General features: G+C 70.5%; 32 protein-coding genes (1 of these 32 running past the window's edge). 10 read left to right on the plus strand and 22 right to left on the minus strand.

The features are described from left to right. Window positions 1-11,297, minus strand: an 11,297-nt coding sequence (locus GTZ93_RS28835) for a non-ribosomal peptide synthetase (RefSeq protein WP_161663131.1), incomplete at its 3' end; no start/stop codon positions are given. A gap of 224 nt (window positions 11,298-11,521) precedes the next feature. On the opposite strand from GTZ93_RS28835, the gene GTZ93_RS28840 reads away from it, so the two are divergent. The 3 genes from GTZ93_RS28840 (at window position 11,522) to GTZ93_RS28850 (ending at window position 16,333) form a co-directional block, all read left to right on the plus strand. Next, window positions 11,522-13,114: an MBL fold metallo-hydrolase gene (locus GTZ93_RS28840; RefSeq protein ID WP_121752889.1), complete on the plus strand. Its 1,593-nt coding sequence runs from the start codon at window positions 11,522-11,524 to the stop codon at window positions 13,112-13,114. A 52-nt stretch (window positions 13,115-13,166) separates the two neighbouring features. After that, on the plus strand, window positions 13,167-14,498 hold the full coding sequence (locus GTZ93_RS28845; RefSeq protein ID WP_161663132.1) for a glycosyltransferase: 1,332 nt from the start codon (window positions 13,167-13,169) through the stop codon (window positions 14,496-14,498). A gap of 89 nt (window positions 14,499-14,587) precedes the next feature. Then, window positions 14,588-16,333: an ABC transporter ATP-binding protein gene (locus tag GTZ93_RS28850; RefSeq protein ID WP_121752891.1), complete on the plus strand. Its 1,746-nt coding sequence runs from the start codon at window positions 14,588-14,590 to the stop codon at window positions 16,331-16,333. A gap of 13 nt (window positions 16,334-16,346) precedes the next feature. On the opposite strand, the gene GTZ93_RS28855 is transcribed toward GTZ93_RS28850, so the two are convergent. Beyond that, a complete protein-coding gene (locus tag GTZ93_RS28855; RefSeq protein WP_219629107.1) occupies window positions 16,347-17,615 on the minus strand; it encodes an aminotransferase-like domain-containing protein in 1,269 nt (422 codons plus the stop codon). A 221-nt stretch (window positions 17,616-17,836) separates the two neighbouring features. Here GTZ93_RS28855 and GTZ93_RS28860 point away from each other — a divergent pair, with 221 nt between their 5' ends. Both GTZ93_RS28860 and GTZ93_RS28865 read left to right on the plus strand, forming a co-directional pair. Continuing rightward, entirely contained in the window at window positions 17,837-19,027 is a 1,191-nt protein-coding gene (locus GTZ93_RS28860; protein WP_139921908.1) for an alpha-hydroxy acid oxidase, read from the plus strand. A 36-nt stretch (window positions 19,028-19,063) separates the two neighbouring features. Continuing rightward, window positions 19,064-20,092, plus strand: a complete 1,029-nt coding sequence (locus tag GTZ93_RS28865; protein ID WP_139921906.1) for a toprim domain-containing protein — start codon at window positions 19,064-19,066, stop codon at window positions 20,090-20,092. A 9-nt stretch (window positions 20,093-20,101) separates the two neighbouring features. Here GTZ93_RS28865 and GTZ93_RS28870 read toward each other — a convergent pair whose 3' ends face one another. From GTZ93_RS28870 to GTZ93_RS42365, 17 genes are all read right to left on the minus strand, one after another. After that, on the minus strand, window positions 20,102-21,964 hold the full coding sequence (locus GTZ93_RS28870) for a DUF6519 domain-containing protein (RefSeq protein ID WP_139921905.1): 1,863 nt from the start codon (window positions 21,962-21,964) through the stop codon (window positions 20,102-20,104). A gap of 32 nt (window positions 21,965-21,996) precedes the next feature. Continuing rightward, window positions 21,997-23,613 (minus strand): phage tail protein, encoded by a 1,617-nt coding sequence (locus GTZ93_RS28875; protein WP_139921903.1) that lies wholly within the window; start codon window positions 23,611-23,613, stop codon window positions 21,997-21,999. Beyond that, window positions 23,610-26,501 (minus strand): baseplate J/gp47 family protein, encoded by a 2,892-nt coding sequence (locus GTZ93_RS28880; RefSeq protein WP_161663133.1) that lies wholly within the window; start codon window positions 26,499-26,501, stop codon window positions 23,610-23,612. Before GTZ93_RS28880 ends, GTZ93_RS28875 begins: the two co-directional genes overlap by 4 nt. Further along, window positions 26,498-27,691 carry a baseplate J/gp47 family protein gene (locus GTZ93_RS28885; RefSeq protein WP_139922274.1) on the minus strand — a complete coding sequence of 398 codons (1,194 nt, stop codon included), beginning with the start codon at window positions 27,689-27,691 and terminating at the stop codon, window positions 26,498-26,500. The genes GTZ93_RS28880 and GTZ93_RS28885 overlap by 4 nt, the downstream gene beginning before the upstream one ends. Beyond that, complete coding sequence (locus tag GTZ93_RS28890; protein ID WP_014394733.1) at window positions 27,684-28,094, minus strand: GPW/gp25 family protein; 411 nt, start codon at window positions 28,092-28,094, stop codon at window positions 27,684-27,686. Before GTZ93_RS28890 ends, GTZ93_RS28885 begins: the two co-directional genes overlap by 8 nt. 16 nt (window positions 28,095-28,110) lie before the next feature. Next, window positions 28,111-28,932, minus strand: a complete 822-nt coding sequence (locus GTZ93_RS28895) for a phage baseplate assembly protein V (RefSeq protein WP_139922276.1) — start codon at window positions 28,930-28,932, stop codon at window positions 28,111-28,113. Next, entirely contained in the window at window positions 28,929-30,059 is a 1,131-nt protein-coding gene (locus GTZ93_RS28900; protein ID WP_139922278.1) for a phage late control D family protein, read from the minus strand. The genes GTZ93_RS28895 and GTZ93_RS28900 overlap by 4 nt, the downstream gene beginning before the upstream one ends. A gap of 4 nt (window positions 30,060-30,063) precedes the next feature. Continuing rightward, window positions 30,064-30,354, minus strand: coding sequence for a LysM peptidoglycan-binding domain-containing protein (locus GTZ93_RS28905; protein ID WP_120616579.1), 291 nt, complete (start codon window positions 30,352-30,354; stop codon window positions 30,064-30,066). Then, window positions 30,354-31,001, minus strand: coding sequence for a hypothetical protein (locus GTZ93_RS28910; RefSeq protein WP_014394729.1), 648 nt, complete (start codon window positions 30,999-31,001; stop codon window positions 30,354-30,356). Before GTZ93_RS28910 ends, GTZ93_RS28905 begins: the two co-directional genes overlap by 1 nt. Further along, complete coding sequence (locus tag GTZ93_RS28915) at window positions 30,995-31,267, minus strand: hypothetical protein (RefSeq protein WP_139922280.1); 273 nt, start codon at window positions 31,265-31,267, stop codon at window positions 30,995-30,997. Before GTZ93_RS28915 ends, GTZ93_RS28910 begins: the two co-directional genes overlap by 7 nt. Then, window positions 31,261-32,583 carry an ATP-binding protein gene (locus GTZ93_RS28920; RefSeq protein WP_139922281.1) on the minus strand — a complete coding sequence of 441 codons (1,323 nt, stop codon included), beginning with the start codon at window positions 32,581-32,583 and terminating at the stop codon, window positions 31,261-31,263. The genes GTZ93_RS28915 and GTZ93_RS28920 overlap by 7 nt, the downstream gene beginning before the upstream one ends. Continuing rightward, window positions 32,580-33,614: a DUF4255 domain-containing protein gene (locus GTZ93_RS28925; protein WP_139922283.1), complete on the minus strand. Its 1,035-nt coding sequence runs from the start codon at window positions 33,612-33,614 to the stop codon at window positions 32,580-32,582. The genes GTZ93_RS28920 and GTZ93_RS28925 overlap by 4 nt, the downstream gene beginning before the upstream one ends. A gap of 1,013 nt (window positions 33,615-34,627) precedes the next feature. Then, window positions 34,628-35,428, minus strand: coding sequence for a hypothetical protein (locus GTZ93_RS28930; protein WP_161663134.1), 801 nt, complete (start codon window positions 35,426-35,428; stop codon window positions 34,628-34,630). Then, window positions 35,428-35,937, minus strand: a complete 510-nt coding sequence (locus GTZ93_RS28935; protein ID WP_120524088.1) for a phage tail protein — start codon at window positions 35,935-35,937, stop codon at window positions 35,428-35,430. The genes GTZ93_RS28930 and GTZ93_RS28935 overlap by 1 nt, the downstream gene beginning before the upstream one ends. Window positions 35,938-35,960: 23 nt before the next feature. After that, complete coding sequence (locus GTZ93_RS28940; RefSeq protein WP_139919664.1) at window positions 35,961-37,928, minus strand: phage tail sheath family protein; 1,968 nt, start codon at window positions 37,926-37,928, stop codon at window positions 35,961-35,963. A gap of 254 nt (window positions 37,929-38,182) precedes the next feature. Beyond that, window positions 38,183-39,145, minus strand: coding sequence for a hypothetical protein (locus tag GTZ93_RS28945; protein WP_139919663.1), 963 nt, complete (start codon window positions 39,143-39,145; stop codon window positions 38,183-38,185). Window positions 39,146-39,153: 8 nt separating this feature from the next. Continuing rightward, window positions 39,154-44,271, minus strand: a complete 5,118-nt coding sequence (locus GTZ93_RS42365) for an eCIS core domain-containing protein (RefSeq protein ID WP_161663135.1) — start codon at window positions 44,269-44,271, stop codon at window positions 39,154-39,156. An 822-nt stretch (window positions 44,272-45,093) separates the two neighbouring features. On the opposite strand from GTZ93_RS42365, the gene GTZ93_RS28960 reads away from it, so the two are divergent. From GTZ93_RS28960 to GTZ93_RS28975, 4 genes are all read left to right on the plus strand, one after another. Beyond that, a complete protein-coding gene (locus tag GTZ93_RS28960; RefSeq protein WP_167548471.1) occupies window positions 45,094-46,479 on the plus strand; it encodes a sigma 54-interacting transcriptional regulator in 1,386 nt (461 codons plus the stop codon). 18 nt (window positions 46,480-46,497) lie between these two features. Then, a complete protein-coding gene (locus GTZ93_RS28965) occupies window positions 46,498-47,610 on the plus strand; it encodes an ADYC domain-containing protein (protein WP_257979286.1) in 1,113 nt (370 codons plus the stop codon). Beyond that, window positions 47,607-51,368, plus strand: a complete 3,762-nt coding sequence (locus GTZ93_RS28970; protein ID WP_139919660.1) for a bifunctional serine/threonine-protein kinase/formylglycine-generating enzyme family protein — start codon at window positions 47,607-47,609, stop codon at window positions 51,366-51,368. The genes GTZ93_RS28965 and GTZ93_RS28970 overlap by 4 nt, the downstream gene beginning before the upstream one ends. 233 nt (window positions 51,369-51,601) lie before the next feature. Beyond that, on the plus strand, window positions 51,602-52,339 hold the full coding sequence (locus GTZ93_RS28975; RefSeq protein ID WP_219629086.1) for a hypothetical protein: 738 nt from the start codon (window positions 51,602-51,604) through the stop codon (window positions 52,337-52,339). Window positions 52,340-52,993: 654 nt separating this feature from the next. On the opposite strand, the gene GTZ93_RS28985 is transcribed toward GTZ93_RS28975, so the two are convergent. The 3 genes from GTZ93_RS28985 to GTZ93_RS28995 are packed head-to-tail and all read right to left on the minus strand — an operon-like array spanning window position 52,994 to window position 57,365. Continuing rightward, window positions 52,994-54,706 (minus strand): sodium:solute symporter, encoded by a 1,713-nt coding sequence (locus tag GTZ93_RS28985; RefSeq protein WP_139919659.1) that lies wholly within the window; start codon window positions 54,704-54,706, stop codon window positions 52,994-52,996. After that, entirely contained in the window at window positions 54,703-54,885 is a 183-nt protein-coding gene (locus GTZ93_RS28990) for a hypothetical protein (protein WP_161663136.1), read from the minus strand. Before GTZ93_RS28990 ends, GTZ93_RS28985 begins: the two co-directional genes overlap by 4 nt. Beyond that, window positions 54,882-57,365, minus strand: a complete 2,484-nt coding sequence (locus tag GTZ93_RS28995; protein ID WP_139914999.1) for a PIG-L family deacetylase — start codon at window positions 57,363-57,365, stop codon at window positions 54,882-54,884. Before GTZ93_RS28995 ends, GTZ93_RS28990 begins: the two co-directional genes overlap by 4 nt. A 132-nt stretch (window positions 57,366-57,497) precedes the next feature. On the opposite strand from GTZ93_RS28995, the gene bshC reads away from it, so the two are divergent. Continuing rightward, window positions 57,498-57,671, plus strand: the beginning of a protein-coding gene (bshC, locus tag GTZ93_RS29000) for a bacillithiol biosynthesis cysteine-adding enzyme BshC (protein WP_139915000.1). Its footprint extends 1,452 nt past the window's final position; 174 of the gene's 1,626 nt are visible here — the first part of the coding sequence; it begins with the start codon at window positions 57,498-57,500; the stop codon falls past the right edge of the window.

The raw sequence follows: 57,671 nt of genomic DNA on the forward strand, positions 1-57,671 counted from the left end.
CGCTCGAACTCCTCCGCGATGCTGCTCTCGCGCGCGTACTCCTGCTCCGTCGCGTTCCATCCCTTCAGCACCTGCTGACGCTCCGCCTCCGTCAGCAGTGGCGCCGCTTCCAGCCGCTTGCTGGCGCTCGTCACCAATCCGAGCAGCGCCACCTTCCACTGGCTCAGCAGCGCATCCATCCCGCGCTGCTCGAAGCGGGAGGTTTCGTAGGCCAGCCTCAAGCGCAGCTGAGGCCCCGGGATCACCGACAGCGTGAGGGGATAGTTCGTCCGCTCCCCGAGCCACACGTCCCGGACGTCCAGTTGGGCCGTCCTGCGCTTGAGGGAGTCATCGATGGGGTAGTTCTCGAAAACGAGCAGGCTCTCGAAGAGCGGCTGCCTGCGCGGCACGTCGGTCCAGCCCTGCACCTGCACCAGCGCGCTGTGCTCGAACTGCCGCTGCTCGGCCTGCTGCTTCTGGAGCCCCTTCAGCCACTCCGTCACCACCTCGTCCCCTGGCAACTTCACCCGGACCGGGAGCGTGTTGATGAAGAGGCCGACCATGCCTTCGACGCCATCCAGTTCGGTCGGACGGCCCGCCACCGTGGCGCCGAAGACGACTTCGCCTTCGCCCGCGTGACGTCCCAGCACCAGCGCCCATGCGCCCTGCGCCAGCGTGTTCACCGTCACCTGCTGCCGCTGCGCGAAGCCCTGCAACGCCGACGATTCTCCCTCCGTCAGCTGCACATGCAGTTCCTGCTGGCCCTTGATGCTCTTCGAGCCGCGCGCCTCCAGCGGCAACCGCGTCGACGCGCTCACGCCCTTCAGCGCCTCACGCCAGTACGCCTCCGCCGTCTTCGTGTCCTGCTTCCCGAGCCACGCGATGTACTCGCGGTAGGCGGAGCGAGCGCTGCTTCGCGCCTGCGCGCCCGTCACCAGCGACTCGTAGGTGGCGAACAGCTCATCCAGCACCAGGCCGAGGCTCCACCCGTCCAGCAGCAGGTGGTGGTGGCTCCAGACGAAGCGCCAGCCGTCTTCGCCCAGCTTCATCACCGCCATGCGCATCAGCGGTGCATGGCCCAGCTCGAAGCCCCGGCGGCTGTCCGCCTTCAGGTACTCGTCCAGCGTGCTCCGCTGCTGTTCGCGCCCGAGGCTGCTCCAGTCACGCTCTTCCCACGGCAGCTGCACCGTGCTCTGCACCACCTGCAGCGGATCCTCCAGCCCTTCCCAGAGGAAGCGCGTGCGCAGGACGGCCAGCCGCTCCACCACCGTCTCCCACGCCTTCCTGAACGCCGAGACGTCGAGTCCGCCGCGCACCTCCCAGGTGAGCTGCTCCACGTAGACACCGCTGCCCGCCTCCAGCAGCGAGTGGAAAAGTAGGCCCTGCTGCAGCGGAGAGAGCGGATAGACGTCCTCCACGCCCTCGCCCCGGCCCAGCACCTTCTCCAACTGCTGCGCGCTGGCCTTCACCAGCGGGAAGTCCACCGGCGTCCACAGCCCTGCTTCGGATTCCGTCCGCTGCCGCAGCAGCTGACGCAACTCCTGCGCGTAGTGCCGCGCCAGCTCCTCGACGCTCTCGCGCCGGTGCAGCTCCCGTCCGTAGTCGATGGCTACTTCCAGGCGGCCGCCTACCACCAGCCCGTTGACGCCCAACACGTGCTCGCGCTTCTCACCCTTCGCCTGCGCCTTGCCCGCCCGCTCCTTCGCCGGCGCGAAGTACTTCGACTGCGCCGCCGTCGCATCCACCTGTCCCAGGTAGTTGAAGACGACTTCCGCCTTCGGCAGCGCACGCAGCTTCTTCTGACTCTCGTCACTGCCCAGGTATTTCAGCAGCCCGAAGCCCAGGCCCTTGCCGGGCACCCGCCGCACCGACTCCTTCACCGCGCGCACCCAAGCGCCCGCGCCTTCCGCCTTCGGCGCCTCCACCACCACCGGGTACACGCTGGTGAACCAACCCACCGTGCGCGACACCTCCAGCCCCACTTCCTCCTCGCGCCCGTGGCCTTCCAGCTCCACACGCACCCGCTCCAGCCCTCTCCACTTCTTCAGCGCCGCCACCAGTCCTGCCAGCAGCACCTCGTCCACTCGCGCCCGGTACGCGCCGGGCACCTCGCGCAGCAGCGCCGCCGTCTCTTCACGGCTCAACTCCAGACGGACCTCTCCCTCCAGGCCCGTCTCATTGCGGCCTCCCGCCTCGTCCACCGGCAGCGACAGCACCTGCGCGGCGCCCTGCGCTTCCCAGTACGCCACCTCTCCTTCCACCTGCCCCGCGTACTCCTTCAGCCTCCTCGCCCACTGCTGGTACGAGGCGCTCTTCGGACCAAGCTCCACCTGCTCACACGCCCGCTCTACGTCCTCCACCACCACCCGCCACGACACGCCATCCACCACCAGGTGGTGCACCACCACCAGCAAGCGCCGGCCCTTCTCTCCCAGCTCGAAGAGCACCGCCTTCATCGGCGGGCCCTTCTCCAAGTCCAGGCTGCCCTGCACCTGCGTCGCCACCTGCTCCAGCTCCGTGGCGACGTCCTGCGCCCCGCGCAGGTCCACCTGCTCCAGCTTCAGCGCGCCCGCTTCTTCCACGCTCGCGTTGCGCTGCTTCCACTCGCCGTCCACTCGCTCGAAGCGCATCCGCAGCGCGTCGTGGTGCTTCACCACCGCGCACAGCGCCTTCTCCAGCACCGCCGCGTCCAGCGCGCGCGAGACCTCCAGCAGCAGCGACTGGTTGAAGTGGTGCGGCTGACGCCGCTCCTGCGCGAAGAACGCCTGCTGCACAGGCGTCAGCTCCACCGGACCTTCCACCGGGCCCTGCGCGGCCACCACCTGCGCGGCCTTCACCACCTGCGCCAGCGCCTCCACCGTCTGCTTCTGGAAGAGCTGCTTCGGCGTCACCTCCAGGCCCGCCCTCTTCGCGCGGGACACCACCTGCAGGCTCAGGATGGAGTCACCGCCCAGCTCGAAGAAGTTGTCCTGCACGCCCACGCGGTCCAGCCCCAGCACCTGGGCCCAGACCTCCACCAGCGTCTTCTCCACCTCCGTGCGCGGCGCCACGTACTGACGCGCCAGCTCCGGGCGAACGCCTTCCGGCTCGGGCAGGGCCTTGCGATCCACCTTGCCGTTCGACGTCAGCGGCAGCGCCTCCAGGGGCACGAAGATCGCGGGGACCATGTACTCCGGCACCCGGCTCTGGAGCGCGCGGCGCAGCTCCCCTACATCCAGAAGCTCGGAGCCTTGACCGACGACGTAGGCGACGAGGCGCTTGTCGCCCGCGCCCTGGCCCTTGGCCACCACCACTGCTTCCTTCACCGCCGGGTGCGCTCGCAGCGCTCCCTCCACTTCGCTCAGCTCGATGCGGAAGCCTCTCACCTTCACCTGCGTGTCCGCTCGGCCCAGGAACTCCAGCGTCCCGTCCGCGCGCCACCGCGCCAGGTCTCCCGTCCGGTACATCCGCTCTCCGGACAGGCCTCCGTGCAGGTCCGGGATGAAGCGCTCCGCCGTCAGCTCCGCGCTTCCCAGGTAGCCTCGCGCTACGCCCTCGCCGGCCGCGTACAACTCGCCAGCCACGCCCACCGGTACCGGATTCAGCGCCGCGTCCAGCACGTACACGCGCGTGTTCCCAATCGGCTGGCCAATGGCAACCACTTCGCCCACCTGACTGGCTTCCGTCATCCGGTGGCAGCTGGTGAAGAGCGTGTTCTCCGTCGGGCCGTAGCACGCCGTCACCGGCACCTTCAGCTCTTCCACCACCCGGCGCACGTGCGGCGCCGACACCACGTCTCCGCCCGTCAGCAACTGCTTGAGGCCGCGCAGCACTTCCACGTCCGCGTCCACCACCTGCGCGAAGAGTCCCGCCGTCAGGTGCAGCGTCGTGACGCCCTGCCCCTTCACCACCCGCTTCAACTCCTCCACGTCTCCCACCGGCCCCGGCGGGTACACCACCAGCCTTGCCCCATTCAGCAAGCTGCCCCATACCTCCAGCGTCGAAGCGTCAAACGACACCGGCGCAATCAGCAGCAGCGTCTCCTCGGGGCCCAGCTGCGCGTACTTCGTCCCCTTCACCGTGCGCAGCACTCCGCGCTGCTCCGTGCACACGCCCTTGGGCTTGCCCGTGCTTCCCGACGTGAAGTCGATGTACGCCAGGTTGCGTCCACCCACCCCACTCCTCGGCGCGTGCTTCGGCTGCTGCGCCAGTTGCGCCTGCACTTCCTCCAGCAGCACGCACTCCACGCCCTGCACCGGCAACTTCTCCGCCAGCGCCCGCCGCGTCACCACCACTCGCGGCTTCACCTCCGACACCATCTGCTCCAGCCGCGCCTGGGGGTAGTCCGCTTCCAGCGGCACGTAAGCGCCTCCGGACTTCGCGATGCCCACCAGCGCCACCACCAACTCCACCGAGCGCTCCAGGCACAACCCCACCCGCTCCTCGGCTCCGACTCCCTTGCTTCTCAGCAAGTGCGCCAGCTGGTTCGCCTTCTCATCCAGCTGCCCGTACGTCAGCCGCTCCTCCCCGCACTCCACCGCCACCGCGTCCGGCCTCTGCGCCACCTGACGCGAGAGCTCCTCCGCGATGCTGCTCTCTCGCGCGTACTCCTGCTCCGTCGCGTTCCACCCCTTCACCACCTGCTGACGCTCCGCCTCCGTCAGCAGCGTCACCTCGGACAGCTTGCGCTCCGGCGCCGCGACCGCAGCCTCCAGCAGCACGCGCAGGTGCCCCAGCATCCGCTGCACCGTCGCCGCCTCGAACAGGTCCGTGCTGTATTCCAGCGTCCCCTGGAATCCCTCCGCCGTGTCCGCGAGGGAGAGCGTGAAGTCGAAGCGGGAGGTGCCGACATCCACGTCGCGCAGGCGCGCGCTCAGCCCGGGCAGGTTCAGCTCGGCCTGAAGGTCCTGCTGGAGGATGAGCATCACCTGGAACAGCGGCGAGTACCCCAGCCGCCGCTCGGGCTGGAGCGCCTGCACCAGCCGCTCGAAGGGCACCTGCTGGTGCGCGAACGCGCCCAGGGTCGTCTCGCGCACCTGTCCCAGCAGTGTCTGGAAGGACGCCTCGGCCTCCAGCTTCGTGCGCAGCACCAGCGTGTTGATGAACACGCCGATCAGCTCCTCCACCTCCGCGCCGTGGCGCCCCGCCACCGGCGTGCCCACGCTCACGTCCTGCTGTCCCGAGTACCGCGACAGCAGCACCTGGAGCCCCGCCAGCAGCACCATGAAGGGCGTGACGCCCTCCGCACGGGCCAGCGACTTCAGCGCGCCGGAGAGCTCCCGGGGCAACTGGACCGGCAGCAGCGCGCCGCGGAAGCCCTGCACCGCCGTGCGGGGCCTGTCGGTGGGGAGGTCCAGCACGGGAGGCGCCCCCGCCAGCTGCTCGCGCCACCAGGCCACCTGCGCGTCCAGCACCTCGCCCCGGAGCCACTCCCGCTGCCACAGCGCATGATCCGCGTACTGCACCGGGAGCAGTGGCAGCACGGGGGCACGTCCCTCGACGAGGGCCCCATAGGCCTGCACCGCCTCGCGCACCAGCACCCTCAGCGACCAGCCATCCGAGATGATGTGGTGGAGCGTCAGCAGCAGCACGTGCTCATGCGCCCCGAGCCGCAGCAGCGTGGCGCGCATCAACGGCCCGCGCGTGAGCTCGAACGGACGACGGGCCTCCTCACGGGAGCGCTGGAGGGCCTCGTCCTCGCGCGCGGCCGCATCCCCGCCCTGGACCTCCACCACCTCCAACAGCGGGCCGGCCGGCACGGGCGAGATGACCTGGCCGGGTCCTCCCTCCTGCTCGCGGAAGCTCGTCCGAAGGGCCTCGTGACGCCGGAGCACCTCGCGGAGCGCCTCCTCGAGGGCGGCCACGTCGAGGGCGCCGTCGAGCCACACGGCGCCGGGGACGTTGTACGCCGGGTTGCCCGGCTCCATCTGATCAAGGAACCACAGCCGCTGCTGCGCGAACGACAGCGGCGCCGTCTCGCCGCGAGCCACGGGCCGCACCGGGGGCAGCGCCGAAGCCTGCCCGCCTCCCGCCGCGGCCTGGAGGCGCTCCGCCAGGCCGGCCACCGTCGGGGCCGAGAACACGTCCCGCAGCGGCACCTCCACGCCGAACGACGCGCGCACCGCTGCCACCAGCCGGGCCGCCAGCAGCGAGTGCCCGCCCAGCTCGAAGAAGTCATCGTGGAGGCCCACCCGCTCCACTTGCAGCAGGCGCGCCCAGAGTCCCGCCACCCGCTCCTCGGTGGGCGTGCGCGGCGCGACGAAGGCCTCGCGGCGCGGCTCCAGCCCCCGGCCCTCCGGCGCGGGCAGCGCCTTGCGGTCCACCTTCCCGTTGGGCGTCAGCGGCAGCGCAGCAAGCACAACGAAGGCCGAAGGCACCATGTACTCCGGCAGCCCGCGCCGCAGGTGCTCGCGCAGCGAGCCGACGTCCAGCGTGTGTCCCGGACGGGGCACGGCATACGCCACCAGCCTCCGGTCCCCGGGCGCCTCCTCTCGGGCGGACACCACCGCGGCCTGGACGCCAGGGTGCCGCGCGAGGACGGCCTCCACCTCGCCCAATTCGATGCGGAAGCCGCGCACCTTCACCTGGAAGTCCACGCGGCCGAGGAACTCCAGCGTCCCGTCCGCCTTCCACCGCGCCAGGTCTCCCGTCCGGTACAGCCGCGCCCCCGGCCTCCCGCTGAACGGATCCGGAATGAAGCGCTCCGCCGACAGCTCCGGGCGGCCGCGGTAGCCGCGCACCACGCCCTCGCCGCCGATGTACAGCTCTCCCGCCACGCCTCCCGGTACCGGGCGCAGGTGCGCGTCCAGCACGTACAGCTCCGTGTTGGCCAGGGGCCGGCCAATCGGCACCGGCGACTCCGCCGCCCCCACCGTGTGCGTGGAGGACCAGACGGTGGTCTCCGTCGGGCCATACATGTTGAGCAGCCGCCGGGGCAGCCGCCTCGCCAGCGATGCCGCCAGCGCCGGAGGAAGGGCCTCACCGCCCACCATCAGGCAGCGCAGCGTGCCCAGCACGTCCTCGGCTCCGGGCTCCAGCAGCAGCGCCCGCGCCAGCGACGGCGTGCCCTGCAGGTGCGTCACCGCGTGCTGGCGCACCTCCGCCAGCACCGAGGCCGCGCCCACCTCGTCCCCATGCACCACCACCTGGAACCCGCGCGCCAGCGTCCACAACAGCTCCAGCACGGAGATGTCGAAGGAGACGCTGGTGACGGCCAGCCACACCGGCCGGGGCCCCACCGGCACGCGCTCGTCCATGCCGGCGAAGAAGTTGGCCACGTTGCGCTGCACCACCTGCACGCCCTTGGGGCGCCCCGTGCTGCCCGACGTGTACAGCACGTACGCCAGGTGCTCCGGGCCCGCGCCGTCGCCAGGCCCGTGCTCGGACGCCTCGCCGAGCGCCTCCGGCGCGTCCACCAGGACCGGGCGCACTCCGTCCGCGCCCAGCGTCCCGGCCAGCGACGCCTGCGTCAGCAGCAGGCGCGCCCCCGAGTCCTCCAACATGTACGCCAGCCGCTCCGCCGGGTAGTTGGGGTCCAGCGGCAGGTACGCGCCTCCCGCCTTGAGGATGCCCAGCATCCCCACCACCAGCTCCACCGAGCGGCGCACGCACAGGCCCACCACGACCTCGGGCCCCACGCCCTCCGCGCGCAGCCGCGACGCCAGCGCGTTCGCCCGGCGGTGCAGCGCGCGGTACGTGAGGCGCTCCGTGCCGCACACCAGCGCCACCGCGTCCGGCGTGCGCGCCGCCTGCGCCTCCAGCAGCGCCGCGAGCCCCGCATCCTCATAGGGCCGGCGCGTGGCGTTCCACTCCCCCAGCACCCGCCGCCGCTCATCCTCCGACAGCAGCGGCAGCTGGGAAACCGCCCGCGAGGGCTCCGCCACGGCGCCCGTCAGCAGCGTCTCCAGGTTCGACACCAGCCGCGCGGCGGTGGAGGCCTGGAAGAGGTCGGTGCTGTACTCCAGCGTCCCTTCCAGCGCGCCCTGGACCTGGTGCAGCGACAGCGTCAGGTCGTACTGCGCCGTGCCGGTGTCCACGTCCTCCAGGCGCGCCTCCACGCCGGGCAGCGCGGGCGACACCGCCGAGGCCGGCTGCAGGATGAGCATGGCCTGGAAGAGCGGCGCGTGGCTGCGCGAGCGCGCCGGCTGAAGGGCCTGCACCAGCAGCTCGAAGGGCACGTCCTGGTGCGCATAGGCGCCCAGGGTCACCTCGCGCACGCGCGCCAGCAGATCCCGGAAGGACTTCTGTCCCTCCACCCGCGTGCGCAGCACGAGCGTGTTGATGCACACGCCCACCATCCCCTCCAGCTCCGCGTGCGTCCGGCCCGCCACCGGCGTGCCCACGCACACGTCCTCCTGGCCGGAGTACCGGTGCAACACCGCCTGGAAGGCGGCCAGCAACACCATGAAGGGCGTCACACCCTCCCGCACGGCCAACTCGCGCACGGCCCGGGTGAGCTCCGCGGACAGTCGCACGGGCCGCTTCGCGCCCCGGTAGGACTGCACGGGCGGCCGGGGCGCGTCCCCCAGCAGCTCCAGCACCTGCGGCGCGCCCGCGAGCTGCTTGCGCCACCACGCGAGCTGGGACTCCAGCACGTCGCCCTTCAGCCACTCCCGATGCCAGACCGTGTAGTCCACGTACCGCACGGGGAGCGCCGGCAGCGTGGCGTCCCGGCCCTCGCGAAGCGCGGCGTAGAGCGCGCCCACCTCGCGCACGAGCACGCCCAGGGACCAGCCGTCAGCCACGAGGTGGTGCACCACCAGCAGCAGCACGTGCTCCCGCTCCCCGGTGCGCAACAGGAGCGCACGCAGCAGCGGGCCGTGCGTCAGGTCAAAAGGGCGGCACGCCTCCTCCCGCAGGCGCCGGTGCATCTCCGCCTCGAGCCGGGCCGCGGGCACGTCCGTCAGATCCTCCACTCGCGGCGTCACGTCCAGGTGGGCGAGGACGCGCTGCACGGGCACGCCGTCCCGTTCGTCCACCGTGGTGCGCAGGGCCTCGTGGCGCCGCACCAGCGCACCGAGGGCCCCCGACAGGGCCGCCACGTCCAGCTCGCCGGTGAGACGCACGGCCGCGGGGATGTGGTGCAGCGGGCTGCCCGGCTCCAGCTGGTGGAGGAACCACAGGCGCTGCTGCGCGAAGGACAGCGGCACCGCGTCCTCGCTCGACGTCCGGGTGGGCGCGCCCCGGTGGGCCCCCTCCTGCTTCGCGCAGATGCGGCGGGCCAGCTCGGACAGGCTGGGGCCCTGCAGGAGCACCTCCATGGGCAACGCCACGCCCAGGCCGGTCTCCACGTCGTTCGCGAGCTCGACGGCGGCCAGCGAGTCCAACCCGTGGCGGGTGATGGGCTCGTCGAGCCGGAGCGACTCGGGGCGCAGCTGCAGCCGCGCCGCCAGCCGCGAGACCAGCCACGCCTCCACCGCCTCCAGCCGGCTCGGAGCGCCGGCCCCGCCCTCGGCGCGCGCCGTCCCGCCGCCCGACCCGGAGGACGGTGGCGAGGACGGCCCGGACGACGACCCACTCGACGGACCACCGGAAGCACCGCCACCGGAACCACCGCCACCGGAAGGACCACCCTCCGGGGGACCCTCCTCCTCCCAGGACAGCACGACGCGCAGCGAACCCTCCAGATAGGCCGCGCGGGTGGCGCGGCGCTGCACCTTGCCGCTGGACGTCTTCGACAGGCTGCCCGGCTCGATGAGCACCACCGCGTGGGGCCGCACTTCGTGCCCCTCGGCCAGCCGCTGACGGATGGCGCCCAGGGCGACCTCGCCCGCCTCGAACTGCTGGCGCAGGTTCGCGTAGCGGCGCAGGTCCACCTCCTGGACCAGGACGAGCCGCTCCTGGCCGCCCACCTCCACGGCGAAGGCCGCGCCACCGCCGGGCCGCAGCGCCGGGTGGCTCGACTCCGCGGTCAGCTCCAGGTCCTGCGGGTAGTGATTGCGCCCGCGCAGGATGATGAGGTCCTTCATGCGGCCGGTGACGAAGAGCTCGCCGTCCGCGTCGAGGAAGCCCAGGTCACCGGTGCGCAGGAAGGGGCCACGCCCGTCCGCCAGCCGCCCCTGGAAGGCCGCCTCGGACTCCTCGGGCCGCCGCCAGTACCCGCGCGCGACGCTCTGGCCCGACACCCAGACCTCCCCCACCACTCCCGGGGGACACGGCTCGCGCAGCTCCGGGTGCACCACCCGCAGCTCCTGGTCCTCCAGGGACTTGCCGCAGCCCACCAGCGTGCGCGCCTCCGTGCTCGCGGATGGGGACTCGGCCCGGCCCAGCTCCAGCGCCTTGCGGTCCAGCGTGCGCAGCACCGGCACATGGCCCTTCGTCGCGCCGGAGGCGATGAGCGTCCCTTCCGCCAGTCCGTAGCACGTGTAGAACGCCTCCCGTCGGAAGCCGCACGGCCCGAACGCCTCCGCGAAGCGGTCCAGCGCCTCCGCGCGGATGGGCTCCGCGCCGCAGAACGCCACCTCCCAGCGGCTCAGGTCCAGCTGGCGCCGCTGCTCCTCCGACACCTTGCGCACGCACAGGTCGAAGGCGAAGTTGGGCCCTCCACTGATGGTGCCCCGGGTGCGCGACAGCGCCTCCATCCACCGGAAGGGGTTCTTGAGGAACGTCATCGGCGACATCAGCGTGCACGCGAAGCCGGCGTACAGCGGCTGGAGGATGCCGCCGATGAGCCCCATGTCGTGGTACGGCGGCAGCCAGATGACGCCCGCACTGTCAGCGCGCACCTGGAAGGCCCCGGAGATGAGCCTCAGGTTGTGCAACAGATTGCCGTGGCTCAGCATCACCCCGCGCGGCGTGCCCGTGGAGCCGGAGGTGTACTGGAGGAACGCCAGCGACTCCGGATCCGCCTCCGTGCCCCGCCAGCCTGCCTCCCCGCCTTCCGGCAGTTCGTCCGTGGCCACCCAGCGCAGCGCCGCCAGGTCCGGCGCGAACTCGAAGAGGGCCTCCTTCATCGACAGCACGAAGGACGTGGTGAGCACCACCGTCGCCTGCGCGTCCTGGATGATGGCCCTCAGCCGCGGCAGCGTCCGCTCCAGCCGCATCGGATCCGGCGGGTAGGCCGGCACCGCCACCACCCCCGCGTACAGACACCCGAAGAAGCCCGCCACGTACTCCAGCCCCGGCGGATACAGCAGCACCGCGCGCTCACCGGCGGGCGTGGACTCCTGGAGCGCCACCGCGATACGCCGCGCCCGCGCATCCAGCCCGCGATACGTCAGCTCCGCGTCCGGGCCGTCTTCTTCCAGGAAGGTGTAGAGGCGCTCGTCGGGCTTCGTCTCCGCCCGCCCCAACAACAACTCCACCAACGTGCCGCCACGCGGGGTAAGCCCTGCACCCATACCAAGCCTCAGAGATGTATGTTTCCCGGCTGCACCGCAGTTTCTACAGAGAGCCCACAATGCACGGAATGCAATTATGGCTGGGCTGACACCTATACAATTTCACTGATTGTGGCAAACTGCCCCACGCGCACGCAGTGACCCGCAGCCGACCCAGGTCGTGACCCGAGGGAGCCGCCGGACCGTGCGCGCTCACGAGGGCGTGCGCCACCAAGGATTGAAGGATGTCTCAGCCCGCATTGTTCCTGAAACAAAACGTCGTCACCGAGCCGCTCTACAACCAGTGGTACGCGTGGTGGTTCCTGGCCTCGCCCATGACGGCGCCGCTGTTCGTGGCGAACCTCCATGTGAAGATCATGGAGTCCTTCGTGGCCAACCCGGCCATCCACGTGGCGGCGCTGAAGAGCCCGGCGCTGCGCGGCGGCCCCTACCTCAACCTCGGCGTGGACCGGGTGGGCGACGTGAAGGCGCTGCTGGAGCGCACGCTGAAGGACGAGGCGCTGTCGCTCCAGTACGCGAAGGCCATGCTGGAGCTGGACAAGCTGCTGGCCACCGCGGAGGGGTACTCGCTGGAGGACCTGTACCCGCGCGTGCCGGACCTGCTGCGCGGCTACGTGGAGCTGACGTACGACCTGAACAACCGGGCCTCGCCGCGCTTCTTCGAGGCGCTGCTCTACCGCAGCCCCTTCCACCGCGAGTCCTCGCAGAGCCTGTCCATGCGGCTCATCCACGGGGACGAGCGCCCATACGTCTTCAGCACGCCGCGCCTGGACACCGCGGACGGCAGCCTCCAGGTGAAGGTGCCCTACCGGCACGAGGCCCTTGACCGGCTCTTCGCCATGAGCCGCACCCCGGCGCCGGTGGCGCCCGTGCGCGAGGCGCTGGGCATCGCGGAGAAGGACGCGGACACCTTCGCCGCCTTCTTCACGGAAGAGCCCCCGCGTCCGGCGCCCCGGTACGACGGGGACGGGGTGCGCGTGCGCTACTTCGGCCACGCGTGCGCGCTCATCGAGTCACGCCACGTCAGCATCCTCACGGACCCGGTCGTCAGCTACGACTTCCCCACGGACCTGCCGCGCTACACCTTCGCGGACCTGCCGGAGAAGATCGACTACGTCCTCATCACCCACGGCCACGCGGACCACCTGATGTTCGAGCCGCTGCTGCAGCTGCGGCACCGCATCGGCACCCTCGTCGTGCCGGCCGCCGGCGGTGGCAGCCTGGCGGACCCGTCACTCAAGCTGATGCTCAAGCAGGCGGGCTTCCAGAACGTGGTGGCGCTGGCGGAGCTGGAGTCCCTGCCGCTCCCCAACGGCGAGCTCATCGGGCTGCCCTTCATCGGCGAGCACGGCGACCTGGACATCCAGGCCAAGCTGGCCCACCTCGTCAAGCTGGAGGGCAAGTCCCTGCTGATGGCGGCGGACTCCAACGCGCTGGAGCCCCACCTGTACGAGCACATCCACCGCGAGGTGGGCGACATCGACATGATGTGGCTGGGCATGGAGTCCGAGGGCGGGCCCCTGAGCTGGATGTACGGCCCGCTGCTGCCCGCGCCGATGCAGCGCAAGATGGACCAGTCGCGCAGGCTCAACGGCTCCAACGCCGTGCGCGCCATTGAAATCGTCCAGCGGCTCAAGCCCGGACAGGTCCACATCTACGCCATGGGCCGCGAGCCGTGGCTGGGACACGTCATGGTGATGGGCTACCACGAGAACTCCCCGCAGCTCGTCGAGTCCCGGAAGCTGCTCGCGTACTGCGCGGAGAAGGGCATTCCGGCGGGCATGCCCTACGGACAGGCCGAGTACTTCCTCCGCTAACCCGGCCCCGCCCGGGGTGACCCGGGCCGCGGCGCCTCCCCCGAGGTCCCCCATGCAGACCCCCACGACCCCCGCGCGGCAGGGTGACCGGGCCACCTTCCTCATGGTCACGCCGGGCGGCAAGGGCCAGATGAAGGGCCACCTGACGCGCGTGCTCGACCTGGCCCAGAGCCTGGTCGCTCGCGGGCACCGGGTGCTCGTGTTCACCGAGGAGGCCGTCCCCGCCGAGGTGGAGGCCTCGGGGGCGGAGCTGGTGCCGGTCGGCGACTACCGGGGCATCATGGACCGGATGGAGGCCGCCCGCGAGACGCTTCCCGGTTGGATGCGCGTCTCGCTGCTGCTGCGCAGGGCCTACTGGTTCGCGTGCTACCGCCGCGCGGTGCTGGGCAGCGTGGAGGACTACTGCCACCAGCTGGAGCCCCTGCTGCGCCGTGAGCAGGTGGACTGCGTGGTGTACGACTACTTCGCCTTCGGCGCGGGGTACGCGGCGGAGCGGCTGGGCATTCCCGCCATCAGCACCGGCAACCTGGGGAGCGTCATCGACGCGGATGGACTGCCGGTGCTGCTGCGCACCGCGCCCCCGGGCCGGCTCGCGCGGCGCGTGCCCCGGCTGACGCACGCCCTGGTGGAGGCGTTCCTGCCCCTGCGGCGCACGCGGGCGAAGCTCGGCCTGCCGCCGCGCGCCGCGAAGCACGCCGAGCTGTTCCAGACCATGGGCTCCAGCGAGCTCCACCTCGCCATGGTGCCCGAGAACATCCTGGCGGGAGTCCCCCGGCGGGGCGAGCAGCTCTACGCAGGCACCATCGCCTTCGACGGGGCGACCGCGGAGAACTCCGCGACGTTCGGCCCCATCGCGCCCGGCACCGTGCTGGTCAGCACCACCAGCGTGGGCCAGGACGGAGGGCTGATGCGCCGGGTGCTGAAGGCCCTGGACCCCACGGGGATGCCGGTCCTGGCCACCACGGCCGGCGCCCGCGACGTGCCCGACAACCTGGGCCCCCACATCCGCACCGAAGCCTTCTTGCCCCACGAGCAGGTCTTCCCCCACGTCGCGGCGCTGGTGACGCACGGGGGCTGGGGCGCGGTGGGCCGGGCCCTTCGGCACGGCGTGCCCATGCTCATCATCCCCCTGTTCGCCGACCAGCCGCTCAACGCGGAGCTGCTGGAGAAGCAGGGACTCGCCTACCAGTTGTCGCTGCGCGAGGCCACGCCGGAGGCCATCCGCGAGCGCGTCCAGGCCCTGCTGAAGGACCAGGTGCTCCACGCGCGCGTCCAGAAGCTCTCCGAGGAGCTGAAGGCCATGCGCAAGGACAGCGTGGCCATCGACACCCTCGAGCGGCTCGCGCTCGAAACCCGCGGCCGCAGGCAGGCCCAGGCGGCCTGACGCAGCCCGCGTCCCCCGCCCCCACCGCTTTCCGGTGACTCCGGCACCCGGCCGGAAACGCCCACCGCGCCTCCTCGTCCGACCGACCCATGCCCCCTGCCGCGTCCTCCGTCACTCCGCGCCGCATCCTGAGCCTTGCCCGTCCCGAGGCGCGCAGGCTCTCCGCGGGCGTCTTCTTCCTGTTCATCGGCAGCGGGCTGTCCCTGCTCTTCCCGCAGGCCATCCGCCTCATCATCGACGAGGCGCTCGGCGCCCGGGACCAGGCCCTCATCGACCGGGCCACGCTCTGGATGACGGTCATCTTCGCGGTCACGGCCGTGGCGAACGCGCTGCGCTACTACTTCTTCACCAGCGCGGGCGAAAACGTCGTGCAGGCGCTGCGCGAGCGGCTCTTCTCCCACCTCGTGTCCCAGGAGGTGGCCTTCTTCGACAACAGCAAGACGGGCGAGCTGGTCACCCGGCTGGGCGCCGACACGGCGGTGCTCCAGCAGTCGGTGAGCGGCAACATCGCCATGGCGCTGCGCAGCGGGGCGCAGGTGCTGGGCGGCGTCGCGCTGCTCTTCTACACCTCGCCCACGCTCACGCTCCTGATGCTCACCGTGGTGCCTCCGGTGGTGGTGGTGGCCATGGTGTATGGCCGGCGCATGCGGTTGACCTCCCGGCGCGTGAACGACGAGCACGCCGCGTCCAACGCGGTGGCCGAGGAGATCTTCGTCGGCATCCGCACCGTGCGCTCCTTCGCGGCCGAGCGTCACGAGGGGGGACGCTACAGCGTCGCCCTGGCGAAGGCGCTCGCTCTGGCCCGCCGGCGCACCCAGCTGTCCGCCTTCTTCATCGGCGGCAGCACCTTCGGTGGCTTCATCGCCGGGTCCCTCGTGCTGTGGTACGGCAGCCGGCTGATGCTGAGGGGCGACCTGTCCATTGGAAGCCTCACCTCCTTCCTCGTCTACACCACGCTGGTCTCCATGTCGGTGAGCGGGCTGACGGACCTGTGGGCGGACTTCATGCGGGCCTCCGGCTCCGCCGAGCGCGTCTTCGACTTGCTGGATCGCAAGCCCGGCATGCCCATCTCCGGCGGTGAGCGCATCGACCCCCTCCAGGGCCACGTCGAGTTCCAGTCCGTGCGCTTCGCCTACCCGACGCGGCTGGACGCGCCCGTGCTGAAGGACCTCAACCTGGCCATCCAGCCCGGCGAGGTGGTGGCCATCGTCGGCCCCTCCGGCGCGGGCAAGTCCACCATCGCCGGGCTGCTGGCGCGCATGTATGACCCGCAGGGCGGGAGTCTCCTCCTGGACGGGCGGGACCTGCGCACGGTGGACCCGGAGTGGCTGCGTCAGCAGATTGGCGTGGTGGCGCAGGAGCCCATGCTGTTCTCCGGCTCCATCTTCGACAACATCCGCTACGGGCGGCTGGACGCCACGGAGGCCGAGGTGGAGGCCGCCGCCCGCGCCGCCAACGCGCACGACTTCGTCTGCCGCTTCCCGGACGGCTACCGCACCTCCGTGGGCGAGCGCGGCGTGCAGCTCTCCGGCGGCCAGAAGCAGCGCGTGGCCATTGCCCGCGCCATCCTCAAGGACCCGCGCCTGCTCGTCCTGGACGAGGCCACCAGCGCGCTCGACGCGGAGAGCGAGCACCTGGTGAAGGACGCCCTGGAGCGGCTGATGCGCGGGCGCACCACGCTCATCATCGCCCACCGCCTGTCCACGGTGCTCGGCGCGGACCGCGTGCTGGTGCTGGAAGGCGGGCAGGTGGTCCAGAGCGGCAGCCATGCCTCCCTCATGGAGCAGGAAGGCCTGTACCGCCGGCTGGTGGAGCGGCAGTTCGCGGCCGCCTGAGCCCGCTACAACCTCACCCCACGGAGAGCGCCCGGGCGGGCTGCTGCTCCAGCGCCGAACGGATCAGCCTGGCCAGGCGAGTGATTCCCTCTTCAATCTCGGCGGGAGTGAGATAGCTGCAGGAGAGCCGCAGCTCGGTCTCTCCTCCCGAGCCCAGGTAGAAATACCGCATGGGCGTCCAGATGACCTGGTGGTGCTTCGCGGACTGCTCGAGCAGGGCTTCATCGGCCTCGATGGGAAGCTTCATCACCAGGAAGAAGCCGCCCTCGGGAACGTTCCACGTCACGTCTCGCGCCCAGGCCTCGCTCCTCGGGAAGTGACGCTCCAACGCACCGAGGGTGGCGTCCATGTTCTCCTTGTAGAAGCGAATCGCCTCGCGGTTCGCGTCAAGGAGTCCCCCCTCATTCATCACCAGCATCCCGCCGATGATGGCCTGGCTGAGCGCGGGCGTATTCACGGTCAGCATGCTCTTGATCTTCGAGAACTCGTCCGCCAACAGGTGCTGCTTCCCCGTGGCGCCCAGGACGCGCTGGTCCGCCACTGCGTAGCCCACCCGCACGCCAGGGAAGGCGGACTTCGAGAACGAGCCCAGGTAGATGACCTGCTGGTGCTCATCCATGGATTTGAGGGTGGGCTTTCGAGGGCCCTCCCGGAAGAAGAAGCCGTAGGGGTTGTCCTCGATGATGAGAAACCCCGCGCCCCTGGCGATTTCCAGCAGACGCTTGCGTGCCGGCACCGGGAGGCTCTTCCCAGAGGGATTGGCGAAGTCCGCGACGAGGTAGAGCGCTCGGGGCTGTTTGCCTTCCGCCTTGAGCCTGCTCAGCGTGTCTTCAAGTTCCTGCAGATCCAACCCGTCCTCGCGCTCCGTCACGGGGACGATCTCGATTCCCAGGAGCTTGGCCGCGCCGGTAATGCCGATGTAACAAGGCATGCCCACCAGCAACACATCGGTGGGCGCTGAAAACAGCGCGCGCAAGGAGATGAACATCCCCTCCTGGCACCCGACCGTGACGACGATGGACTCCTTCGCGGCCCGGATTCCCTCGTCCTTCTCCAGCATCCGCGCGATCAGGTCGTGGATGTGGCCATTGGTCCGGCCGTATTGAAACAATTGCGTCTTGACCTGCGCCTCGGTCAGCCCGCGTTCCTCGCGCAGATAGCGGCAGTACGCGTCGAGATACACGGTGAGCTTTTCGGCTTCATAGAACTGCTCGTTCGGCCTCCCCGGAGCGAACGAGATCGCCTCTGGAAAACGGATCGCGATCTCGTTCAGGAAGTTCATGACCTCCAGACTCGGATCCGTCAACGAAGCGTGAAGCGCGTTTTGCAGGAGCATGGCGAGAGCGACCCGGACAGGAGCAAGGCACGCAAACCACCCGTGCCACCGCGAGACGATAAACGACCCCGACCCACGAAAGGTAGGCCCTTGCGGGGAATGCGATTTTGGGGGATTACGAATGGTTGACTTGAACTCCAGCCCTCCTAACGAGGCTGAAGACGGACATGCCCAAGACAGCCAATATCGAGGATCTGCGTCAGCGGGCGCGGCGCCGGATTCCACGCTTCCTCTTCGATTTCGTGGAGGGAGGCGCGGACGACGAGTTCACGGTGCGCGCCAACCGGGAAGCCTTTGGCCGCCATGCGTTCCGGGCTCGCTCGCTGGTGGACGTCAGCACGCGGGACCTCTCCACGACGCTGCTGGGGCAGCGGCTGGAGCTCCCGTTGATCCTCGGGCCGGTGGGCCTCGCGGGTCTGCTCGCGCCGGGCGGGGAGCGCCTCGCGGCTCGGGCTGCCGTGAAGAAGGGGGCCCTCTTCACGCTGAGCACCATGTCGGTGTGCACCATTGAAGAGGTCGCCGCGGCGGTTCCGGCACCGGGGTGGTTTCAGCTCTACATCTGGAAGGATCGTGGAATCACGCGTTCGCTCGTGGAACGGGCGAAGGCCGCGGGCTACACGGCGCTTTGCGTGACGGTGGATGTCCCGGACATGGGCAATCGCGAGCGTGACGTGCGCAATGGCTTCACGGTGCCGCCGCGCCTCACGGTGGCCAATGCCTTTGACCTCCTGCTGCACCTGGGTTGGGTGCTGCGGATGACCCGCTCACCACGGGCCACCTTCGGTAACTTCGAGGACAGCAAGGCGCTGACGCGCCGGGATGCGGTCTCCGTGGCTGCCTATACCTCGCGCCAGTTCGATGCCTCTATCACCTGGGCGGATCTGCAGTGGCTTCGGGAGCTGTGGCCTGGTCCGCTGGTGCTCAAGGGGATCAGTTGCGCCGAGGATGCCCGGCGCGCCGTGGAGCACGGGGTCCAGGCCCTCGTCGTCTCCAACCACGGAGGGAGGCAGCTGGATGGCCTGCCTGCCGCTCTCGACGTGTTGCCCGAGATCGTCGACGCCGTGGGTGGGCGCGCGGAGGTCATCCTGGACGGCGGCGTACGTCGTGGCTCGGATGTGGTGAAGGCAATCGCCTTGGGCGCGCGAGCCTGCATGATTGGCCGGCCCTACCTGTATGGATTGGCCGCCGATGGCCAGGCCGGCGTGGAACTCGCGCTGGAGCTCTTCCGCAAGGAGATTGATCGCACCTTGACGCTGTTGGGCTGCCCTCGTCTGGATCAGCTGGATGCCTCGTATCTGCGAGGACCTGGCGAGGCTCCACGGCTGTCATTGCCAGCGGGGCGTACGTCCACCGGGTGAGGGCGTGAGCGCCATTCCCGCGTTATCCTGTCATCCATGAGCCAGACCGAGACGCGCGGCGAGGAGAACGGTTTCCAGCAGGCGGCTCGACTGGAACGAGAGGAACTCCATCGGTGTGTCACCCTCGCGGCAACCCATTTCCAATCGCGTCTCTGGGACGATGAGGAGGGACAGGCCGCGAGGGATTACATCGCCTCGCGCGGAGTCGCGCTGGAGAGTGCCCGGGCCTTCGGTCTCGGCTACGCCTCTGCCTCGGGGACGGCGCTGGCGGAGACACTCGCACCCGAGGAACTCCTCGACGCGGGTGAGAGTGCGGGCGTGTTGCGCCATCCGAGGGCGGGCGACCGCCACACGGACTACTTCAAGCGGCGCGTCATGCTCCCGTTCAGCTCCCCGGAAGGACAACCCCTCTCATTCATCGGACGGGACCTCCCTCCCCATCAACGAGTCAAGTACCAGGAGACCCGGAACTCCTCCATCTTCATCCGCAACACGACGCTCTTCGGGCTGACCCACGCCCGCGACGCCATCCGTGGCGAGGGCTCCGCCATCGTCGTCGAGGGAGGCTTCGACTGCATGCTGCTGCACCAGGCCGGCTTCCCCCACAGCGTCGGCCTCATCTCCACCACCCTGAGCACGGCCCGGATCGACTTGCTGCTCGCCGCGGGGGCCCGCGAGCTGGTGGTCATGTTGGATCCAGACCTCGGAGGCTGGCGAGGCATCCTGCAGAACACCGACCTGTTGCTGCTCTACGTCCCGAGGACTCGCGTGGTGCAGCTCCCCGGCAAGGAGGACCCGGACGAGTTCATCCTCCGCGCCGGAGCCGGGGCCATGCGCCGCCTGCTCTCCGAGGCGCGCCCTCTCACCGACTACCTCCTCGCCACCGCCCTGCCCCAGGGGCGCGGCGCCTCCGCCTCCGAGCGGAAGAAGGCCATTGAAGAGCTCTCCCCCATCTTCCTCCGGCTGCAGGAGGGCCCGGCGCGCACGGCCCTCCTGGAGGCCCTGGCCTCGCACTCCGGGCTTTCATGCCCGGAGCTGGAGTTGTTGCTGCGCACCGTGGGATGACCCCGGGACCTACCGCACGTCGAACAGGCGAAGCTGCACGTCGACGGTCTCGATGGAGGTGTTCCTCACGTACAGCTCATTGGAGCTGCTCGCCCCGGGATAGAGCTCCACCTCGATTTGCGAGTGGATCGGCCCGTTGAAGGCGAAGTAGATGTCATCCTCGTCTCCCTGAGGGATCTGAAGCTTCAGTCCCATCGCGATGAGCGGCGGCTGGGTGAAGAGGGGCACCGCCGCCGCCCACGACTCGTCGGGCCCCAGCGTGAACGCCCATTGGTAGAGAATCGAGGGGTATTTCGCATCGTGGAGGTGGCTCGTGGAGGCGAATGCCGCGTTCGCTTCCGTTCGCGGGTAGTAGCGCGCGTCGTGGTCCGTCGAGGTCGACGCCACGTGGGTGTTGACGTGGGTGACGAGCTGGGTGAGCTGGCTCCGGACCGTGCCCGCCGGCAGGTTCTTCGGCGTGCCGGTGATGGCCGCGCTGCCAATCAGGCCCGAACCATTCGCCGCGGAGTTCGCCTTGTTCAACACGGGGATGAGCGAGCTGAGCTGTGACTGCACCGTGGTGCCCGTCACGTCCGCGTGCGCCTCCGTGCCGACGTAGTTCGCCCCCGAGTCCCCCACGGACGGAGACATCAGCCGTGTCAACGAGGGGAACCCCAGCGTCCGCTCCGGCGTGAAGACGCCCGACGCGATGACGCCCAGCTTCACGTAGCGATGGAGGAGCCCCACGGGCTGCGCGCCGCTCAGGACCTGGTCCCCCGCGGCATCCTGTTCGCGCACGGGCGCCAGCCAGTAGTCCCCGGCGACGAAGGCACGGCTGGTGGTGCCCCCTGCCGTCAGGGTGAGCGCGAGCGCCAGGTCCTGGAGCTCCAGGTGCAGCACGCCGCTCTCGATGCGCACATGGCCATGCACGCCCTGCGCATTGGCCGTGGACAGCGGCGCGCCGCGATCCCTCCCGCCGCTGACGAAGGTCCAGACTCCCGTCGTGGTGTTGCGCGTCAGCGTGCACCAGCCGTCCCACCTGCGCACGAACGGGTACGTGGCCGCGTCGGGCACGGAGACCGGGTAGCCCTCCTTCAACAGGCCGCGCGAGGGGAACCCCGCCGGCGGCGTGCCGAGGTGCACGCCCAGGTGGCGCTCCGTCGCGGCGTTGTAGAACTCGTAGAGCCAGTCGTTGCCCTGGTAGTCCTGGGGCACGCCAGGCCCGTTCGCGTAGGCCTCCGCCGCGTTCTCGCTCGACCACTTCAACGTGAGCTCGCTGGGCGCCGTGGGCGAGCCCTTCACGTCATGCACCTCCAGCCGGAAGAGGTAGTTGCCCGTGAACTGGGCGGCGGGCCCCGTGCCCGCCACGCGCTGGGACAAGGTGAGCGGCGCGTTGCCCCGCCCCGGGTTGACGAGCGGGTCCGTGGGTTGCTGGCCCGCGGGGCAGCGTTTGATCTGCAGCATCACCTGCGTGCGGGTGCTCGTGTCCGCGCCGTGCAGCCCCGGATCCTGGAGGTTCGGGTCCTCCAGGAACAGCACCGGCCGCTCCCAGACGTCCGCGTAGAGGCTCTCGCCCACCGCGGGTGCCCCCGGCGCCAATGGGAAGTCCGGCTGGGTGGCGTAGGTGAAGGGCGTCGTGCCGGGCAGCGAGGCCATCAGCCCGTCCGCGTAGACGCTGCCGGGCGTCATCTGCAGCGTGTTGGAGATGAGCAGCTTGCCGGTGGCGGGGCCGCCGCTGCCCACCACGTCCCGCAGCGCGCTGGTGACGCGGTCGTTGATGATGGACACCAACTCGTTCCAGTCCGCGTCGGTGAGCATCCGCCCCTGCTGCTGGTAGACGCCGGAGTAGCCCTTGGAGGAGTCGTGGGAGTCGCGTGAAATCTGGGTCTTCATGATGAGGAACTCCGCTGGAGTCGAAGCGGGAATCAGGTGGAAGGAGGCGTGACGACGGGCAGGGCCAGGCCGAGCCGTTCGTCGGGAACCAGGATGGCGCTCATGCCCGCGGGCAGGGATTCACGGAGCCGGGCGAGCACCGCCTCGTCGCGCAACGCATAGCGACGGTGGCGGTAGGCCCCCAGCTCCCCTCCATCCTCCGCGCCATCGAGCAGCCTCGCGCCGCTGTCGCTCGCGAGCACGCCAGCGCCGGGTGCTCCGAAGACGGTGGCGCGGAAACGGGGCACCTCGCTCGTACACGCGTACGCCTCCGCGGGCTGCCCCTCCACGGTGTACGCCCCCAGCGTGGCCTCTGGCAGCCGGCAGTAGCGGAAGCAGTTGCCCACCCCGGGGCGGGGAGTGACGGAGCCCGCGAAGAGCGAGTCGTTGGCGAAGCACCGCGCCACGTCCATCGAGCCGAGCACCGTCACGCTCAGCAACGTGATCAACGCCGTGCTCTCGAGTGACCCCAGGAGGCTGTCCTCCACCGTCGCGCCGACCACGTCCGGCGTGCCCGCCTCCAGCTGGAGGCGGCCGAAGGCGGAGCGGCGGACGACGAGTTCGTTCCCCAGGTTCTTCGTCACCATCCCCGTGACGATGGAGTCCTCGATGACGTGCGCGGTATCGAAGGCGTCGATGTACACGTTGCCCTGGACGACGCAGTTGCGCATCACCAGCGGCCGATTGCCGACGATGACGTCCTCTCCCTCCGGGAGGACGAGGTTCTCGAGGACGTAGTCGCCCGACTCCGGCTCGGGCGTCAGGGGCCCCTGACGGCGTCGGGGCAGCACGCGCGACGGCTCCGCGGGCACTGGCAGTGGACGCGTGTCTCCGAACTCCCAGCCCGGAGGGAAGAACCCCACCCTGGGCAGCGTGAAGACCGCGACGCGCTTGGGGTGGACCTGTCCCTGCCGCGCGGAGGGCCGGCGCAGGTCCGGTGTCCGCCGGGAGACGTCGTCGAAGTGGCCGGGCGCCGCTGGGATGCCGTGCACGTTCTCCTGCAACGGCGGCAGCGACGAACCATCCCCACGCGGCGGCAGCGCCACCTTGCGGGACAGGTACCGCAGGTCCACCGTCGCCGCGGGCAGCGCCGGGTGCCGTCGCGCTGGCGCCCCCGCCGGAAGTGGCAGGGCCCCGAGCGACTCCGGCGGGAGCAACGGCTGTCCCACGCGCGGCGTCACCGCCACCCGCCTCCAACCCTCCTGGAGGTAGACAGGCTCGGAGGGCTCGTTCCGAGGGTCCTCCGTGTCCCACGCATACTGGCCGACATCCTGGGCGACCTGGACCACCGACCCGGGCGTGCCCTTGCGCTGGCGCAGCGACACGGCCTGGGACAGCTCACGCCGCTGCTCCGGCTCCGCGGGCGACAGCAGCTTCACGTCCAGGAGCTCCGCCAGGTACGGCAGCGTCCAGCCCTGGGCGTCCGGATGGTCCGGGAACGCATCCGCCAACCGCTGGGCCATCACCCCGCGGACCAGGTCCAGCACCTCGCCGCAAGACCCCAGGTAGTCGCGCAGGTCTCCGTTGTCACGCGTGCGGTACACCTCCGGCAGCAGCCCGTAGAGCTGCGCGCCGAGCCCGCTCCCCGTCCCCCCGCTTCCCGAGCTCACAGTGAGTACTCCTTGAAGCGCACGGACAGGTCCTGCCCCTCCGGCGCCAGGTAGACGACGTGCGCGCCGGACGGCGCGTCCTTGCGCTGCAGCCCCGGCACACCGGCCATCACACAGATGGAACTCTCCACACCCGTCACGGCCTCCACCACCTTGTAGACGTCACTGAGGTACAGCGCCTGTCCCAGCCCCCGGTGCCGCAGCGACAGCGCGTCCAGCAGCGCCGCCCGCACCGCCTGCACCACCGCGTCCGGGTTGAAGGCCCGCGTGTCCACCTCCACCTCCACGTCGAGCGTCACCGGCTCGCTGAGGTAGCGGGAGAGCGACACCTCCACGCCCGGCAGCGCGTGGGCGCGCAGGAAGTCCGCCAGGGACTGCTTCAGGGGCCCCAGCTCTCCACCGTCCGAGGGCACCACCACCACCTCCACCAGCTCCATGCGGGAGCCGGGGTTGCGCTTGAGCAGCGCGCGCGCCTGCCAGACGCTGCTGTGGCCCATGGCGAGGCTGGCGAAGTCCTCCGTCGACACCGCGCGCTCCAGCGTCAGCACCGTGGCGGGCGCGGTGCGGCGCAGCGCCTCCACGTCCTGCATGTCGTTGCCCCCCGAAGCGGGCAGCGGCTGCTCCACCGCCTCCACCAGCGCATGAGGCCGGCTCGGCTTCGCGAGGCTGCCCGCGGGCAGGTTGCCTCGCAGCCCCGAGCCCGCGCGGAAGCCCACCCGCACGTTGTTCGCGCCCGTCGGCAGCCGCCGGCCGTTGCGCCCATCACCGAAGACGACCGCCAGCTCCCCGTCGCGAACCAGGCGCACCGTGTAGTGCGGGTCCGTGGGGCCCGACTCGCGCAGGCTCTCCACCGCCTGCCAGCGGCGGCCCGCCACCTTCACCTCCAGGTCCGCGCGCACGCCCGACGCGCGCGTGGAGTCCGCGACGAACGAGAGGCCGCGCTCTTTCAGCACGAACGCCTGTCCGGTCTGGGTGGCGTCTCCGCTGCCCAGCACCTCCTCGGGCTTGCGCTCTCCGTGCCCCACCAGGACGACGTTCGCGTGGAGGACCAGGTTGTCCACCGTGCTGCCGGGAGGCAGCGGGTCCACCAGCGCGACGAAGCCCTCGCCGGTGCCCTGCACGCGCGTGAGCAGCGGCGGCGCCGTGCCGCCCTCCTGCCGCACCACCACGGCGCGGCCGAACGTCAGGCCCCGTGGCACCGTGGCCAGCGGCACCTGCGTGCCAGACAGCGGCGTGGCGTTCTCCTCCCAACCCACCAGCCGCGCCACCTCCTGGAAGCGGCCGTACACGCGCGTCTCCGCGCGGGGAAACTCTCCCCCGCCCCGGCCCTGCCAGCCGTCCACGGGGACGAGCTCCGTGCGCCCCAGCTCGGCGTTGTTCGCCACCGAGGCCAGGCGCCCCCACGAGGACTGCACGCCCGTCACCACCACCGCGAAGTCCCCCGCCCCCAGCCCCTTGGGCTTGTCCGCCCACAAAGTCCCCGGCAGCAGCGACGCCGAGTCGTCCGCCATCAGGAAGGTGCCCACCTCCCAGCCCCCCGCGGACGCGGGCGGCGGCGCCAGGAAGGACTGCGGGTTGAGCAGCGACTCCTCCGTCTCTCCCTCAGCGCGCCGCTGGGTGAGCTTGAGCAGGGTGTAGCCTCGATTCGCCTCCTCGGAGGTCTCCACCGGGACCTCGGCGGCGGACACCACGTGCACCTCGTACTCCCGCACCGGGTCCTCGAAGGCGCGCGGGTCCCCCAGCGTCTCCCCGTTCAAGCGCTGCCAGGCACCGGGGACCTGGACGAAATACTCCACCGTGGGCGGCTCGCTCGAAGTGATGATCCGCTTCCCCATCTGCCGCGCCACCGGCACCACCACTGGCCGGGCCAGCACCGCCTGCGCCAGGGCCAGCTCGCCGATGCTCCGGTCCAACCCCACCTTCTTCCCGTCCACGGAGGTGACGCGCCGGTAGTAGCGCCGCTGTCCGTCCGACACGGTGACGATGTCCCCCGCGAGCAGGCCCCGCGGCTCCACCGCCAGCCGCAGCATCAACCCCACCGAGCCGCCCGTCCGCAGCGGCCCCTGGACCGGCAACCGCTCCTTGGGGCGGACATGCACGCGCGTACGCCCGAGGGTGAAGCCGTTGCTCGGGAGCGTGGGGGTCACCCGCAGGGTCGTGGTCCCCGCCTCCTGGAGGACGCTGTCCACCACGAAGGCCACGCACCGCCCATCCACCTCGCTCTCGAGGACGACGGGCTCACCCGCGTTGATGCCGGAGAGGCTCCCCTCCAACACCAGCTTCTTCGTGGAGTGTCCCAGCGCGTCCGGACTCACCCCATGTCCCGCGGGCCGGAGCAGGTTGAGCTCCGCGTCCACGTCCAGGTCGTCGAGCGACTCGAACGTGACAGGCGCGCCCCCGTCCGGCGGCGAGTGCCGCACCGCGAAGCCTCGCCCCAGCCGTCCCCGCGTCCCCGCCTTCGCGTGCACCACCAGCGGAGTGAAGGCCGACGCGGGAGGCGACGGGTGGTAGTCGATCATCTCCACCAGCCGACGCAGGCTCTCCCACTGGGTCGCCGTCCCCAGGTAGCCCTCGTTGGCATAGGCATCCACGTGCTCGGTGAGGACGTGCGTCGCACGCGCCAGGGCGCGAGCGATCTCCCAACCCCAATCCGGCACGGAGGCACGCGGGGCCTCGTACTGGGCCAGCAGCCGCGCCTGCCGCTCGGACTCGCTCTCCGAAACCGGGGCCTGCATCCCGGGCCAGCGGACGGACGCCTCCGGCCGGTTGAAGCGCTCGTCCAATCGCGCGCGGAGCTCCTCGAGCAGCGTGGCCGCGTTGGCGTCCACGTAGCGGATGCGCCGCAACCCCGCCCGGTTCCACCGGGTGATGTCCGATGACTTGCTCACCCTCGCCTCCCGCCCCGCAGGTTCAACGTGTACGAGCCCCGCTCCGGATGGGCCGGGTCGTTGTCACACGTGGCCAGCTCGATGCCTTGGAGCAGGATGCGGCCGGTGGCCACCTGGTCCAGGTAGCGCGCGCCGAAACGCTTGAGCTGATCCAACTGCACCGTCTCCACGCCCTCCAGCGCGGTGAGCGTCTGGATGAGGTCGCTGGCGTTGACGTCCTCTCCGAAGCGCAGCCGGCCCGGCTCGAAGAACCCTCCCGGGCCGCGCCCGAGGGCCTGCTCCACCGCGGCGCGGACCTCGGACTGGAAGTAGTCCGGCCCCACCTGGACGGTGAACGCCAGCTGGATGCCCACCGGCACCGCGTCCTGGAGCTGAACCTCCTGGCCAATCATCCGGTACGTCTCCACGTAGCCGCCCAGCAACGTGCGCAGGGAGGTGTCCGGCCAGTGCGGCGCATCCAGCCCCCGCTCGATGTGGAAGCGCTCCACGCGCTTGCGCAGGTCCGCGGGCGTGGTGGCCGCCGCGCTCGTGCCCTCCACGGCATCCAGCACCCGGGCATTCCCCCCGATGATGGCCACCCGCACGACGGTCCACGAGCCGCCCCACTCCAGCGAGGCCTGCGCGTGGCGGACCAGCGGGTGCTCCTCCAACATCCCGCCGTAGTCCTCCACCGTCACCATGCGCCGCTGGACGTGCAGCTCGCGAGGCCCCGCGCGCCGCGCCGCCTCCATCAGGAAGGGGTTCGCCGCCCAGGCCTGCTCCAGCTCCGCCCTCGCCCCCTCCCCATCCGCCGCCGGGTTGGTGCGGATGTCTCCCGCGGCGAAGGCCATGCGCTCCGCGTCGTAGCCGATGAGCCGCGACAGCCGCCGCACGGACTCCGGCCGGCGCGCGGTCTCCAGGAAGGACTCGGCGGCGACCCGGTCCGCCATGTCCGACAGCTGGTCGAGCACCGCCGACAGCACCTCCACCAGGACGACCTCGATGTCCGCCGCCGTCCAGCGCTGGCGCTCCGGGATGCGCGCCGCCAGCTCCTCCATCATGAAGCGGCGGAAGCCGTCGAAGTCGCGCACCTGCCAGTCGAAGTCGTTGCCCACGTCGGGGAGCGGCCGGGGCAGTCCCCGCACCACGCGGCGGCCACACCCCGGCAGCCCGGGCTCGAAGATGATTTCAGGGACGGGCGTGTCAGCCACCGACGCCTCCCACCGCGAAGAGCTGCTGCTGGGGAACCCCCAGCGTGGTGAGCCGGTAGCGCACGACGAGCTGGAGCTTCTCGTCCTCGCCCGTCACCTCCAGCTCCAGGCTGCCCGGGTCCACCTCTCCGCGCAGCGCGTCCGCCAGCGCAGCCTGCATGCGCCGCCGCGTCACGTCCCACAGCGGCGTGCCGTTGGGTTCGAACACCAGCATCTTCGCCCCACCCCCGAAGTCCGGGCGGAACACCCGCTCCCCGGGCGTGGTGAAGAGGACCTGCTCGATCTGCTCCCGCACGTGCTGGCCGCGCCGGCTGATGGCCGGCCCCTGCGCCTCCACTCGGAACGGGAAGGCCAGGCACGGTGGGTCCCCCAGGCGCTGACGCTGATCGAATGGCTCGCTCATCCCTCGTCCCTTTCCCTCACTTCGTCATCACCGACGTCGACAGCGTGCTCATCTCGCCCTGGGGGATGGGCGGCGACGTGGGGCCCCCCGGCGCCGACGAGGTGTGCACGTGCGTGGCGAACAGGGTGAGGAAGCTCTGCCCCTTGATGACGGGCTCCCCGCCACTGCCGCCCAAAAGCACCTGCGTCCCCTCCACCACCACCTGCTGGCCCTTCACCTTCACCCCCGAGGACGCGGTCTCGATGGTGTTGCCGTGCGAGTCCTCCACCCGCACGCCGCTGGAGGACAGGACGAGCGAGTTGCCGTGGCTGTCCTCGACGCGCAGCTCCTCGCCCTCCGCGTCCAGCACCACCGTGGCGCCCTTGGCGTCCGTCAGCGCCACCGTCCCCTTCGGGTCGATGCTCAGCTGCGCCCCCTTCGGGTGGTGGAGCAGCACCGCCTCCTCGTCCTTCGCGTCGTCGAACCGCAACACGTGGCCCGCGGGCGTGCGGAGCAGGCGCGTGGTGGGAGGCGTCTTCGCCGCGTCCTCCGGCACGTCCTCCTTCTTCTGCCAGAACGTCCCCGTCCAGATGGGCCTGCGCAGGTCCCCCTCCTCGAACTCCACCCACACCTGGGCATCCACCTCCGGAATGGCGAACCAGCCATGTCCCGCGGCGCCACCGAAGGGCACGCAGGGCAGCGCCCAGGGCGAGGACTCGGAGCCCAGCACCGACGGCACCCTCAACTTGAGGCGCCCCAATCCTTCCGGGTCCTGGTTGTCCGCGACGAAGCCCCGGTACTTGCCGAAGTACTTGTCGCGCGTCTGCCGGATGAGCTCCGTGAGCAGCTCTGGCGTCACAGGAGACCTCCCAGCACGTTGAGCGCCCCGCCCCCGAGGTTGTCCCCATAGGCATTGCGCAAGAGGCGCAGCCCCTGCCGGTAACCGTCGTGTGAGAAGACATGCGTGACGGCGTCCACGTAGTAGATGCCGCCCAGCCACTCACCGACGCCGTCCACGCCCACGGGCTGGCCCACCTTGAGGACATGACCGTAGGCCGTGCCGTCCAGCTCCCCTTCCGCGCGCACGCGCAGGGAGAAGTCGTTCACCTTGCGCCGGGCCCGGGCAAGCAGCTCCTCCTCGTCCACGGCCCCCTCGCGGGTGAGCAGCCACGTGAAGTCGCGCCCCTCTTGGCCACCGTGCGCCTGCTGGGTGCCGAGCAGCGGGAGGTCCGGCGTCACCTCCTGCCGGCGTGGCTCCGCGCCCGACAAGGGGGCCAGGTCCACCGCCACCGTGTTCGGGCGGTGCCCGTCCGTGGTGACGCTCAACGCGCGGCAGTGCGTGTCCAGGCCCGCGTAGACGCGGATGGTCGGCTGGGGCTCTGCGTCCAGCCGCATGGGGCCGAAGTAGATGACGCCTCCCCGGACCAGCAGCTCGTACCCGTTGGCCTCGGCCCGGGCACGCAGGAACCGGATGTCGGTGGAGTCTTGCGGCACCACCAATCCGCTCAGGCCGGCGCCGCTGGTGGGGTCCACCACCAGACCGTGGCGCGCGGCGACTTCCGCCAGCAGCACGCCGTCCGACGTCGGGGCCTCCGCGCCCCACACGCGCCGCACGTGCTCGCGGTCCATCGCCAGCGATTCGTCCTGGCAGGACACCGTGACGCGGGCGGTGCCCATGTCCTCGGGGTAGTCCGCGCGCACCTCGCGCACGAAGCCCCGCAGCACCTCCTCGGTGTGCTGACCGAAGCGGGCCTCGATGAGGATGGGCTCCCAGGGGGCCAGGACCTCCGCGTCCTGCACCGTCCAGCGCCCGCTCTCGTCGCGGCGCGTGTCGAAGACGAGCGTCGCCACGCCGACCCGGTCGCGGCTCACCTCCACCCTGGCTTCGCGGAGGAACGGATAGAGCGAGGTGATGGGACGGCCTCGCACCTCGATGGCGCACTCGACGGGTTCCCGGAAGCGCTCGCTGAACAGGTCGGCCAGCATGGCGCTATTCCGTGGCCCGCGGGATGAGGATGACCTGGCCCACGAAGCTGTCGAGCGTCAGGTCGCCGCCGAAGAGGAAGCCCGGGTTGGCGTCCAGGATGCGCCACCACAGCCTCGCGTCGTTGTAGTAGTGGCGCGCCAGCAGATCCAGGCGCTCACCGGAGCGGACCACGTGCTCCAACACGCCGGTGGCCGGGCCGATGGCGCGAGGCCTCACGCCGCGGAACACCTCCCCCAACACCGGGTCCTCGTCGAAGGCACGGGCCTTCGCATACCGAGAGTCACGCGGGAACATCACAGCACCCCCTTGAGCAGGTCCGCGGTGAGCCGGCCGCTGTTGACCGCCGCGCCCACGAGCTGACGGGCCTTCTCCCGCAGGTAGAACGGGTTGTTGCCCTCGATGACCTGCAACGTGAGCGACACCGTCGCCCGGTAGGCCACCAGCGATGGCAGGAAGTTCGTCTCCTCCACCCGGACGGACGTCAGGAACACGGGCAGCACCTGGCCACCCCAGACGAACAGCAGCACCGACGCGAACTGCTCGCGCTGGAAGGCCCGCTCCGACCCGAGCCCCAGGCTGGCCAGCAGCTGAAGCCCTCCCGGCCCCTGCGACTTCGGCTCGACCAGCGTGCGCAGCGTGTCCAGCTCCGGCTGGATGCCCAGCGTGGCGGCCACCGCGTCGCCTTCGTGCATGCGGTCAGTGGCGTCCAGGAGGATCTCCAGCGTGAACGACTCCGGCTCGACCGACACGCCCTGGGCCACGCGGGGCGTCTCCGTGGGCAGCGCGAAGTCGTAGGCCCCGCGCAACCCTGGCGTCCCCGGCGTGCGCAAGGTGAGCGTGCGCGTGCGCGAAAGCGTGCGCGGATTGAAGTCGAACACCAGCGCCAGGGGAGGCACGGACAGGCCGTACTCCACCAGCGCGCCCCTGCTCACCCTCACCATCCACGGCCTCCTTCCTCTTCGACCCGGCCAGTCTCCACCGCGCCCCTGACATGGGAGACGAGCGCGTGCGCGATGCGCGAGGCCACCTCCCCATCCGGCAGCGACAGGTCCACGTGCAACGACAGGTGCGCGGAAGGCACGTGGTGCGTCCCTTCATTCACCGCGTGCACGCGGGACAGCTCGCGCGCGACGAGCCGGACGAGCGTGTCCGCGCGGCGCTCGAAGCCCGCTGGCAGCCGCAGGTGCAACGCGTCGATGGTCAGCATGGCCCCAGCTCCTTTGGCAGGTGCTTGCGCAAGGGCCCCAGCTCGGAGGCGGACACGTCGCGCCCCTCCTTGCCCAGCTCGCGCCACACCGCGAGCGCGAGCTCCCGCATGCCGATGGGGGTCCCCGCGCCCGCGGCGAGATAGGCCGCGTGCAGCGCTGCGTTGCGGATGCCGCCACCGGACAGGCTCACCGCCGAGCCCAGCACCTCTGGGTCCACCTCCGGCGACAGCGGCGCGCGCGGCGGCAGCAGCCCCCGCCACAACCTCGCCTGCGCGCGGGCGTCCGGCCGGGGGAACTCCACCACCACCTGGAAGCGGCGGGCGAACGCCGGGTCCAGGTTGCCCTTGAGGTTGGTGGTGAGGATGCACGGCCCCGTGTGTTGCTCGATTCGCGCCAGCAGGTGGCTCACCTCCTGGTTGGCGTACCGGTCGCGGGCCTCGCGCACCTCGCCACGGCGGCCGAAGAGGCTGTCCGCCTCGTCGAAGAGGAGGATGACGTCGCGCCCGTGGGCCGCGTCGAAGAGCTTGCTGACGTTCTTCTCCGTCTCGCCGATGTACTTGCTGACGAGCGCGCCCAGGTCCACGCGGTGCAGCTCCCAGCCCATCGTCGTGGCGAGCACCGAGGCGGCGAACGTCTTCCCCGTCCCGGACGGGCCGGAGAACAACGCCACGGGGCCGCCCATCGCGCGGCCGCCCCATTGCTCCACCACCGTCTCGCGATGCTGGAGCCACAACAGGAACTCCCGCAGGAGCGCCAGCTTCGCCTCCGGCAGCACCAGCTCCTCCCAGCGCGCCGTGCCCGGCACCCGCAGCGCGCCCGGGAGCGACAGGGGCGGCTCCGGGGCTCCGAGCAGGCGCGGCGTGAGGCCACGGCTCGGCCGGATGGGCGAGTAGGGGCCTCCCTCGTCGCGCTCCAGCAACCCCAGGCGCCGCAGGGGCGCGTCCTCGGACAACACCGACGACAACCTCGCGCCGTCCGCGGGCTGCAAGGCGAGCAGCTCCTGGATGAGCGCCGCCGTGGGGTACACCGGCTGCGTCGCGCCTGGCTGGAGCTGCTGGAAGAGCCAGCCGACGCGAGGCTCCATCTCGGGCGCCACCGCGCAGGCCAGCACGTCGTACTCGACGGGAGCGAGCTGGCTCGCGCGGAGCCGGCGCCACGCCGAGCCATCCTCCCGGGCCCCCCGCACCCGCGCCTGGGCCTCGCGCAGCCGCTCCAGCACCGCGTCCTCCAACGACGCGCCCTGCCGCAGCCGCGACAGGCACTGCCCCAGCAACTCCACCCGCTCCACCTCCGCCCGCAGGGGTTCCGTGCTCATGCGCCACCTCCATGCAAGGTGACGAAGACGGGGTTGCCCCGCGCCTCGAGCTCCACGCCCTCCGGCCCGTCCGCGGCGCGCCGGTAGCGGCGCACGGCGTAGAGCACGGCCTGTCCCGCATGGTCCGAGAAGGGCAGCGGCACCGGCACACGCGACGTGGCGGGCGGCTGCTCCGGGTCCACCTCCAGCACGGCCGGCGTCATGTCGACCGCCGTGTCCACCGTGCGCCACCCCAGGGCCTGGTCCCAGACGTCCCACCGGAAGTGCACGCTCGCCCCGGCCGCTCCGGCCACCACGACCTCTGGCGTGAAGCCCGCCAGCTCCGGGCTGCCCACCTCGAACACCAGGCTCTGCGTGCAGGTCCCCGCGCGCACGAAGCCAACCTGCGGCGCCCAGTCCTCCAACCGGGGGTCCACCCTCAACCGTGCCAGGGGCGGCGTCCAGGCTGGCACCGCCGGCACCGGCCCGCGTTGCGTCCCCGACTGCACGTGTGCCCCCACGGACACCACGCGAGGCGCCTCGCGCGTGCGCGTGCGCGGCACCACCGGCACGAGCGCCACCTCGTAGGCCACGGACGGCCGGTAGACGACGTCCTTCTGCGTGGACCAGAGGCGGTTGATGTCATCCAGGCTCAGCGGCTGGAAGAGGAGCTGCAGGCGGACAACCTCGCCGGAGGCTTCCAGCGCGTCCATGACGGGCTTCTCGTGGAAGAAGCGGATGACCTCGCCCAGCAGGCGCAGGTCGTTCTCCCCCGCGCTCACCGTGTCCTCGGCGGCGGCGAACGCCGTCACCAGGCAGTGCACGCGCAGAAACCAAGTCTGACCGGGCAGCACGTCCGCGCCCATGGGCGGTGGCTCGAAGCGGTGGAAGAACAGGTTGACCCGGTGGTCCGTGTCACCTGTGGCGGGCGCGGCGGCGGCGGGCGTTCCAATGGGCACGCGGACCGTCTGCCCCTGCAGGCGGAAGCTCTCGCGAACGAAGTCCGCCAGCGAGCGGCAGGCCACGGAGACCGAGGATTCAGGCAGGGCCATCTCAGGCGTTCCGGAGGTAGTGACGGTTGAGCAAGTCCGAGCCCTGGCCCGGAATCGCGGAGGAAGACGCGGGCGCGGGCGCCGGCGCGGTGATGACCACGTGCACCTCGCCGATGTGCACACGGGGCTCCTGGAGCTCGCGCCGCGGTGGCAACGCCGGAGCAGCCCCTCGCGTGGCTTCCCCTGGCGGCGGAGCCTGTCGCGCGACGTCCCGAGGAGTCTCCCGCGCCTCCCGCTCGGCGGCGGGCGCGCCCGGCACTGGGAGCCGGGCACGAGCTGGAGTCTCGGACGAAGCGGACTCGGACGAAGCGGACCCGGGCGCGGCCCGCCCCTTCGACGCTGGGACTTCTTGAACGGAGGCCCCCGGTGCCGCCGGCCCCGAGGACCGGCCAGGCGCGGCCTCCTGGGACGCGGGCATCGATGGACCTCGAGCCTCCGAAACACGCGGAGGCACGGACGACACAAAGGCGGGAGGGGTGGCGGATCCCTGTGGCTTTCTCCTGAGCAGGCCTGTCGAAGCCAGAGGCGGAACGGAGGGGCGCTCGGTGTCCTGGGTCGTGCCTTCTTCCAACCCCGCTCCACGAGGAAGCGACGTCAGTCCGGTCACGCCTTCAGGCACCTTGAACCCACCCGCCCCACGTGACTTCACCAGGACCGGGTCGGGTAGAACATCAAGGCTGTCGGGGTCCTCGCCGGTCGCCCGGTCCGGTTCCCCACCAGCCTCCACTGGAACTCGGACGGCACCTGCCAGGATGCCGCCCTGCCCCTGAGGGACCACTGCGCTAGCCACCTTTCCCAGACCTCGATTTCCGTTTCCGGAGTCAGGCCTGGCCTCCCAGTCATGGTCCGCGGACCGGGGGGCGGGCTCTCCGCCCCACGCCGGTGGTGCTTCCCCGACGACCTCGGACACAGCTGTGTCCTCCCACTCTTCCAGCGGTGCCTCGGGCACCCGGTGCGGGAGCGCATCGGCAAGGATGTCAGCCAGAAACCCCATCGCGGACTCCAAAGTCGTTTCACGTCGTCACACCCGCGCCCCGTTCCACGAGACGCAGGTACCGCCGCCGCCGGTGCCTCGGGAGCGCGAGGATGTCCCGCTCGCTCCAGTGGTACGTCGACGCCAGCGTGTGGACCTCCTCCAGCAACACCTCCGGGTCCATGGACAGGCACCCATACGGGTCCACCTCCACCTCCCGCACGTCCCCGCATGCGGCACAGGGCGCCCGGACCCGCGTCACCACCGCTGGAGACACCGCCTCCAATGCCTCGTCGATGCGCTGCACGTCCGCGGCATCCAGCCGCGTCACGTCCCACGTGGAGGCGTCCAACGGCTCCGCGCAGCGCGCCAGCAACGCGTGCGCATCCATCCGCCCTTCCTCCACGACGGCCTCCTGGTCCGCGCCCGCGGGCACGCGGACCCGGACCCGCCCCTGCCCCGTCTCCACCTCCGCGAAGGGGAAGCCCTCCCCCGCCTGCTTCACCGGCAAGCGCGACACCGGCAGCTCGAAGTCGAACCGCTCGCCGCACGCGCCGCACACCACCGTGTGCCACGACCGCTCCAGGCCGAGCAGCCGCTCCAGTCCTCGCATCAGGAACTGTCGATCCGCGACACACAGCTCTCCCGCGAGCACCACGTCCACCGGAGCACCGCCCACGTGCTCCAGCGCCGCCGCCAACACCCGAGAAACCTTGCGCGGCAGCGACCCGCGCCCCCGCGCCAGCTCCGAGAGCTCCAGCTCGAGGGCTCCGTCCGGCTCGCGGAAGGAGAACTGTCGCCGGAGCGCTCCGGCGCGGAGGAGTCCACCCGGCAGCGGCATCAGGTCTCCGCGGGCTCGGCCACGCTCGTGTCACGCTGCCAGCCCTCATGCTGGAGCGTGAGCGTCTGGATGCCCACCGCGCTCATCGCCTGCGAGTCCAGGTCCGGCAGCGCCTGGTACTCCGACACCCAGGCCCGGAGGATTTTGTAGGAGATGGCCACCTGCCCCTGCATGTTGAGGACGTTGAGCACCAGGTCCTTGCGGAAGTTCTTCAAGGACATCGCCGCGTCACCCTCGACGTTGTTCACCAGGGCGGCCCAGGCCTCGAACACGGGGTCATGCGTCAGCCCCTGCTCCAGGGTGATGGGGTCGTAGCTGGTGCCTCCCGGCAGGATGCGCTCGTGCGACGGGTCTCCCGCCGTGCGCCACTTGATGGCCTCGGTCTTCTTCTTCAGGGCGCCCATCTTCTTGAGCCCGGCCACCGGACGGCCGTCGATGAGCAGTTGGAACTTGAAGGTCCGGTACGGGTCGTGCCGGTGCGTGTTCACCGTGAACATTGGTGCGGCCATGTCTCATCACCTCGGTCGTGGACCTACTGCTGGAGCTTCTGCTGGATGCGGACGATGACGAACTCTGCGGCCTTGAGCGGCGCGAACCCGACGACGACGATGACCTGCCCCCGGTCGATGTCTCCCTGGGTCATGGTGTCGCCCAGACCGCAGCGGACGAAGTACGCGTCGGAGGCCTTCTCGCCCTGGAAGGCACCGGCCCGGAACAGGCCGTCCATGAACGAGCCGATGTTGGTGCGCAGCGCCGCGTGCAACCGGTGGTCATTGGGCTCGAACACCGCCCACTGGATGCCGTTGTAGACGCTCTGCTCGATGAGGATGGCCGTGCGGCGCACGGACACGTAGCGCCACTCCGGGTCCACCTTGGTGGCCAGCGTGCGAGCCCCCCAGAGGACCGAGCCGAAGTTCGGCAGCGCGCGCAGCGCGTTGACGCCCAGCGGGTTGAGCTGGTCCTGCACGCCGTCATCCACGCCGAACTCCAGGCCCGCCACGCCCGTCAGCCCCGTCTCCACGCCCGCGGGCGCCTTCCACACGCCCCGGCGCGCGTCGACGCGCGACCACATGCCCGCCGCGAACGCCGAGGGCGCCACCTTCACCGTGGGGCTCTTCGTGCCCGGCGACTCCGCCTTGTAGAAGGGGTTGGCCACCTTCACCCAGGGGTAATAGGCGACGGCATAGGTGGACGTCGGCAGCTTGAGCTGGTCCACGCGCGAGGCCGACGTCAGCTCGAAGCCAGGCTCCGGGTCGACGATGAGCACCCGGTTGCGCATCTCCTCGCAGTGCGCGAGCGCCGCGGCGACGGCGCCGTTGCCCGCGCCGGTGCTCGGCAGCGAGTTGCCCGGCAGAACCACCGTGGTGATGTCGCGGATCTTCCTCAGCGCGCCACCGAAGACGGCCTGGAAGTCCTCCGGGCGGGGCGCGTTGGCCGCTCCGCCCGCGAGCTTCGCCGTCGAGCTGGCCTCCACCGACGCGGGCGTCAGCATCACGGCGCCGTGTGCCGCGGTGGGGTTGGAGGTCGGGTCCAGCTTCATCGCCTTGGCGAGCGTGGGGCCCGAGCCCGTGTCGTAGACCTCCACGGAGGCGTACGACGACTTCGGCGACGAGAGCACGAACTGGCGCGTGGCCGTTTCGTAGGTGCAGGTGAAGTCCTTGAAGGGCGCGTCCGTGCCGGAGATGCCCCGCACCGCCTGCTGGATGGCGGTGGCCACCTTCGCCGCGTCCGCGGCCGCGTCCGTCCCCCCGAGCGCCAGGGGCGTCTTCAGGACGGTGAAGTTGCGCGTGCCCAGCGCATCCAGGTTGATGCTGAACGACAGGTCCTCCGGGAGGCCGAAGGTGGTGAAGTAGTTGGCGGGAACCGTCGTCGCGTGGAGCGCCGCGCCCGTCAGCTTGCCGAAGTCGGCCAGGTCCTTCACCGTGCCGTTGGCGAACTCGAGCCGCACCGGCGAGGAGTCGCCGTTGACCACCGACAGCGCGTAGCTCGGTGAGCGCTCGTTCATGGACAGGTTCGGGAAGGACAGGTCCGCCTTGAAGCGTTGCAGCCCGTCCACCAGCTCCATGTGGCCCACTTCGAGCGTGAAGGTCGGCGCCGCCGTGGAGGCAGAGCGCACCACGCGATGGTGGAGGCCATTGCCCCAGGCTCCGGGGCTGGTGGCGCTCAACTTGAGCACCGGGTCCGGCGTCAGATCCGCGTTGTTCAGCGTCGCGGTGGCCGCCACGGCCCCCGTAGGGTCCGCCACGCGGGCGATATACGCGTCCTTGCCGCCGTTCTGGTAGTAGGCCAGCGCCGCGAAACCCATCACATCCTGCTCACTGCTGATGGCCCCGAAGGTGCGCTCGTACTCCTCCAGACTGTGCACCAGGACCGGTGTGCCTAGAGGTCCCCGCGTCGCCGCGCCCACGAAGGCAGCCAGCGACGTGGCGACTCCTTCGATAGGCTTTGCACCGCTCGGAATCTCCTCCAGGTAGACACCTGGATGCAGATAGGTCGCCATGCCACCTCTCCTTGAAATGAATATCAGACGCCCGACCCATCAGGTCATGACGCAATTCGAGCGGCGCGACTGGCGCCGGGTCCGTGTGTCGACGAGGCTTATAACCGGGGGGTCTGACATGTGACTTCTCATTGCCCCCGCCAACCCATCAACCATACGTGCCGGCATTTATGCCTTGGCTATTTCGCGGCGATTTTCCCAAACCCCATCGCGTCTGTCTTTCAACCTGACCCAGGGTTTGAATCCACCTGGATTCATCCGGTGATTTCGTGCCACCCGCCGGAGCCACGACCGAACACCAGCCCGGGCCCCTCCCCCAGGAAGAAGACGGCGCGGCCGAGCGTGTTGAAGAAATCCATGCCGGTCGCGCCCACGCCCGACGACTCCAGGTCCCCCTGGTTCGCCTCGACCCACCGGAAGGGCGAACCGCCCGACACCAACTCGATGGCCGAGACGGGACATGCGAGGGCCTTGGAGATGGCGATGACGCGTGCTTCGTCGAAAACGCCCGGGTGACGCAGCTCGACGAAGGAAGTCTTCAGGCTCGGTGTCCGTCCCGCGCGCCAACGTCCACCCGGGGCGAGCTGTCCGGCCACGGCGCTCCAGTCCGACGCCTCGACATTCGACAACACCAGGAGGCTCTCGGGTGGAAGGGTCTCCAGCACATAGTCCGTGGCGGGAGGCGCCACCTCCCAATGTCCCTCTTCGAGGACTTCTCCCACGCGCAAGAGGGAGGACACGGAGTTGCAGAAGTTACCGAAGCGCTCCTCGTACACGCTTTCCAGGGAGGCGCCACCGAGGAGCAGGTGGGGCGGAGGAGCGCCCAGCGCGATCTGCGGGAGGCCGCCGTCCTCGAGGGCCACCTCCATCGTGCGCCCGGAGAAGAAGCTGGCGAGCCCCCGGCGAGACCGGAGGTCATACAGGTCCATGCCCACCACCACGCCATCCACCACCGAGGACAGCGCCCGGAAGAAGTCGAGGTCCCAGCTCTCGGCGGGTCCGTCCTGGAGGGTCAGCGCCGTGCCGCCTCTCGCGGTGGCGCGGATCACCCGCCAGGAGAACCGCCAGGGGCCGGACCCGGAGGAAGGCCCGGCCCCGTGGCGCCACTGCCGCGAGTGGATGGCCCTGCCAGTCTTCGCCAGGGCCTCCGCGAGCCGGTCCGCGGCCTCGGCGGTCCCCACGCCCGGCGCAAAAGCTTTGATGAAGAGTCCCGCCATCACTTCTCCTAGAAGACGTGCGTAATCTTGAAGACGTAGTTTCCGTCCACGAACTCGACCCGCATTACCCCATCGACACATTGGATTTCGATGAGCTTGATGATCTGATTCTCAAAGACATCCCCCACCTGCCGGGACCCACCCTCCGAGCTCAAAGGGCCGCCCCAGCCGAACAGAACGTCCCTCATGCGCTTGCCATCCGGCTTGATGTAGACCTCCACATCGTTGAATCCGGCATTGCGCGCCTTTTCCAGGGCGCCCATGGCCGTGCTTCGCGAAGCGGAGTCCGGGAAGGGCGAGTCGAGATACTTGAGCTGTATGGCGCGTGGCGGCGAGCCGATGGTGCCGTCGATGCCCGGATATGACACCCCCGCGGCGGTGTTATCGAAGAGGACGACCGTCTCCTGGGAGCGCTTCTGGAGTTCGGAGGCTTGCTGGATCTCGTGATTTCCCATCCTGGCCTCCGCAGTCCCCGAAATGATTCGGACGTCCATTTCAGTGCGTACATGCGGCAGGTCGGGACGGAGAGGATCTCCCACCAGGTTGGCGACATGCCGGTGGGCCTGCTCCGTCATGGCCATCGAGTCCGCGATGGAATCGACGTGGCCCCTCACGACGGGTTCCTTCATTCCCCTCCCTCCACCGGTGTCCAGGGCCTTCTCAAGATTGATGCCGCGGCTCACCTGAAGATCCGCCCAGACGTCGAACGCGGAAACCTTGTCTTCCGAGAACCACTGGCGCGCGGCCTTCTCGCGGTCCCCTATCTGCCTGCGGACCTTTCCGCCGCCAGCCGTCACGGCGGTCGTGAACGGTGCCGTGCTCCCCGAGGCCGGCGGAACCAGGGTCACGAGATCCGCGGGCGACAACAACGCCTGTTTCACGGCCCCTGAGAGTTCGCTCAGGCGAAGCTCCAGCAACCGGGGCGTCGTGCCGCGTGTCGCGGCGTCCTTGACCCAGTCCTCGACCCCCGTCATCCGGCCCTGGTGCTGGAGGAGCGCCGCCTGGTCGATGATCGTCGTGACGAGCGACAGCCTCCCATCCTTGTCGAGCACGGTCTTGAGGGTCGCCAGCTGCGCCTTCACCGTGGAGAGCGTGGTCTGGGTCGCCGCCTCGTACTCCGCGGCCACATAGCCACGCCCGGCCTCCAGGGAGTCGACGAGTCGCTCGTAATGTTCGAGCTGGACCTCCAGCTCCGCGATGTCCCGCTGGACGGACTCCTTCTCACGGGCCAGCGCCGAACCCTCCTTGTCTCCGACCTTCTGGATGCGTTCGTCGATGCCCGCGTGGAGGGACTCCAGCTCGCTGATGATGCGGTTCAGCTTGCGCACCTCCAGCCGGGACTCGAAGCCGAGCGTCCCGTAGCCCGGGATGCGCGTGAGGGCCTGGACGAGCCGGCTCAGCAGCCGACGGATGTGGCCGATGGGCCCCTCGTAGCGGCGCAGGAGCCGTGCCGTCTCCACGTGCGTGCGGATCTGATGAGGCCCCGCCTCGGGTCCCACTTCGATCTGAACCCGGCCCTTCCGGTAGCGCACCCGCGTGGAGCGCCCCTTCAACTCCGGGGGCCCCACCTCCACCACGGCCACCTTGCCCTGGAGGTCGCCCAGTTCGAGCTCCAGCGCCGTGACGCGTTCGCTCTTCGCGGGCTGACGCGTCGTCGGCCCCGCGGCATCCACGGGCAGCGGCCCCTCGTCGCCTGGCGCGCGGGCCTTCCTGGCATCCTCTCCCGTTCGCCGCGCAGCCGCGCCGTCGCCGTCCTGCGCAGGGACCGGAGGTTCCGTCCCGGGTCGTGACACCGGCGCCATGACCTCGTCCGGAGTGGAGACCCGAGGCTCTCCCTCCGCCGGTCGCGTGGCGAGGCCGTCCTCGGAGTCCGCGGCACGAGGCGAGCCGCCCGCGTCGGGCGGGTGGAGCATCTGCACCGCCGAGCCCGCCGTCATCAACCCCGAACGGACCGCGCCGAGGATGGCCTCCGCCCGCCGCGCCGCCAGCTGGCCCGGACTGAGCTGCCCCTGCAACTTCTCCAGCTCCGCCAGCTCCATCTCGAGTTGGTACGGAATGATGATGACCGTCGCGCCAAGCTGGGTGACGCCGTAGATGTGGAGGAGTCCCTGCAGCCGCTCCACGCGCTTCGCCCAGCGGGGCGCGTTGCGCAGTGCCGACAGAGCGGGAGTCGCCACCGCCGCCACGCCGCCGACGATGGCCGAGACGTCCATAATCGTCTGGAAGTCCCACTTGAGCGCGCCCGCCGAGTGCCGCCGGGACAGGCTGTCCACCGCGACGACGGCCCCCGCCAGGCCGCCGGCCAGTCCGACCGCCAGGCCCGCGGGGCCGGTGAGGAACAGGCCCGCGATCTCCGCCACGGTGGCCAGGTCCGTCAGGCGCTGCATCACCCGGCCGCGCGTGCCCGGGGCGCTGCGCATGCGAGGCTCCAGCCCCAAGGGGCCGCCCGCCGCGTCCTCCAGCGCCTTCGGCAACCGGAGGGCCAGCGTGCCGCGCCCGTAGCCGTTGTTCTCCCGGAAGTCGACGAACGCCTTGCGCACCGCCTCCGCATGGCCCTTCGTCCCCGCCTGACTGCTGCGCCCCTCGAAGACGTAGCGGTCCTTCGGAGAGGGCGCCGTGACGTCCGCCAGCAGGTAGTGACGCGCTCCCTCGCGCGAGCCCTCCGCCTCGCCCAGCATCATGACGAGCTCGTGGGCCTGACCGTTCTCCTCGGAGACCAGCGTCACGGCCGGCCGGAAGTTGGCCCCCGGGATGCGCGCGCCCACCTTGCCGATGAGCTGGAGCCGCTGGCCCAACTGCTCCTTCTGCTGGGCGAGCTGCTGCTGGTACTCCTCCAGCGGGATGCCCTGAAGCTCGAGCTGCACATCCAGCAATCGCGACGCCGGTGTACGCGAGTCCCTGGCGACGCTCCCCTTGCGATCCTCGGCGAGCTGGTTCGCCACCGCGATGCGCTCCTCGAGCGCCGTGCGAGCATCGCCGCCCAGCTCCGCCACGCTGGCGGTCTCCACCCGCCGCAGGGCCACGATCTGGGCGTCGAGCCCGTCGCGCTCCTCCCCCGTGGCCTGGTCGCGCAGCGCCTCCAGTCGCCGGAGCTTCGTGAGGTTCTGGTCGTTCACCTGCGTCGCGCGCCGGTTCACGTCCATCACCTTGACGACGACCGCGGCCACGCTGGAGGCGCGACGGACGGGCGAGTCGTCGTCGAACTGGGGCGAAGCAACGCAGCGGACCAGGAACTCGCCCTCGTGGTCCCACCCCACGCCCTGCTCGCTCCGAGGCGTGGTGACCAGGTCGATGTAGCTGCTGATGCTCGCCTTCCCGAAGCGCACCACGTTGCTCAGCCCCACCACCCCCAACCACGCGGAGCGCGCGGGCCAGGTGGCCACCACGGACAGCGCCGAACCGGACGTGGCGTCATCCACGTCCGCCGCCGTGTCCTCCGCGATGTCGCCCATCTTCCGCCCGAAGTCGCGAGCGATGGCATCCGTGCGCGACAGCTGGTTGTCGGAGCTCAGGGCCGCGTTCCGCATGTCGCCCCGGCTCTCGGGCTGCATGTCCGTGACGTCGAAGATGTCCCAGAAGTACGTGATGGGCTGCATCCGCGCGCCCACCTGGTCCAGGGTCGTCGAGCCCGCGGACGCGTAATCCAGCGTCATCTCGAAGCGGCTGCTCGAGCCGGTGACGGTGATCTCCTGGCCGTAGTTCACGATCTTCGAGGGGTACGGCAGCGTGTTGGCGACGTTCCGGGCGCCCGCCAGCCGAGGCACGTCCGCGGGCAATGCGCCCCCCACGAACTGGCCGTCCTTGCCCGTGAATCCCGTCTGCTTCGCCCCCTTCGCGACCTGAGTGCTGTTGGCCGCGTCGCGGGACTCGCGCAGCTCCTCGGTCGCCTCTTCCACGCGCGACTGGAGCGCCTCCTCCGTCTCGCCGTCCGACACGGGCAGGGCCTTGCAGACCCCGTCCTCCCAGACATTGACGAAGGGGCCACGCTCGTCGGACCACACCACCAACCGATCCGGAACGCCCTTCCCCTCTCCGCCAGGAGAGGAGGTCTCCTCGTCCCCCTCCTTCGTGGCGACGCTCCGGGCGATGCGCTCGCGCACCTTCGAGACGAGCCGCTCGGCGGTCGCGACATCACCCGAGCCGGAGTCGTCCGCGGGCTTCGTCTCGGGAATGCCCACCAGCGCCACCAACGGCCCCACCGAGGCGACCTCCGCCTGGAAGCGCGTCGCCTCCGCCAGTTGGAGCCAGTTGGTCAGGAAGGCCGTCTCGTCCTTCTCGAAGGACCAGGGCGCCCACCAACGCTCGTTCTTCTGCTCGACCAGGCGCACCAGCGCCGACTCCATGGCCAGGTAGTACCCCGTCGCCCAGATGACCGCGTCCGGTCGCATGGCGAACGTGCCCTTGCGCTTCCCGTTCGCATCGAGCCAGAGGATGTCCTGCCCGGAGACGATGAGGTGCGTCAGGTCCGCCACCAGATGGCGCTGCGTCGGGTCCAGCGCATTGGAGACGGCTTCCCGCCCCTCCGCCACCATCTGCCTGTTGGTGCGCGCAGTGGGGCGCACGGGCACGACGTCCGCTTCCGGCCCGGCGTCCAGGTTCATGCTCACGTCGCGCATCACCGCGCCGGCGCTGGGCGTGAGCCGGGGAACCGGCAAGCCGTTCACCGCGAGCGAGGCGGCCCGCTCCGCCTCCACCTCGGCCGGGTGCGAGGGCGTGGACACGGACTCCGGAAAGGCCGCCAACCCACTCACGCCCGCCGAGCGCTGCTGCACCACATGCGCCAATTCATGCGCGATGAGGCGCTCTCCCGAGGGGACACCGGGGCGGTAGTTCCCCGCTCCGAAGACGATGTCCGTCCCCACCGCGAAGGCCCGTGCCCCGAGCGCCCGCGCCGCGGCACCCGCCTCGGGTGAGGTGTGCACGCGCACGTCGCCAAAGCCCGTGCCGAAGGCGGACTCCATCGAGTGGCGCGTGGCGGGCGCCAGGGCCTGCCCGGGGGCGAGGATGTCCCGCACCTTCGCCCGCTCGGCCTCCAGGTCCTGCCGCGCATCGAAGCGAGGGCCCACGGACGACGTGGACGGGGCATGCACCGCTTCTCGAGTGGTTTGCGCCTTCACGCCTGACATGAAGCAACATCCCCCTGACATTCGAGTGCTTCACTCGAGTCAATGCTTCCGCGGTGCTGCCCCCTGGCGGAACCGCAACCACTGTACCGCACCGGATTATTGGGGCTCCAGGTTGGCTGCAATCAGACAACCTGCTGCGAATGCATGGGTTAGGCACACACCGGGAAGACGCCATTCCGGGAAGAACCGACACGTCAGAGTGAATGGCTGACACGTCATTCCCTGTCAAAACCTGCCTCTGGCGAAGGCACCGGGAGTCAATCCCTCACCCGGGAATCCAGTGGGTCCCATGAGGCGGGCGGCGCGCCGTGGGGAGCGCCCGCCTCATGGGACCAGCGCTCCTTGCCGCAGGCGAGGTCGAGTGCGCGAAGTCGCTTCCCCAGGCCGGACAGGGCATAGACCGTGCTGCCTTCGAACGCGGGCGCTCCGCCATCGCACCGGCCTTCGCTCAGCTCCCGTGCGCGCGTCGACGGCAACCACCCCACCGCGCCGCGTTCCCACGTAGACGTCGTCGTCGACAACCCTTGGCGAGGAGGTCGCCTCGGAGCCGCACGAGACGCTCCAGCGGATGGCCGTCCAGCGGGATCGCTTGACCACGAGCGGCCCCGTTCCCTCGAAGTGTCCGGTCCGCGCGGCAGTGGCGCCAAAGAATACGGAGCGAGATGAACCCAACATGGGCAGCTCCCTCTCAGTAGCGTGCATGCACTGACGCGTTCGCTGACGCACGCGTAGTACTGGACCCGATTTTTCCGACGGGAGAATACAGCATGCGCAGGTTTTCCCGGATTCCATCTCCTTGCAATATGATGGGTGGCGGCCAAGATGACCGACGACACCCTCAGCGCCGAGCACGCGCCCTCTGCTGAAGGCGGAACTGGAGCGGCGGCGCTCGTCCTTGCCTATACGCGGAACGCGTTCATCGGGGATGAGCGGCATGGGCTTGCAAACGGCTCGACGCTCCTGGGGCGTGGCGCACCACTCTTCTCCCGGGTCGCCCTGGACGACGCCCGGCTCTCCCGTGGCCATGCGCGCATCGAACGCGTCGAGGGGAGCTGGTTCGTCGAAGACCTGGGAAGCCACAATGGAACCCGTCTCAATGGACGACAGCTCACGGGACGCGCCCCCCTCGCGTGGGGGGATGTCCTTCGAATGGGGGACACGCTGTTTGTCTTCGCCGAGGCCTCCGAGGCCCCGAATGACAAACAGCGTATCGACGGACTGGTGGGCAGGAGCGCGGCGCTGACGCGGCTCCACCGCGACCTGGAGCGGGCGGCGCGGTATGAGCAGTCGGTGCTCATCCTGGGCGAAACCGGGACGGGCAAGGAGGTCGTGGCGCGCGCGCTCCATGAACTGAGCGGCCGCGCGGGGCCCTTCATCGCGCTCAACTGCGGTGGCGTCGCGGAGAGCGTGCTGGACAGCGAGCTGTTCGGGCATGTGCGCGGCGCGTTCACTGGCGCGGCGGCCTCCCGGGACGGGCTTCTGCGCGAGGCGCATGGAGGCACGCTGTTCCTGGACGAGCTGGGGGAGATGCCTCCCATGCTCCAGGTCAAGCTGCTCCGCGTGCTGGAGACGCGGCAGGTCCGCGCCCTGGGAGGAACGCAGGAGCTCCCCATCGACGTGCGGGTGCTCGCGGCCACCCACCGGGACCTCGTCTCCCAGGTGAACGAGGCCGCCTTCCGCGCGGACCTCTACGCGAGGCTCGTCCAGTGGCGCCTCCTGATGCCTCCCTTGCGCGAGCGCCGCGAGGACATCGCGCCGCTCGCGCGCCACCTCCTCGGCCGCATGAAGGCCGAAGCCCGGCCCATCGACGTGGGCCTCGCCGAGGCACTGCTCCTGCATGACTGGCCGCTCAACGTGCGAGGCCTGCTCAACGTGCTCTCCATCGCGGTCATCGCTTCGGACGGAGGACCGCTGAAACTGGGGATGCAGGTGGAGCACGAGCTGAAGGCGGAGCGACGGATGCTGACGGCCAGGACTCTCGCGCCGACGTCAGCGGAGGAGGGGTCCTCCCAGCCTCCTGCTCCGCGTCCGGCGCGCGCCATCGAAGCCACCCCCCTGGAGTTGGAGACCCACCTGCGCGCGCACCAGGGAAAGGTCGCGGAGGTCGCCCGGCACCTCGGGTGCTCGCGGCAGCAGGTGTATCGGTGGATCGAGGACTTCGGGCTCGAGCTGGACCACTACCGCGTCCCCCCGCCGCGTCCCGGTTGAGACTTCCCAGAGGGTCCCATGCGTTCTCTGCTTCCCCTGTCGATGATGGCCTTGATGGCGGCGCTGAGCGGCCAGGACTGTGCCGTGCTCATCGCATCCGGGCCGCGGGCCCAGGCCTCCCGCGCGGCCACGCTCCCGCAGCCGGAGCACGTCAACCCTCAGGCGCCAAGCCCTACCGGCTGGGCTGGAGTCGATGGCGGCAGCGTCTTCTTCCGGAAACGGTTCGACGGCGTCGTCGGCATCTGGACGGGCAGCGATGAGCGGCCCTATCGAATCACCGAGGTCCCGCCCGTGGACCCGTGCCTGCCCGCGGTCCTTCAAGACGCGGGCGCCAGGCTCAAGCTCTATACCGTGACCGATGTCGCCCTGAACCGCAACGTCTGCGCCGGCAAGGGCTATCGCACGCAGAACCCCAATGAATGCTCACCGGACGCGGGCGACTTCTATCAAGGGAAGGCCGTGATCATCCCCGGCTGCTGGATGCCGGATGGAGGCTTCAACGACGGAGGCGGCGACGCGCCCTGTTTCACGGCGAGCTGCACGACGGGCGCGGTCGGCGTCTGCGCGCACTGGGGCTACCTCCCGGATCAGGAGTGGGAGGGAGGCCCCCCGCTCGCGCGGCTGTTCCAGGCGTGTGTGCGGGCCGCGCGCGCCGACTACAACGGTGACGGCGAGCCCTTCACGTGCCAGGGCACCTACGTCGACTTCGTCGATGGCCATGGCATCCAGACCCAGGACACCTTCGACGGCGGAGGGCTCCCGCCGCTGCTCTTCGAGGCCGCCTGGAACGAGCAAGGCGCCCTGCCCTTCGGGGTGATGCCAGGCGGGGGAAGTTGTCTGCGGCCGCGTTACGCCCCCGCCCCCCTCTCGAGCATCCACGGGGCGCCAGGAGCGCGCCTGAAGGCGAGCTACGACTGCCAGCAGCCCGGCAAGGCGGGGACCCCCTTGAGGGAGTACTTCGATGGGGGCGTGCCCTTCCTGTTGCTGACCCAGACCTGGAAGAACGAGTACTGCGTCACGGACGATGGGTCGGGGGGCGGGCTCCGCACCCGTTGTCCCGCGTGCGGCGGGGATCCCCTCGGGCCGAAAACCTGTGAGGGTGGGAACTGCGCGTTTCCTCCAATGCCTTGAGCGCCTCCGGCCCGGAGGGCTGGGAGCCTCCCCCAGCGTTCGACGAGTACCGCCTCATCCGCCTGCTGGGCCAGGGGGGAATGGGCCGCGTCTACCTGGCTGAAGACACGGCACTCCAGCGGAGGGTCGCCATCAAGTTCATCGGCGCTGAGCGGTCCGGCCCGGGCCAGCGCGACCGGCTCCTCGCCGAAGCCCGGGCGCTCGCCCGCCTCCGCCATCCGAACGTGGTGACGGTGTACCGGGTCTCGGAAGTGGGCTCCCACCCCTATCTGGTGCAGGAGTTCCTGCCCGGTGACTCCCTGGGGAGCCTGTCCACGCCGCTCCCCCCGGAGCGGGTCCTGGCCATCGCGCTGGGACTGGGACGGGGACTGGCCGCCGCGCACCGCGCGCAGGTGCTCCACCGCGACGTCAAACCAGACAACGTCATGGTGCTTCCAGATGGCGAGGTGAAGCTCGTCGACTTCGGGCTCGCCCTCTCCTGGACGGCGGCTCCGGAGGACGCCGCGCCCGCGGCCCGGCGCAACGTCCCAATCGCAGGCACGCGCGGGTACATGGCGCCGGAGGCTTTGCGTGGCGAACCGCCCGGCCCGCGGGGAGACGTCTATGGCCTGGGCATGGTGCTTCATGAACTGCTGGCGGGCCATCGCCCCTTCGACGAGCTCACCGCGAGCGGATCGGTGGACGAACCCAGGGCCCCCGAAGCGCGCGCACCCAACCCGGAGCCGGAGCCCTCCGGAAGCGGGCTCGGCGTCCGCCTGCGCGCCATCATCCTCCGGTGTCTGGAATACGATCCGGCACGGCGCTTCGCCTCCGCAGACACCCTGTGCGCGGAGCTCGAACGCCTGAAGGAGGACGGCGCCCCGGTGCCGGTCCCCCCTGGCAATCCCTATCGCGGGCTCCAGGCCTTCGAGGCGGAGCACCGGGGGTTCTTCTTTGGACGCGGAGCGGAGATCCGCGCCATCCATGAGCGGCTTCGCGCCCAGGCGCTGGTGCTCGTCGCGGGGGACTCGGGCGTGGGCAAGTCCTCGTTGTGCCGGGCGGGAGTGGCGCCGCTCGTCACGCAAGCGGGGCTCGAGGACGGTTGTGCATACACCGTGCTGTCGCTCATGCCCGGGCGCCGGCCCCTCACGGCGTTGGTCGCCGCGGTGGCGAGCCGGCTCGGCCTGTCCGAGGAGACGCTGGCCGCCCAGGTGCGGCGTGAGCCCGCGGCGATGGCACGGACCCTGCGCGCCGCCGGGCCCATGCGGGGCACCCTGCTGTTCATCGATCAGCTCGAGGAGCTGTTCACCCAGAGCGAGCCGGACGAGGCGTCCGCCTTCACGCAGGTGCTCGGGCACCTGGCCATCCTGGCCCGGGGGGTGCGCACGCTGGCCACGGTGCGAGGTGACTATTTCACGCGTCTGGCGGCGCTGCCGGGGCTGGAGGATGAAGTGGCGCGCGCCCTCTTCCTCGTCAAGCCGCTGGGCCCGGAAGGGACGCGCGAGGCCGTGGTCGGTCCGGCGCGCGTGACGGGCGTCGCGTTCGAGACGGAGGCCCTGGTGGACACGCTCGTGGCGTCCTCCGCCCACGCCCCGGGAGGACTGCCCATCCTCCAGTTCACGCTCGCCGAACTGTGGGATGCCCGCGACCGGGTGACACAGCACATCCGGGAGGCGTCGCTGGAGGCGCTCGGGGGCGTGGCCGGGGCCCTGGGACGTCACGCGGACGGAGCGCTGGCGGCGCTGGCCCCCGATGCGCGCCTGGCGGCTCGCGGCCTGCTCTTGCGACTCATCAGCCCGGAAGGCGCCCGGGTCCGGCGGACCACCGGGGAGCTCGGTGCGGAGACCTCCGCGAATCGCATCGCGCTGGAGGCCCTGGTCCGGGCGCGGCTCGTCGTGGTCCGGCAGGACGGCGAGTCGCACGTCCACGAGGTGGCGCACGAAGCCCTGCTCGCGGGCTGGTCCACCCTGCGCGGATGGCTTGAAGCGGCCCACCAGGAGCGGCAGCTGCTCGAACGGGTGAGGCTCGCCGCGGCCGGCTGGGAGCGCGCGGACCGCCCCGCCTCGGCGCTGTGGAGCCGGCGTGAGCTCGACGTGGTGACCGCGGCCGGCAACCTCGCGCTGACGCGGCGGGAAGCTGCATTCCTCAAGGCCTCGCGGCGGGCGCTCCGGCGCACCTTCGCGCGGCGCCTGGGGCTGGCGCTGGCCCTGCCCCTCACCGCGATGGTGGCGGGGGGAACGGCCTGGCTCAAGGGCCGCCACGCGCTGGAGCGCACCGTGCAGGAGCACCTGGATGAAGCCCGGGCGTCCATCACCGAAGCCCGGGCCCACCACTCCGCGGCGAAGGCCTCGCGCGCGGACGCCTTCCAGACATGGGACGCGCGAGGGGAGCGCGCCCTCACCGGTGCTCCGGCCGTGGCAGAGGGAGGGCCGCCGGAGGAGACCTGGGCCGAGGCACGAAAGAGCGATGGCCGCGCGGACGAGGCCTACCAGCGCGCCACGCAGGCGCTCGACACCGCCCTGCTGCTGGACGGCTCGCGGCGGGAGGCCCGCGGACTGCTCGCGGAGGTCCTGATCCGGCGCATGGAGCTGGCGGAGTGGTTCTTCCGTCCCGGACAGCGGCGCGAAGCCCTGCGCAGGCTGGCGAGCCTCGATGACGACGGCACCGGCCAACGCCAGCTCCTCGCACCGCCGGTCCTGGACCTCGCCACGGAGCCACCGGGCGCGGAGGTGCTGCTCCAGCACGACACGGGCGTGCCCGGAGCGCCCAGGCTGTCCGAAGGCATCTCCCTGGGCCCGACGCCCATCGCGTCGCACGCCCTCGCTACGGGCCCGGGGTCCTATGTCCTCACCTTCCAGGCGCCGGGCCTGACGCGCGCCGTCCTGCCGGTGGTGCTCGCATCGGGAGAGAACCTGCAGGCGCGCATCCCCCTGCCGCGGGCGGCCGACGTCCCGGAGGGCTTCGTCTACGTCCCGCCGGGCCGGTTCCTCTTCGGAAGTAGCGACGACGAGGCCCTGCGGCGCGAGTTCCTCCAGGCGCCCCCGCTCCGGCAGGTGACGACCGGGGGGTACCTCATCGCCCGCCATGAGGTGACGTTCGCCGAGTGGCTCGCGTTCCTTGAGGCGCTGCCACCGGACGAGCGGAGGCGACGGACGCCTGGCGTGCGTTCCACGGCCGGCGCGCTGGCGCTCACCCGGGAGACGGCGGGCTGGCGGCTCATGTTGCAGCCCACGCAGCACCCCCTCTCCGCGAGCAGCGGCGAGCCCATCCGTTACCCGGGCCGCGCCCACAGGGCCGTGCAGGACTGGTTGCGCTTTCCCATCTCGGCCATCTCGCTAGAGGACGCACGGGCGTACCTCGCATGGCTGGACCGCTCCGGGCGCGTTCCGGGAGCCCGGCTGTGTTCCGAATACGAGTGGGAGCGCGCGGCGCGTGGCGCGGACGCCCGCCTGTTCCCCATGGGCGACCTGCTCGCGCCGGACGACGCGAACTTCGATGAGACCTATGGCCGGCAACCGCTGGGCTTCGGTCCAGACGAGGTGGGGGCCCACCCTGCTTCCGCCAGCCCCTTCGGGGTGATGGACCTGGCCGGCAACGTCATCGAATGGGTGCGGTCGGTCCGCGAGCCCGGAGAGGCGGTGGCCCGCGGCGGGTCCTGGTACTACGACCGGATCTCCAACCGCTCCAATTCGCGCATGCCCAACGAGCCCTCGTCGAGGGACATCCGCATCGGCCTCCGCGTCTGCGCGCCCGCCCCGGTACCGCGACACGCCCCCTGACGAGACTGAAGCCGTCCGCGTCCGGACATGTCCGGACATGTCCAGGACAGGCGCGTGCACGCGACAGCGCCACCACCGCCACGGCTGTCACTGCCGTCACCGCGTCAGCGTGGGCTGGCACGACGCGTGCTCAAGGGGACGCCCGAGCCCACGCTCAACCCCCTTGAACATCCTGTTCAGACACACCCGCCAACAGCAGTCCCCCCACCGGAGAGAAACCCATGATGTTTGCCATGGACGTGTCGCCCGAGATGACGCTCCCGCAAGATGAGAGCGCTTACGTTGCCAAGGTGGATACACAGGCGCGTGGAAGAGACAATCCCTATGGCTTCGAGGCGGGGGCTGTGAATTCGGCCGCCGACGGCACGACCTACACCCTCACCATGGTGAATCAATCCGCCGAGCCGTGGATTTTCTATGTGTATCAGACGTTTCCGGAGCAGACGAGCGACATCTTCTCGCTGGCGTGGCTCGCCAGCCCGTACATGATCGTGCCGAAAGCACAGATCACCTTCAAGTGGACGATCAACTACACCTTCCTCTGGGGACAGACGGGTGTCCTGCAGCCCGGCGTGCCGTTCGTGGCAGGGATGTCAATCGATGCGGATCCCTCAGTCGGGGACACGACCGAGTTTTCGGTGAAGCCTGGCCCGAACCTGACTCCGGCGCAGCCCGGCGGCGGCCTCGGGACCTTGACCATCTACGATCAGTCTGACGTCCCCAACTCCCAGTTCTCGGTGGGCATCGGAATGGGGGATGCCGGGACGTTCGCGACCCAGGCCGGCGCCAACCTCAAGCATGTCTTTACGCCCACGCCCTCGTATTGGGTTGCGGCCGGGGTTGACCAGAAAGTGGGGACGGTGCTGGACATCCAGACCGTCACCCAGACGGCTCCGGTCGTCTACCCGGACAATGTCTACTCACTCACTGCGACACTGCAAGACGACAACACGTGGAGCGTCAAGCCCTGAACCCGCGCCCATGATTCTCGAACGACCTCGGGAGGTGCGCCTGAGGTCGGTTCGGCGCTCCGGTCGCAGCGGACTTCTCCGCCATCTCCAACACGGTCCTCCAGGTGCAGTCCGCGAGCTGGCCGTCCGTCGAGGGCACCGTCACCCGGAGCGAGGTGGAGCGGCGGGGTTCGAACAAGGGCACCACCGTTCGTCTGAAGCTGGCCTATACCTACTCCGGGAAGTCCGGGCACTACGACCTGCGCCTCCACGCCCCGTCGCGAAGTCTCTCCCTTCCGCCTGTCTCCGGACGGAGGCACCGGCTCGACCTACGGTGGCGCGACGTGCGGTCGCTCCGCGTCGGGCCAAGGGTTTCCTCGGGCCAGGTGGGACACCTCCACAGCTACCCTGTCACGCTCGAACACGATGGAGTAACGAAGGGGGCGCATTCCGTAGCACTCAGTCGCAGGCACGGCGGCACTCGCCCACACACTTCGACTTGTTCCTGGCGCCCTTGCAGTTGCTGTTGCACGCGCGCTTGCACTGGGTGACCGCCGCGGAAACACCGCCCCCGGTGCCCTCCCCTTCGTCGCCTTCGGAGAACTTCTCGCCTGCGAGGTCCTCCGCCGGGAGTTCGGGTCGGGCATGGCTCGGCGACCAGGCCCAGCGCCAGCCTCAGGCCCCCGTCGCCGGGACCGGCGTCTCACCGCGCGGCAGGACGCCCTGCATCACCAGGCTCAGCACCACCACCAGCGCACAGCCGATGACGTTGAACCAGAGGTAGCCCACGTCGGAGAGGAAGAAGAGGGCAATCACCGTCGCCTGGGAGATGACGGCCGCCGCGAACACGGCATGGCCGCGCACGTGCTTCACGAAGAAGGCCACCAGGAAGAGGCCCAGCACCGTGCCGTAGAAGATGGAGCCCAGGATGTTGATGGCCTGGATGAGGTTGTCCAGCAGCGAAGCGAAGGTCGCGAAGGCCACCGCGACCAGCCCCCAGAACACGGTGAACAGCTTGGACGCCACCAGCACCTGCCGGTCCGAGGCGCCGGGCCGGAACACCCGCCGGTAGAAGTCCACCGTCGTGGTGGTCCCCAACGCCGTCAGCTCGCTGGCGATGGAGCTCATGGCCGCGGACAGGATGACGGCGATGAGCAACCCGAACAGCCCGCTGGGCAACCAGCGCTTCACGAAGGCGATGAAGATGTAGTCCGAGTCCTTTGTCTCCGCGCCCGGAAGCGCGCGCGCCACCATGGCCTTGGCCTCCTTGCGGACCTCGCTCGCCTGCCGCTGTGCGCCCTGGAGCAGCGCCCGTGACGCCTCGCCGGCCGCCACGTCGCCCGACTCGACGGCCGACAGGTAGCGCTCCACCTCCGCGCGCTTGCCGGACTGGACCTGCTCCCACTTCGCTTCCAGGTCGGCGTACTCGGCCGCCTGCGCCGTGCCCTGCACGCGGGTGCGCAGCGCGTCGTTGAAGAGCAGCGGCGGCGTGCTGAACTGGTAGAAGACGAAGACGAGAATCCCGACGAAGAGGATGAAGAACTGCATCGGGATCTTCAGCACGCCGTTGAAGAGCAGCCCCAGCCGGCTCTCGGAGATGGAGCGGCCCGTCAGGTAGCGACCCACCTGGGACTGGTCCGTGCCGAAGTAAGACAGTGACAGGAACAGACCTCCCGTGATGCCGGACCAGAAGTTGTAGCGGTCCTGCATGTCGAAGTCGAAGCTCACCACGTTCATCCGGCCGAACGCGCCGGCGACGTCCACCGCCTTGCCGAACGACACGTGCTCCGGCAGGCGCCAGAGGATGACCGCCGCGGCCACCACCATGCCGCCCATCATCACCACCATCTGCTGCTTCTGCGTCTGGCTCACCGCCCTGGAGCCTCCCGTCACCGTGTAGAGGATGACGAGCGCGCCCATGACGATGACCGTGGGCTCCAGCGGCCAACCGAGGATGGTGGAGAGGATGATGGCCGGCGCGTAGAGGGTGATGCCCGCGGCCAGCCCGCGCTGGATGAGGAAGAGGAAGGCGCCCAAGAGCCGCGTCTTCAGGTCGAATCGCGACTCCAGGTACTCGTACGCGGTGATGACGTTCAGCCGGTAGTAGATGGGCACGAAGACCGCGCTGATGATGATCATCGCGAACGGCAGCCCGAAATAGAACTGCACGAAGCGCATCCCGTCCTCGTAGGCCTGCCCGGGGACGGAGAGGAAGGTGACGGCGCTTGCTTGCGTGGCCATGACGGCCAGGCCAATGGTGGGCCACCGCAGCTCACGGCCTCCACGCATGTACTCGTCGCTGGTGGCCTGCCCCCGGGACTTCCAGAGGCCCCACACCACGATGAACGCAATCGTCCCGCCCAGGACCAGCCAGTCGAGCCCCGTCACGCGTACGCCTCGGTGAGTCCCCAGAACACGGCGACGAACAGCACGAAGGCGCCCAGCACCAGGATGTAGATGTTGCGCCAGGAGCCCAGCAGCGGCGGCGCGTCATCGAGCTCGGGCCGGCGCGCGGGGGCGGCGGCGGCAGCGGGCTCGGGAGGGGTCAGGTTGGGAGCGGTGCTCATGGAGAAAGGATGTTGGCCAACAGGCGGTAGGCGCCGGGAACCCCGGCGGGGAGCTGACGGAAGAAGGCGAGGCCCGTGTAGATGAAGGTGCCCTTGCCATGACGCGCGACCAGCAGCGCGCCCTGGAGCGGCGCCTCGCCGGCATCGTGCATGGCGAACACGGGCTGATAGCGGGCGTCCCACGACGACGCGAAGTAGAGGCCACGCTCCTGCACCCAGCCCTCGAAGTCCGCGGCCGTCAGCGCATTGGGCGCGCGCAGCAGCGGTTCATTGGCCCGCACGGGAGTCATCGCCGCCGTCTCATCCGTCACCCGGTCGCGGCCAATCTCCAGCGGATAGGGCCCGACGAAGGACGTGAGCGGCCCCACGCGGCTGTTGGTGTTGTACTGCACCACCAGCCGCCCGCCGCCTTCCACGTACTGGAGCAGCCGCTCCCGGTGGACGGCCAGGTGCGTGTTGGCGTTGAAGGCGCGCACGCCCACGAGGATGGCGTCGAAGCGCTCCAGCGGCTCCCGGGCCAGCCGCTCCTCGGGGAGCAGCGTCACGTCGTAGCCCACCGCGCTCAGGCTCTCCGCGACGCGGTCGCCCGGACCGGGGATGTAGCCAATGCGCTTGCCCTTCATGGCCAGGGAGAACGGCACCCCCGTGGCCGTGGAGGGCTGGCGCACCGTCAACGGCGGGATGTGGGGATGGGACACGGGACGGGCACTCCACGACCAGGCGCGGTCCCCCACGTCGACCTCCACGGAGAGGGCTCCCTCCTGCGTCGCGCCCGGGGGCGGCGTGACATGGAAGGTGACGGTGCGCTCGTCTCCGCGCGCCGCGAGCTTGAACTCGACCGACGCGGGCTCCACGCGCCAGCCGGGCGGCGCCACCATCCGCACCGTGCCCGGCACCTGGTCCATCCCCGCGGCCAGCTCCACCGGCACGGCACGGGACTCGCCGTTGGGGAACATGAGCACGTCCTGCGCCAGCGTGGCGGTGACGGGCGGGACGACCTCGAAGTCACGGTAGAGTTCGCCGCGCACCGGGTCCGTCCAGGCGTGGACCACCGGACGCACCGCGCGGAAGCGCCGGCCCGCGACCTGGTACTCGAACGCCACCGACAGCGCGGGAACGCCCTCTGGCTGGCCGGTGAGCGCGCGGTCCTCGCCCTTGAGCGTGTAGAGCCCTCCGGTGACAGGCTCCCGGAGCCAGTAGGGCGTGGAGATGGGCGCCGTCGCCGGCAGCGTCACCGTGCGCGACAGCTTCAGGGGCACGTTCGCGGCCAGCGCCTTCCCCACGGCCTCGGGTTTCCCGCCTGGCAGTGTCAGCCCCACCCACTCGACGGCGGCGGGCGAGCGGTTCAGCGCCACCACGTCCAACGCCACGGGCAGCCCCGGGATGCCCGTGGGCGCGGCGGCGCGCACCTCCAGGAACAGCCCCGCGCAGTGGGCGATGAGCGCCTCCACCTCACGCAGCTTGGGCGCCTTCCACGGGTGGGTGTCAGGCAGCGCGGTCAGCGCCTCGTGGACGCGGACGAGCGCGGGCAGGGAGCGGTGGGGGGCGCGCGCATCGAACGCCTTCGTCGCGGCGGCCACCGCGCGGGACACCGCCTCCGAGCCCGTCCAACGCTTCCAGGAGAAGTCGAGCCCCTCGAACACCTCGCGCTTCGGAAGCGTCCCCGCCAGCGGCGTGAAGTACTCGGCGGCGGGGCCCCGGTCCGCGGCCTGGCCGAAGCCCTGGCTCTTGTGTTGGCTGCGGCTCTCCGCGGCGACCTCGCCCCACGAACGCCCGAGCAACGCGTCGTAGCCGCCCACCTCCAGCTTCACGTAGCGGGACAGGTCCTCATCGGGCTTGAACGACCATGAGGAGGCGTTCTGCAGCAGGCGGTCCGCCTTCCACGGCTTCACCTCGGACAACTGCTCGGGAAAGCGCTTCGGGTCGGCGGCGGCGATGAAGGCCTCCGCCGCCAGCAGCGCGGAGGCCGTGTGGTGGCCGTGGTTCGGAGGCTCCGTGGTGAAGCGGGTGATGATGACGTCCGGCTGGAAGCGCCGGATGGCGAGCACCACATCCGCCAGCACCGCTTCATGTCCCCAGATGCGCAGCGTCTCTTCCGCGCTCTTCGAATAACCGAAGTCCCGCGCCCGCGTGAAGAGCTGCTCCGCGCCGTCCACACTCCGCGCGGCGAGCAACTCATGCGTGCGGATCAGCCCGAGCAGGGCGCCCTGCTCGGTGCCGATGAGGTTCTGCCCACCATCCCCACGCGTCACGGACAGGTAACCCGCGCGCAGGCCGCGTTCTCCCACCAGCCATGCGAGCAGGCGCGTGTTCTCGTCGTCCGGGTGGGCCGCGACATAGAGCACACTGCCCGTCACTCCGAGCCGCTTCAGGCCCGCCGCGATTTCACCCGCGTGGAGCTGCCGGGCTGGCCGCGCCACCGCCGTCGACCCGAATCCAAGGCTCATGGCCAGCATCATTCCGAGGAGCAGGTTCCGCATCCGGACGGACCCTATACCAACCCGCGCGGTCCGCATTCATTCCGGGATGACGCCCGCCGTCACGTCCGGACGCGACGTGCGAGCACGCACTTCCGGTGGCGGGCCCGCCGCGACCTGTTATCACCGCAGGCCGTGACGTCCTCCTTCTCGACCGCGTGGCTTCGCGGAGATGCGTCCGCGCTCTCCTTCCTTTCGGATGACTATCGGCACCGTGAAGCGCGCGCCCGGGCCGTGGCCGCCGCCGCGTCGCGCACGGTGTCGCCCGCGCTGCTGGACGTCCTCGCCGCGCAGAACGCGCGCCTCGCG

Origin of the sequence: Corallococcus exiguus (assembly GCF_009909105.1) — a bacterium.
Lineage (GTDB): Bacteria > Myxococcota > Myxococcia > Myxococcales > Myxococcaceae > Corallococcus > Corallococcus exiguus.

What these genes read in the sequence shown, in the direction of transcription:
- GTZ93_RS28840 (WP_121752889.1), top strand. Translation starts at nt 11,522, where the DNA reads ATGTCTCAGCCCGCATTGTTCCTGAAACAAAACGTCGTCACCGAGCCG.
- GTZ93_RS28845 (WP_161663132.1), top strand. Translation starts at nt 13,167, where the DNA reads ATGCAGACCCCCACGACCCCCGCGCGGCAGGGTGACCGGGCCACCTTC.
- GTZ93_RS28850 (WP_121752891.1), top strand. Translation starts at nt 14,588, where the DNA reads ATGCCCCCTGCCGCGTCCTCCGTCACTCCGCGCCGCATCCTGAGCCTT.
- GTZ93_RS28855 (WP_219629107.1), bottom strand. Translation starts at nt 17,615, where the DNA reads ATGAACTTCCTGAACGAGATCGCGATCCGTTTTCCAGAGGCGATCTCG.
- GTZ93_RS28860 (WP_139921908.1), top strand. Translation starts at nt 17,837, where the DNA reads ATGCCCAAGACAGCCAATATCGAGGATCTGCGTCAGCGGGCGCGGCGC.
- GTZ93_RS28865 (WP_139921906.1), top strand. Translation starts at nt 19,064, where the DNA reads ATGAGCCAGACCGAGACGCGCGGCGAGGAGAACGGTTTCCAGCAGGCG.
- GTZ93_RS28870 (WP_139921905.1), bottom strand. Translation starts at nt 21,964, where the DNA reads ATGAAGACCCAGATTTCACGCGACTCCCACGACTCCTCCAAGGGCTAC.
- GTZ93_RS28890 (WP_014394733.1), bottom strand. Translation starts at nt 28,094, where the DNA reads ATGAGCGAGCCATTCGATCAGCGTCAGCGCCTGGGGGACCCACCGTGC.
- GTZ93_RS28900 (WP_139922278.1), bottom strand. Translation starts at nt 30,059, where the DNA reads ATGCTGGCCGACCTGTTCAGCGAGCGCTTCCGGGAACCCGTCGAGTGC.
- GTZ93_RS28905 (WP_120616579.1), bottom strand. Translation starts at nt 30,354, where the DNA reads ATGTTCCCGCGTGACTCTCGGTATGCGAAGGCCCGTGCCTTCGACGAG.
- GTZ93_RS28910 (WP_014394729.1), bottom strand. Translation starts at nt 31,001, where the DNA reads ATGGTGAGGGTGAGCAGGGGCGCGCTGGTGGAGTACGGCCTGTCCGTG.
- GTZ93_RS28915 (WP_139922280.1), bottom strand. Translation starts at nt 31,267, where the DNA reads ATGCTGACCATCGACGCGTTGCACCTGCGGCTGCCAGCGGGCTTCGAG.
- GTZ93_RS28920 (WP_139922281.1), bottom strand. Translation starts at nt 32,583, where the DNA reads ATGAGCACGGAACCCCTGCGGGCGGAGGTGGAGCGGGTGGAGTTGCTG.
- GTZ93_RS28925 (WP_139922283.1), bottom strand. Translation starts at nt 33,614, where the DNA reads ATGGCCCTGCCTGAATCCTCGGTCTCCGTGGCCTGCCGCTCGCTGGCG.
- GTZ93_RS28930 (WP_161663134.1), bottom strand. Translation starts at nt 35,428, where the DNA reads ATGCCGCTGCCGGGTGGACTCCTCCGCGCCGGAGCGCTCCGGCGACAG.
- GTZ93_RS28935 (WP_120524088.1), bottom strand. Translation starts at nt 35,937, where the DNA reads ATGGCCGCACCAATGTTCACGGTGAACACGCACCGGCACGACCCGTAC.
- GTZ93_RS28940 (WP_139919664.1), bottom strand. Translation starts at nt 37,928, where the DNA reads ATGGCGACCTATCTGCATCCAGGTGTCTACCTGGAGGAGATTCCGAGC.
- GTZ93_RS28945 (WP_139919663.1), bottom strand. Translation starts at nt 39,145, where the DNA reads ATGGCGGGACTCTTCATCAAAGCTTTTGCGCCGGGCGTGGGGACCGCC.
- GTZ93_RS42365 (WP_161663135.1), bottom strand. Translation starts at nt 44,271, where the DNA reads ATGTCAGGCGTGAAGGCGCAAACCACTCGAGAAGCGGTGCATGCCCCG.
- GTZ93_RS28960 (WP_167548471.1), top strand. Translation starts at nt 45,094, where the DNA reads ATGACCGACGACACCCTCAGCGCCGAGCACGCGCCCTCTGCTGAAGGC.
- GTZ93_RS28965 (WP_257979286.1), top strand. Translation starts at nt 46,498, where the DNA reads ATGCGTTCTCTGCTTCCCCTGTCGATGATGGCCTTGATGGCGGCGCTG.
- GTZ93_RS28975 (WP_219629086.1), top strand. Translation starts at nt 51,602, where the DNA reads ATGGACGTGTCGCCCGAGATGACGCTCCCGCAAGATGAGAGCGCTTAC.
- GTZ93_RS28990 (WP_161663136.1), bottom strand. Translation starts at nt 54,885, where the DNA reads ATGAGCACCGCTCCCAACCTGACCCCTCCCGAGCCCGCTGCCGCCGCC.
- GTZ93_RS28995 (WP_139914999.1), bottom strand. Translation starts at nt 57,365, where the DNA reads ATGCGGAACCTGCTCCTCGGAATGATGCTGGCCATGAGCCTTGGATTC.